This is a genomic window from Streptomyces sp. NPDC042102, assembly GCF_055582305.1.
Genome location: NZ_JBVJDL010000001.1, coordinates 1 through 57,201, shown reverse-complemented (window position 1 = coordinate 57,201; position 57,201 = coordinate 1). Strand labels below are relative to the sequence as shown.

At 73.4% G+C, this 57,201-nt stretch carries 44 protein-coding genes, 1 tRNA gene, 1 rRNA gene and 1 pseudogene (1 of these 47 only partly in view); 21 read left to right on the top strand and 26 right to left on the bottom strand.

The window, feature by feature from the left end; genetic code table 11:
* From ACZ6KO_RS00235 to ACZ6KO_RS00225, 3 genes are all read right to left on the bottom strand, one after another.
* On the bottom strand, nt 1-702 hold the 5' portion of the coding sequence (locus ACZ6KO_RS00235) for a class III extradiol dioxygenase subunit B-like domain-containing protein (protein ID WP_469298096.1). It extends 6 nt beyond the left edge of the window; only the first 702 of its 708 coding nucleotides appear in the window; its start codon is at nt 700-702; the stop codon falls past the left edge of the window.
* Nucleotides 703-849: 147 nt separating this feature from the next.
* A complete protein-coding gene (gene miaB, locus ACZ6KO_RS00230; protein WP_469298094.1) occupies nt 850-2,370 on the bottom strand; it encodes a tRNA (N6-isopentenyl adenosine(37)-C2)-methylthiotransferase MiaB in 1,521 nt (506 codons plus the stop codon).
* A complete protein-coding gene (locus ACZ6KO_RS00225) occupies nt 2,367-3,017 on the bottom strand; it encodes a maleylpyruvate isomerase family mycothiol-dependent enzyme (protein ID WP_469298092.1) in 651 nt (216 codons plus the stop codon). The genes miaB and ACZ6KO_RS00225 overlap by 4 nt, the downstream gene beginning before the upstream one ends.
* 71 nt (nt 3,018-3,088) lie before the next feature.
* Here ACZ6KO_RS00225 and ACZ6KO_RS00220 point away from each other — a divergent pair, with 71 nt between their 5' ends.
* On the top strand, nt 3,089-4,090 hold the full coding sequence (locus ACZ6KO_RS00220) for a LysR family transcriptional regulator (protein ID WP_469298090.1): 1,002 nt from the start codon (nt 3,089-3,091) through the stop codon (nt 4,088-4,090).
* A gap of 32 nt (nt 4,091-4,122) precedes the next feature.
* On the top strand, nt 4,123-5,121 hold the full coding sequence (locus ACZ6KO_RS00215; RefSeq protein WP_469298087.1) for a TAXI family TRAP transporter solute-binding subunit: 999 nt from the start codon (nt 4,123-4,125) through the stop codon (nt 5,119-5,121).
* Nucleotides 5,122-5,664: 543 nt separating this feature from the next.
* Here the strand turns inward: ACZ6KO_RS00215 and ACZ6KO_RS00210 are convergent.
* Nucleotides 5,665-6,612, bottom strand: coding sequence for an ROK family protein (locus ACZ6KO_RS00210; RefSeq protein WP_469301412.1), 948 nt, complete (start codon nt 6,610-6,612; stop codon nt 5,665-5,667).
* 108 nt (nt 6,613-6,720) lie between these two features.
* Nucleotides 6,721-7,752 carry a LacI family DNA-binding transcriptional regulator gene (locus ACZ6KO_RS00205; RefSeq protein ID WP_469298084.1) on the bottom strand — a complete coding sequence of 344 codons (1,032 nt, stop codon included), beginning with the start codon at nt 7,750-7,752 and terminating at the stop codon, nt 6,721-6,723.
* A 369-nt stretch (nt 7,753-8,121) separates the two neighbouring features.
* Between ACZ6KO_RS00205 and ACZ6KO_RS00200 the strand changes: the two genes are divergently transcribed.
* Nucleotides 8,122-9,405: a glycoside hydrolase 5 family protein gene (locus ACZ6KO_RS00200; protein ID WP_469298081.1), complete on the top strand. Its 1,284-nt coding sequence runs from the start codon at nt 8,122-8,124 to the stop codon at nt 9,403-9,405.
* Nucleotides 9,406-9,510: 105 nt separating this feature from the next.
* Nucleotides 9,511-11,712, top strand: a complete 2,202-nt coding sequence (locus ACZ6KO_RS00195) for an endo-beta-N-acetylglucosaminidase (RefSeq protein ID WP_469298079.1) — start codon at nt 9,511-9,513, stop codon at nt 11,710-11,712.
* A 70-nt stretch (nt 11,713-11,782) separates the two neighbouring features.
* Here ACZ6KO_RS00195 and ACZ6KO_RS00190 read toward each other — a convergent pair whose 3' ends face one another.
* Together ACZ6KO_RS00190 and ACZ6KO_RS00185 are read right to left on the bottom strand one after the other, a co-directional pair.
* The gene (locus ACZ6KO_RS00190; protein ID WP_469298076.1) at nt 11,783-13,207 is read right to left on the bottom strand and encodes a sensor histidine kinase; all 1,425 of its coding nucleotides are present in this window, start codon (nt 13,205-13,207) and stop codon (nt 11,783-11,785) included.
* Nucleotides 13,208-13,216: 9 nt separating this feature from the next.
* Nucleotides 13,217-13,942, bottom strand: a complete 726-nt coding sequence (locus tag ACZ6KO_RS00185; protein WP_469298071.1) for a response regulator transcription factor — start codon at nt 13,940-13,942, stop codon at nt 13,217-13,219.
* 352 nt (nt 13,943-14,294) lie between these two features.
* Here ACZ6KO_RS00185 and ACZ6KO_RS00180 point away from each other — a divergent pair, with 352 nt between their 5' ends.
* The 8 genes from ACZ6KO_RS00180 (at nt 14,295) to ACZ6KO_RS00145 (ending at nt 20,747) form a co-directional block, all read left to right on the top strand.
* Entirely contained in the window at nt 14,295-15,080 is a 786-nt protein-coding gene (locus ACZ6KO_RS00180) for an amino acid ABC transporter ATP-binding protein (protein ID WP_469298069.1), read from the top strand.
* Between the two features lie 111 nt (nt 15,081-15,191).
* Nucleotides 15,192-16,046, top strand: a complete 855-nt coding sequence (locus ACZ6KO_RS00175) for a glutamate ABC transporter substrate-binding protein (RefSeq protein ID WP_469298066.1) — start codon at nt 15,192-15,194, stop codon at nt 16,044-16,046.
* A gap of 83 nt (nt 16,047-16,129) precedes the next feature.
* Entirely contained in the window at nt 16,130-16,804 is a 675-nt protein-coding gene (locus tag ACZ6KO_RS00170; protein ID WP_469298062.1) for an amino acid ABC transporter permease, read from the top strand.
* Nucleotides 16,801-17,730: an amino acid ABC transporter permease gene (locus tag ACZ6KO_RS00165; RefSeq protein ID WP_469298060.1), complete on the top strand. Its 930-nt coding sequence runs from the start codon at nt 16,801-16,803 to the stop codon at nt 17,728-17,730. The genes ACZ6KO_RS00170 and ACZ6KO_RS00165 overlap by 4 nt, the downstream gene beginning before the upstream one ends.
* 164 nt (nt 17,731-17,894) lie before the next feature.
* Nucleotides 17,895-19,613 (top strand): FAD-dependent monooxygenase, encoded by a 1,719-nt coding sequence (locus ACZ6KO_RS00160; RefSeq protein WP_469298058.1) that lies wholly within the window; start codon nt 17,895-17,897, stop codon nt 19,611-19,613.
* Nucleotides 19,614-19,653: 40 nt separating this feature from the next.
* Nucleotides 19,654-19,740, top strand: coding sequence for a putative leader peptide (locus ACZ6KO_RS00155; protein WP_338116662.1), 87 nt, complete (start codon nt 19,654-19,656; stop codon nt 19,738-19,740).
* A gap of 63 nt (nt 19,741-19,803) precedes the next feature.
* On the top strand, nt 19,804-20,346 hold the full coding sequence (locus ACZ6KO_RS00150) for a cupin domain-containing protein (protein ID WP_469298053.1): 543 nt from the start codon (nt 19,804-19,806) through the stop codon (nt 20,344-20,346).
* On the top strand, nt 20,343-20,747 hold the full coding sequence (locus ACZ6KO_RS00145; RefSeq protein WP_469298049.1) for a rhodanese-like domain-containing protein: 405 nt from the start codon (nt 20,343-20,345) through the stop codon (nt 20,745-20,747). The genes ACZ6KO_RS00150 and ACZ6KO_RS00145 overlap by 4 nt, the downstream gene beginning before the upstream one ends.
* Nucleotides 20,748-20,802: 55 nt before the next feature.
* Here the strand turns inward: ACZ6KO_RS00145 and recX are convergent, their stop codons facing one another.
* The 3 genes from recX to ACZ6KO_RS00130 all read right to left on the bottom strand — a co-directional run bounded on the left by recX (nt 20,803) and on the right by ACZ6KO_RS00130 (nt 22,949).
* A complete protein-coding gene (gene recX, locus ACZ6KO_RS00140; RefSeq protein WP_469298046.1) occupies nt 20,803-21,366 on the bottom strand; it encodes a recombination regulator RecX in 564 nt (187 codons plus the stop codon).
* A 4-nt stretch (nt 21,367-21,370) separates the two neighbouring features.
* A complete protein-coding gene (gene recA / locus ACZ6KO_RS00135) occupies nt 21,371-22,483 on the bottom strand; it encodes a recombinase RecA (protein WP_469298042.1) in 1,113 nt (370 codons plus the stop codon).
* A 181-nt stretch (nt 22,484-22,664) separates the two neighbouring features.
* Nucleotides 22,665-22,949: a hypothetical protein gene (locus ACZ6KO_RS00130; RefSeq protein WP_469298040.1), complete on the bottom strand. Its 285-nt coding sequence runs from the start codon at nt 22,947-22,949 to the stop codon at nt 22,665-22,667.
* A 135-nt stretch (nt 22,950-23,084) separates the two neighbouring features.
* Here ACZ6KO_RS00130 and ACZ6KO_RS00125 point away from each other — a divergent pair, with 135 nt between their 5' ends.
* A complete protein-coding gene (locus tag ACZ6KO_RS00125; protein ID WP_469298037.1) occupies nt 23,085-23,849 on the top strand; it encodes a Clp protease N-terminal domain-containing protein in 765 nt (254 codons plus the stop codon).
* Here ACZ6KO_RS00125 and ACZ6KO_RS00120 read toward each other — a convergent pair.
* Both ACZ6KO_RS00120 and ACZ6KO_RS00115 read right to left on the bottom strand, forming a co-directional pair.
* Nucleotides 23,782-24,882 carry an AI-2E family transporter gene (locus ACZ6KO_RS00120; RefSeq protein ID WP_469301410.1) on the bottom strand — a complete coding sequence of 367 codons (1,101 nt, stop codon included), beginning with the start codon at nt 24,880-24,882 and terminating at the stop codon, nt 23,782-23,784. The two genes, ACZ6KO_RS00125 and ACZ6KO_RS00120, sit on opposite strands and share 68 nt — an antisense overlap.
* A 428-nt stretch (nt 24,883-25,310) precedes the next feature.
* Nucleotides 25,311-25,505, bottom strand: a complete 195-nt coding sequence (locus ACZ6KO_RS00115) for a DUF3046 domain-containing protein (RefSeq protein WP_469298034.1) — start codon at nt 25,503-25,505, stop codon at nt 25,311-25,313.
* 81 nt (nt 25,506-25,586) lie between these two features.
* Between ACZ6KO_RS00115 and ACZ6KO_RS00110 the strand changes: the two genes are divergently transcribed.
* Nucleotides 25,587-26,531 (top strand): hypothetical protein, encoded by a 945-nt coding sequence (locus tag ACZ6KO_RS00110; protein ID WP_469298030.1) that lies wholly within the window; start codon nt 25,587-25,589, stop codon nt 26,529-26,531.
* On the opposite strand, the gene ACZ6KO_RS00105 is transcribed toward ACZ6KO_RS00110, so the two are convergent.
* Together ACZ6KO_RS00105 and ACZ6KO_RS00100 are read right to left on the bottom strand one after the other, a co-directional pair.
* Nucleotides 26,500-26,808 carry an AzlD domain-containing protein gene (locus ACZ6KO_RS00105; RefSeq protein ID WP_469298027.1) on the bottom strand — a complete coding sequence of 103 codons (309 nt, stop codon included), beginning with the start codon at nt 26,806-26,808 and terminating at the stop codon, nt 26,500-26,502. The genes ACZ6KO_RS00110 and ACZ6KO_RS00105 overlap by 32 nt on opposite strands.
* Complete coding sequence (locus ACZ6KO_RS00100) at nt 26,805-27,497, bottom strand: AzlC family ABC transporter permease (protein ID WP_469301408.1); 693 nt, start codon at nt 27,495-27,497, stop codon at nt 26,805-26,807. The genes ACZ6KO_RS00105 and ACZ6KO_RS00100 overlap by 4 nt, the downstream gene beginning before the upstream one ends.
* A gap of 147 nt (nt 27,498-27,644) precedes the next feature.
* Between ACZ6KO_RS00100 and ACZ6KO_RS00095 the strand changes: the two genes are divergently transcribed.
* A complete protein-coding gene (locus tag ACZ6KO_RS00095) occupies nt 27,645-30,752 on the top strand; it encodes a hypothetical protein (protein ID WP_469298025.1) in 3,108 nt (1,035 codons plus the stop codon).
* Nucleotides 30,753-30,762: 10 nt separating this feature from the next.
* On the opposite strand, the gene ACZ6KO_RS00090 is transcribed toward ACZ6KO_RS00095, so the two are convergent.
* The gene (locus ACZ6KO_RS00090) at nt 30,763-31,638 is read right to left on the bottom strand and encodes an AraC family transcriptional regulator (protein ID WP_469298020.1); all 876 of its coding nucleotides are present in this window, start codon (nt 31,636-31,638) and stop codon (nt 30,763-30,765) included.
* A gap of 80 nt (nt 31,639-31,718) precedes the next feature.
* Here ACZ6KO_RS00090 and ACZ6KO_RS00085 point away from each other — a divergent pair, with 80 nt between their 5' ends.
* Complete coding sequence (locus ACZ6KO_RS00085; RefSeq protein ID WP_469298017.1) at nt 31,719-36,305, top strand: ATP-dependent helicase; 4,587 nt, start codon at nt 31,719-31,721, stop codon at nt 36,303-36,305.
* 38 nt (nt 36,306-36,343) lie between these two features.
* On the opposite strand, the gene ACZ6KO_RS00080 is transcribed toward ACZ6KO_RS00085, so the two are convergent.
* A complete protein-coding gene (locus ACZ6KO_RS00080; RefSeq protein WP_469298014.1) occupies nt 36,344-37,051 on the bottom strand; it encodes an NADPH-dependent F420 reductase in 708 nt (235 codons plus the stop codon).
* Nucleotides 37,052-37,210: 159 nt separating this feature from the next.
* Between ACZ6KO_RS00080 and ACZ6KO_RS00075 the strand changes: the two are divergent.
* The 3 genes and pseudogenes from ACZ6KO_RS00075 to ACZ6KO_RS00065 all read left to right on the top strand — a co-directional run.
* A pseudogene (locus ACZ6KO_RS00075) lies at nt 37,211-37,999 on the top strand (Fpg/Nei family DNA glycosylase); the annotation flags it as partial.
* Nucleotides 38,000-38,023: 24 nt separating this feature from the next.
* Nucleotides 38,024-38,338, top strand: a complete 315-nt coding sequence (locus ACZ6KO_RS00070; protein WP_469301406.1) for a nuclear transport factor 2 family protein — start codon at nt 38,024-38,026, stop codon at nt 38,336-38,338.
* An 83-nt stretch (nt 38,339-38,421) separates the two neighbouring features.
* The gene (locus tag ACZ6KO_RS00065; protein ID WP_469298010.1) at nt 38,422-39,192 is read left to right on the top strand and encodes an SDR family NAD(P)-dependent oxidoreductase; all 771 of its coding nucleotides are present in this window, start codon (nt 38,422-38,424) and stop codon (nt 39,190-39,192) included.
* Between the two features lie 393 nt (nt 39,193-39,585).
* Here ACZ6KO_RS00065 and ACZ6KO_RS00060 read toward each other — a convergent pair whose 3' ends face one another.
* From ACZ6KO_RS00060 to ACZ6KO_RS00025, 8 genes are all read right to left on the bottom strand, one after another.
* A complete protein-coding gene (locus ACZ6KO_RS00060; protein ID WP_401451230.1) occupies nt 39,586-39,966 on the bottom strand; it encodes a helix-turn-helix domain-containing protein in 381 nt (126 codons plus the stop codon).
* 109 nt (nt 39,967-40,075) lie between these two features.
* The gene (locus tag ACZ6KO_RS00055; RefSeq protein ID WP_469298005.1) at nt 40,076-40,564 is read right to left on the bottom strand and encodes a CinA family protein; all 489 of its coding nucleotides are present in this window, start codon (nt 40,562-40,564) and stop codon (nt 40,076-40,078) included.
* Between the two features lie 98 nt (nt 40,565-40,662).
* Entirely contained in the window at nt 40,663-41,319 is a 657-nt protein-coding gene (pgsA, locus tag ACZ6KO_RS00050) for a CDP-diacylglycerol--glycerol-3-phosphate 3-phosphatidyltransferase (protein WP_469298000.1), read from the bottom strand.
* The gene (gene rimO / locus ACZ6KO_RS00045; protein WP_469297996.1) at nt 41,316-42,812 is read right to left on the bottom strand and encodes a 30S ribosomal protein S12 methylthiotransferase RimO; all 1,497 of its coding nucleotides are present in this window, start codon (nt 42,810-42,812) and stop codon (nt 41,316-41,318) included. The genes pgsA and rimO overlap by 4 nt, the downstream gene beginning before the upstream one ends.
* Before the next feature lie 103 nt (nt 42,813-42,915).
* Nucleotides 42,916-43,812, bottom strand: a complete 897-nt coding sequence (locus ACZ6KO_RS00040; protein ID WP_469297992.1) for a helix-turn-helix domain-containing protein — start codon at nt 43,810-43,812, stop codon at nt 42,916-42,918.
* A gap of 206 nt (nt 43,813-44,018) precedes the next feature.
* Nucleotides 44,019-46,832 carry a DNA translocase FtsK gene (locus ACZ6KO_RS00035; RefSeq protein WP_469297990.1) on the bottom strand — a complete coding sequence of 938 codons (2,814 nt, stop codon included), beginning with the start codon at nt 46,830-46,832 and terminating at the stop codon, nt 44,019-44,021.
* A gap of 162 nt (nt 46,833-46,994) precedes the next feature.
* A complete protein-coding gene (locus ACZ6KO_RS00030; RefSeq protein ID WP_469297988.1) occupies nt 46,995-47,675 on the bottom strand; it encodes a response regulator in 681 nt (226 codons plus the stop codon).
* 224 nt (nt 47,676-47,899) lie between these two features.
* Entirely contained in the window at nt 47,900-53,488 is a 5,589-nt protein-coding gene (locus tag ACZ6KO_RS00025; protein ID WP_469297986.1) for a HAMP domain-containing protein, read from the bottom strand.
* Between the two features lie 233 nt (nt 53,489-53,721).
* Here ACZ6KO_RS00025 and ACZ6KO_RS00020 point away from each other — a divergent pair, with 233 nt between their 5' ends.
* Both ACZ6KO_RS00020 and ACZ6KO_RS00015 read left to right on the top strand, forming a co-directional pair.
* Nucleotides 53,722-56,295: a SpoIIE family protein phosphatase gene (locus ACZ6KO_RS00020; protein ID WP_469297984.1), complete on the top strand. Its 2,574-nt coding sequence runs from the start codon at nt 53,722-53,724 to the stop codon at nt 56,293-56,295.
* Nucleotides 56,296-56,306: 11 nt separating this feature from the next.
* Entirely contained in the window at nt 56,307-56,816 is a 510-nt protein-coding gene (locus tag ACZ6KO_RS00015) for a DinB family protein (protein WP_469297980.1), read from the top strand.
* A gap of 53 nt (nt 56,817-56,869) precedes the next feature.
* Here the strand turns inward: ACZ6KO_RS00015 and ACZ6KO_RS00010 are convergent.
* Nucleotides 56,870-56,945 (bottom strand) — tRNA-Thr (locus ACZ6KO_RS00010).
* 5 nt (nt 56,946-56,950) lie between these two features.
* A 5S ribosomal RNA gene (gene rrf, locus ACZ6KO_RS00005) occupies nt 56,951-57,067 on the bottom strand.
* Between the last annotated feature and the right edge of the window lie 134 nt (nt 57,068-57,201).

Here is a 57,201-nt window from a genome sequence, read left to right as displayed (position 1 = left end):
CCAGGTGGCGACGAAGTAGCCGACGCCGTACGGGGCGTCCTCGTAGAGCAGTCGGCCCTCCAGGGCCGCGGATTCGGCGGCGCCGGCGAGCACCTGCCAGGGGGCCCGGCCGGCGGCCTTGAGTTCGTGAGCGAGTTCGGCGTCCAGGGCGGCGAGCGCGGTGATGTCGGCCGCGGCCAGGGCACGGCCGACCTCGGCGTCGAAGCCCTCGGCCCGCTCGTCGAGGTAGCCGGGGGCCTTCAGCGTCCGGCAGGCGCTGCCGTCCCCCATGACCAGCAGGGCGACGCGCCGGTCGGTGGCCGCGATCTCCCGGCCGGCCGCCAGGCACCGCTCGGGCGCCAGGGTTTCGCCGACGCCGAGCCCTTCGAGGGGCGCGCCGCTCCAGCCGACCCGCTGGAGCAGCCAGGCGCCGACGGCGAGCGAGGTGGGCAGTTCGCGCCGGGCCCCGGGGCCGTCGCCGAGCGTCACGTCGACATCGACGCCGAAGCCGCGGAAGGTGCCGCGCGCGCCCTGCGGATGCGGTCCGAGTCCTTCCTCGTCGGCGGGTCCTACGACGACCAGCCGGTCGGGGCGGGCGGCGGCGAGCACCGCGAGCGCGTCGGAGCAGGCGGTGCGGGCATCGGCGAGCTCCCCGGCCGCCCCGGCCGCGACCTGCGGCACGAGCAGCGGGGGCGAGGGGCAGACGGCGGCGGCTACGAGCATGATCCGCAGCGTAGCCGCCCGGCGGCCGGAGGCGCGCCAAGGCCCGGGGGCGGCCGCGCCCCGGGACCTTGACCCCCCGGAGCCAGCACCACCCGGCGTTGGACGTACGCGCGGCCAGGAGTTGGCGACGTCAGGAGCCGGCCGGTGTCAGGAGCCGATGGAGCAGCCGCCGGTCGCGGCCGGCAGCGGCGCCGGGACGCCCAGCGTCGGGATGCCGAGCATGACCCCCGCCAGCTGGGCGGGCGCGGCGTTGCGCTTCTCCCAGGCGTCGCCCGCCCGGGTCCGGCGCACCGAGGTCGTCGGGCCCTCGGCGAGCAGGTGGTGCGGGGCGGCGTAGGTGATCTCGACCGTCACGACGTCGCCCGGACGGACCTCGGCCTCCGGCTTGGTGAAGTGGACGAGGCGGTTGTCGGGGGCGCGGCCCGACAGGCGGTGGGTGGCGCCGTCCTTGCGGCCCTCGCCCTCGGCGACCATGACCTCCAGGGTCCGGCCGACCTGCTTCTTGTTCTCCTCCCAGGAGATCTCCTCCTGGAGGGCGACCAGACGCATGTAGCGCTCCTGGACGACCTCCTTGGGGATCTGCCCCTCCATGTCGGCGGCCGGGGTGCCGGGGCGCTTGGAGTACTGGAAGGTGAAGGCGTTCGCGAAGCGGGCCTCGCGGACCGTGTGCATCGTCTGCTCGAAGTCCTCCTCGGTCTCGCCGGGGAAGCCCACGATGATGTCGGTGGAGATGGCGGCGTGCGGGATCGCGGCGCGCACCTTCTCGATGATCCCGAGGAACCGCTCCTGCCGGTACGAGCGGCGCATCGCCCGCAGGACGGTGTCGGAGCCGGACTGCAGCGGCATGTGCAGCTGCGGCATGACGTTCGGCGTCTCGGCCATCGCGGCGATCACGTCGTCGGTGAAGTCGCGCGGGTGCGGGGAGGTGAAGCGGACCCGCTCCAGGCCCTCGATCTCGCCGCAGGCACGCAGCAGCTTGCTGAACGCCTCGCGGTCGCCGAGGTCGGAGCCGTAGGCGTTGACGTTCTGGCCGAGCAGGGTGATCTCCGAGACGCCCTCGGCGACGAGCGCCTCGATCTCGGCGAGGATGTCGCCGGGGCGGCGGTCCTCCTCCTTGCCGCGCAGCGCCGGGACGATGCAGAAGGTGCAGGTGTTGTTGCAGCCGACCGAGATGGAGACCCAGGCGGCGTAGGCGGACTCGCGACGGGTCGGCAGCGTGGAGGGGAAGGCCTCCAGCGACTCGGCGATCTCGACCTGCGCCTCCTCCTGGACACGGGCGCGCTCCAGCAGCACCGGCAGCTTGCCGATGTTGTGCGTGCCGAAGACCACGTCGACCCAGGGGGCCTTCTTGACGATGGTCTCGCGGTCCTTCTGGGCCAGGCAGCCGCCGACGGCGATCTGCATGCCGGGGCGCCGGGTCTTCATGGGGGCGAGCCGGCCGAGGTTGCCGTACAGCTTGTTGTCGGCGTTCTCGCGCACCGCGCAGGTGTTGAAGACGACGACGTCGGCCTCGCCCTCGCCGGCCCCCTCGGGCGCGCGGACGTAGCCCGCCTCCTCCAGCAGACCGGAGAGCCGCTCGGAGTCGTGCACGTTCATCTGACACCCGTAGGTGCGGATCTCATAGCTCTTGTTCACGCCCACTGCCTGGCTCCGGTCGCTGCTGGTCATGCAACAAGGGTAGGCGGTACCCGGGAGCCCTCCGGTCCCCCGTGCAGACGGCCCGCGGGCAGCCGCCGGCCGTACAGGACGAGCAGCAGGTCCTGGGCGGTGCCGTAGACCGGGGTTCCGGTTCCGAAGGACCAGTCCAGGTCGTCGGCGTGCAGCTGTACGCCGGCCAGGTCGGCGCCGAAGAAGCGCGCCGTGCGCGGGGTGACGGCGGCCAGCAGGGGGAGCAGGCGCTCCGGTGGAACCCTCCGGTCCAGGCCGAGGGCGACCGTGATGTCCAGGCCGTGGAGAACGTCGTGACCCAGGCCCGAGGCGGGGCCGCCGACGGGCGGCTTCCACGGATGCCCGGCGTTCTCGCGCAGCAGCGCGGCCAGCTCGGCCGGGCTGAAGGCGGCGGCGTCGCGGCGGGCGCAGCGGTCGGTCATCCGGTGCAGGCTGCCGCCGGAGCGCAGCACCTCGACGGCGAAGCCGGGCAGGGAGGTGCGGAAGCCCAGCGACATGTGGGCGGCGGTCTCCCGGACGCGCCAGCCGGCGCAGAGGCTGGGGGCGTCCCACTGGTCGGGGCGGAGCGAGTCGAGTACGTCGGCCAGCTCGCGGCGCTCGGCGGCGGTCATGGCGCGCAGGTCCCTGCGGGTGGCGGGTTCGGTCATGCGTCCAGCCTGGGCGGTCCGGCGGGCATAAGTCCAAGAGCTGGTCTTTCTCCTTCCTAGAATCCTTCGTTATGGAACTGGCTCAGCTGCGCTATTTCGTCGCCGTCGTCGAGGAAGGGAGCTTCACCCGGGCCGCGGAGCGGTTGCACGTCTCCCAGCCGGGGGTGAGTGCTCAGGTCAAGCGGCTGGAGCGGGAGCTGGGACAGCGGCTGCTGGACCGGTCCGGGGGTGCGGCCGGGGCCCGGCGCGGGGTGACGCCGACGGAGGCGGGGGCGGCGGTGCTGACGTACGCGCGGGCCGCGCTCGCGGCGGTCGAGGGGATCCGGCGGACGGCGGACGAGTTCAGGGGGCTGCTGCGCGGGCGCGTGGCGATCGGCCTGCTGCCGGGGGCGGCCGGCACGGCCGTGGCCGGGTTCGACGTGGTGGCGCTGCTGGGCGACTTCCACGACGCGCATCCGCGGGTGGAGATGGCGCTGACGGAGGACACCTCGGAGCGGATGCTGGCCGCGCTGCGGCGCGGGGAACTGGACGTCGCGCTGATCGGGCTCACCGGCGCGGAGCCCGAGGGGGTCACCGTGCAGGTGGTGCTCGACGAGCCGCTGGTGGCGGTGGTCCGCGCGGACGATCCGCTGGTGACGTCGGCGACGGAGACGGCGGGCACGGTCGGGCTGGCGGGCCTGCGCGGGCGACCGGTGATCTGCCTGCCCCGGGGCACGGGGGTGCGCGCGGTACTGGAGCGGGCGTGCGCGGCGGAGGGCTTCACGCCCCGGGTGGACTTCGAGGCGGCCGCGCCGGCGGTGCTGGTGCGGCTGGCGGAGCGGGGGCTGGGCGTCGCGGTGGTGCCGGCGGGGGCGGGTGGGAAACCGGGGGCCGGTGGGGAGCTGGGGGCCGGTGGGGGCGTACGGGAGTTGCGGATCACCGGCCCGGGACTGAGCGGCCGGGTCGCGCTGGCCTGGCGTACCGACGGCCCGTCGGGGCCGGCGGCACGCGCGCTGCTGGCGGCACTGCGGGCCGGTCTGCCGGCGGTGGCGGGGGCGCGGGCGGGGGCCGCCGGGGCACCCGGCCGGCCGTGACAGGACGGCGAGCGGGTGGCAGGATCGCGCGCATGCCCCTCGTACTCCCCCCGCTGACCAGGCGCCGCGCGCTGCGGAGCCTGCTCGCCGCGCTGGCGGTGCTCGGGGTGCTGGCGTGGTGGCTGTGGCCGTTCGGCGAGTCGCAGCCGCGCGGTGAGCTGACGTTCAGTACGGGCGTACGGGCCGGCGTCTACCAGCGCTACGGCGAGCTGCTGAAGCAGGAGCTGGCCCGGGACATGCCGGAGGTGAACGTACGCCTGGAGACGAGCGAGGGCTCGCAGCAGAACCTGGAGCGGGTGGCCACGGGGCGGGCGGACGTGACGATCGCGACGGCCGACGCGGTCGCGAAGTACCGGCTCGACGGCAAACCGGGCGCGGAGCACCTGCGCGGGGTCGCGCGACTGTACGACGACTACGTGCAGCTGGTCGTCCCGGCGGGCTCGTCGGTCCACTCCACGGCGGACCTGCGGGGCAAGCGGGTCGCTGTGGGGCAGCCGGGGTCCGGGGTGCGGCTGATCTCGGAGCGGCTGCTGAGGGCGGCGAAGCTGGACCCGGCGACGGACGTGACGGCGGTGCCGATAGGGATCGACACGATGCCGGCGGAGCTGCAGGCCGGGCGGATCGACGCGTTCTTCTGGTCCGGGGGCCTGCCGACGACGGCGGTGCGCGAGCTGTCGGAACGGTTCGACATCCGGCTGGTGCAGCTGGGCGACCTGGTGGAGGCGCTCCAGGGCGGTGGCGGCAGCCCGGCGCACTACTACCGGGCGGCGGTGATGCCGCAGGACGCGTACGCGCTGGCGCGGAACACGTCGGCGGTGTCGACGCTGGCGGTGCCGAACCTGCTGGTGACGACGGACCGTACGGAGACGGAGCTGGCGGAACGGTTCACCCGGACGGTGATCCAGAGCCGGGACGGCATCGGCCACGAGGTGCACGCGGCGCAGCTGGTGGATCTACGGACGGCGATCTACACGGATCCGCTGGAGCTGCACCAGGGGGCCCGGACGTACTACCGTTCGGTGAAGCCCTGACCACGGGTACGCCGCGCCCGGACCGGCGGCCGTCCGGCTCCACGCCGCAACCCGGGCACGCCACCCCGCCCAACCCTCGGCACCCCCACTGACCTCCGGGCCCGGGGCACGCCGTACGCCCGCCCCTCGGCGGTACGCGGGCCGCCGTATCCGCCGGGTGGCGCGGGACGCGCCGCCGCGGTCGGCGCGGGGATCTCCGTCCGCCAGCCCCTGACGCGGGAACGCCCGCCGAACGCACCCGCGCCGCCGGCGGCCGCGACACCGTGTCGGGCCGGGTCGGGCCACGCCCGGCACCGTCCTTCGGGCCGACGGCCGTCCCCGGACCGCCGTACCGGTGGCGGCAACGCCCATGAGGGCTTCGGCGGACCCTCAGGCCGGCGGAGGAGCTGCGGCGGACCACCGCTCGGTGCAGCGGTGAACACCGCGTGCGCGGGCCCGCACCCAGGGGGTGCCGGCCACCCGGGGTGGGTGGTTCCCGGGCGCGCGGCCTGGACCCCGTCCCGACGGGTGCGCGGACGGGGACGGGCGTGCCGGGCGTGCGGGTCAGGGGGCGGGGTTCGTCAGGAGGGTTGTCGCTGCTGCCGCCGCGCCGATCAGGCCCGCGTCCGTGCCCAGGGCCGCCGGGACGACCGTCAGGTCGCGGACGAACGAGAGCGTGGCGTACGACGCCAGGTGGGTGCGGACCGGGGTGAAGAGGATGTTGCCCGCGGCCGCGACGCCGCCGCCGATGACGGCGATGTCGGTCTCCACCAGGGTCGCGGTGGCCGCGATCGCCGCCGCCAGGGCGCGGCCCGCGCGGTCGAAGGCGGCCAGGGCCACCGGGTCGCCGGCGCGGGCGGCGGCCGCGACGCCGGCCGCCGTCGGGTCCGGTCCCGTCCAGCCCTGCGCCGCGGCCCGGCGGGCGATCGCCGTGCCGGAGGCCAGGGCCTCGACGCAGCCGCGGCCCCCGCACACGCACGGCTCGCCCTCGAAGTCCACGCTGATGTGGCCGATGTGGCCGGCGTTGCCGGTGGGGCCCGGCTGGAGCCGGTTGTCGAGAACCAGCCCGCCCCCGACCCCGGTGGAGACCACCATGCACAGGGCGTTGGCGTGGCCGCGCGCCGCGCCCAGCCAGTGCTCCGCCGCCGTCATCGCGACCCCGTCGCCCACCAGCACCGTGGGCACGTCCGCGCCGCGCGAGGCCAGCTCCGCCGCGACCCGGGCCTGGACGGGGAAGTCCCGCCAGGCTCCGATGTTCACCGGGCTCACCGTGCCGCGCGAGGCGTCCACCGGCCCCGCGCTCCCGATCCCGCACCGGACCGCCTCGGCCCACAGCGGGGAGGCGGCCAGGTCGGCGATCACGGCGACGACCGCCGCCAGCACCCCCTCCGCCGGCGCGTCCTTCGGCGTCGGCCGCCGCGCCGTCACGGGCATCGTGCCGTCCGGCCGCACCAGCGCCCCGGCGATCTTCGTACCGCCGATGTCGATGGCCACCGTCAGGCCCGCGGACACCGCGGACACCGCGGCGGCCTCGGCGGGCGCGGGGAGCGCGCCGGCGCGCGGTACGGGGACGGCGGAGGTGGGAGTGGTCACGGTGGCGCTCCTGCGAAGGGGTCGGTTTCAGTATGCGGGCGGCGGCGGAGCAGTGCTCTCGCGGGGTTCCAGGCGCGGCTGCTCGCCCTCCCGGGCCCGCGGCGGACCCCCCGCCAGCACGTCGAGGAGTTCCTGCGCGGCGAGCCGCCCGAACCCCGCCGTGTCCCGCACCAGCGCGGTCAGCCGGGGGTGCGTGACCCGGCACAGCGGCGAGTCGTCCCAGGCCACCACCGACACCCGGGCCGGTACGGCGAGGCCCAGTTCGGCGGCGACCCCGGTGCCCGCGACCGCCATCACGTCGTTGTCGTAGATCAGCGCCGTCGGTGGCGCGGGCCCCCGCAGCACCCGCCGGGTCGCCTCCGCGCCCTCCGCGTCCGAGTAGTCGGTCGGCACCGAGCGGACCTCCGCCTCCGTCAGCCCGCGCCGGGCGGCCTGCGTACGCAGCGAGTCGATCCGGCGCACGGTGTGGGCGAGGTCCGGCATGCCGGCGATGTGCGCGATCCGCCGGTGGCCCAGCCCGTACAGGTGGTCCAGCACGTCGGCCATCGCCCGCGCGTCGTCCGCCCACACCGAGGACAGCGCGGACGACGGCCTCGGCTCACCGACGGCGACGGCGGGCAGGCCCAGCCCCACGAGGAGCTCCGGGCGCGGGTCGTCGGTGCGCGGGTCGACGACCAGGACGCCGTCCACGCGCCGTTCCGCCCACCAGCGCCGGTACACCGCGCATTCGGCGTCGATGTCCTCGACGACCTGGAAGAGCAGGGCGGTGCGGGCCGCCGAGAGCACCTCCTGGACGCCGGAGACGAGCTGGAGGAAGAACGACTCCACGCCGAGGGTGCGGGCGGGCCGGGCCAGCACCAGCCCGACCGCACCGGCGCGTTCGCCCGACAGCGCCCGCGCCGCGCTGTTGGGCTGCCAGCCCAGTTCCTCGGCGACCCGGCGGATCCTGGCGCGGGTCTCCCGGGACACCCCCGGCCGCCCGTTGAGCGCGAAGGAGACGGCGCTCTGGGACACCCCGGCCCGGCGGGCGATGTCCTTGATCGTGGGTCTGCGCGCCATGACCTGCCTCATCCCCCTCCGGCTGCGTGCGTGGACGGCACTGGCCGGACCGTACGCGATCCGGCCCCCGCAGACCGCCGGGATGACCGTCTTGGTCCCGTCCCCGCTGCCCGCGCCCCGGCCGCCGGGACCGGCACGCCGCCGCCGTCATTCCCTCCCGCGCCTCCTTTCCGAGGCGGATTCCATCGACCGGCTAAACCGCATTAGTGCGGTGGGCAGCGCATACGCCGCACCCCGCCGAGGAAGGGATCGAAGGCCCTGTTGACTTTCTCCGGGGCGGGGCGGCACGTTGTGGGGGCGCCGGCGAATTCCCCGTGTTCCCTTTCAGGCCCTCGACCCCGTTCCAGGCCCTCGACCCCGGGACTCCGCATGCACGAGAACGACGTCGCCCACCCGCCGCCCCGAATCCGGCCACTGCGATTCGGCGTCAATTACACGCCGACGCGGGGCTGGTTCCACCACTGGCTCGATTTCGATCCGGGAGAGGTGGAGGCCGATCTCGATTCGCTCGCCGCGCTCGGGCTGGACCACGTACGGGTGTTCCCGCTGTGGCCGCTCTTCCAGCCCAACCGGACCCTGATCCGGCCGCGCGCCGTCGAGCAGCTGGTGGCGGTGGCGGACGCGGCCTCCGCACGCGGGCTGGACGTCTGCGTGGACGGGCTGCAGGGCCACCTGTCGAGCTTCGACTTTCTGCCCGCGTGGACGCGCACCTGGCACCGGCGCCACCTTTTCCGCGACCCGGAGCTGGTGGCCGGGCAGGAGGAGTACCTGCGCACGCTGGCGGCGGCGCTGGCGGACCGGCCCAACTTCCTGGGGATGACCGTGGGCAACGAGATCAACCAGTTCGCGGACGATCCGCACCCGGAGCCGGACCGGATCACGCGGCCCGAGGCGGAGGCCTGGCTGGCGCGGATGCTGGCGGCGTGCGAGAAGGGGGCACCGGGCCGCTTGCACGTGCACGCGGCGTACGACGCGGCCTGGTACCGCGACGGCCACCCCTTCACGGTGGCGCAGGCGGCCCGCCTGGGCGCGGCGACGGCCGTCCACTCGTGGGTGTTCAACGGCACGGCGCAGCGGCACGGGTGGGCGGGGACGGCGACCGAGCAGCATGCGGCGTACATGATCGAGCTCTCCAAGGCGTACGCGCACGATCCCGCCCGCCCGGTGTGGCTCCAGGAGGTGGGCGCCCCGGCGCCGCTGATCCCCGCCGAGCACGCGGCGGCGTTCACCGAGGCGACGGTCACGAACGCGCTGGACTGCACGGACGTGTGGGGTGTGACGTGGTGGTGCTCGCACGACGTGGCGCGGGAGCTGGCGGACTTCCCGGAGCTGGAGTACGGGCTCGGCCTGCTGACCAACGACCGGCGGGTGAAGCCGGCGGGGCGGGCGGTGGCGCGTCTCGCGCGGGCCCTGGCCGGGCGTCCGGGGCGGGCGCGGGTGCGGTCGACGGCGCTGGTGGCCGACGTCGGGGGCACGGAGGCGGCCCCCCGCCGCTCGGTGTGCGCGCCGGGCCGCCCCGTCTTCGAGGCCTGGGCCCGCCTGGCCGCGGAGGGCGTCCGCCCGGCGGTGGTCCTGGCGGACCGCACGGCCGACGTCCGGCACCTGGCGGCCCGGGGCATCACGGAACTGGTCCGCGTGGACGAGGTCCTCTGACCCTCCCGGGCCCCGGCCGGCCGGCCCCCTGCCCGAGGCTCGCGATCCATGTCCCGAGCCACCCCCACCCGTACGGCCGTTGGACGACCATCCGAAGGAGACGTCATGTCCCAGAGCGAACCGGGTCCGCACGCCGACGCCCCGCCCCACCCGCACGCCCACCCCGGCTCCGTCCCCCGCCCCGGTCCCCCGGTCCGTCCCACCCGGCGCCGCCTGCTGCTGGGCACCGGAGCCGCGGTGGCCGGCGCCGTGTGGGGCAACGGCACCGCGCGGGCGGCCGACGGCACCGGCACCGCAACCGCACACGCGACCGGGGCCGGGAACAGCACCGGGGCCGTGCCCGCGGCCCCGACCGGGATCGGGGCGTACGCGTCGTACTGGTTCCCCGACAGCCTGCCGGCCGGCACCCCCGGCCCCGGCATCGTCTGGCGTTCGCTCAAGGACTGGAGCCCCGCGGCCGATCCGGATCTCGCCCACAACACCGCCACCGTGCCCCTCGCCCCGCGCTTCACGCCGGTGCCCGCCAACACCACGGCCCGCGCCGGGCAGGCCCGGATCGCCGCGCTCGTCTCCTTCGGGGGCACCTCCGGGCATCCCGCCCAGGGCTCCCCCACCGCCGACACCTACGCCCTCAGCCACTGGGCCTACATCGACGAGCTCGTCTTCTGGGGCGGTTCCGCGGGCGAGGGCATCGTGCTCGCCCCCACCGCGCCCGTCACCGACGCCGCCCACCGCAACGGCGTCCGCGTGCTCGGCAACGTCTTCCTGCCACCGGTCGTCTACGGCGGCGACCTCCGCTGGACCCGCGACCTGGTCCAGCGGGACGCCACCGGCCGGTTCCCGCTCGCCGAGCAGCTGGTCCGCGTGGCCACCGCGTACGGCTTCGACGGCTGGTTCGTCAACGCCGAGACCGACGGCGGCGACAGCGAACTCGCCGCCACGATGCGGGCCTTCCTCAAGGCCCTGCGCGCCGCCGGCCGGGCCGGCGGGCTCCGGATCACCTGGTACGACGCCATGGACACCACCGGCCGGGTCCGCTGGCAGGGCGCGCTCAACCACCTCAACCAGGAGTTCTACGAGGACCGCGACGGACCCGTGGCCGACGGCTTCTTCGTCGACTTCCGCTGGACCCCCGACACGCTGCGCGGCTCCGGGCTGCTCGCCGACCGGCTCGGGCGCAGCCGGTACGAGCTGTGGGCGGGCGTGGACGTCGAGTCCCGGGGCTGGGACACCGACGCCCGTTGGGACGCCATCGTGCCGCCCGGCCGCGACCACGTGGTCAGCTACGCCTTCTACCGGCCCGAGTGGACCCGCAACCACCTGGCCGACCGCTCCCCCGGAGCCTTCCACGCCGCCGACGACCGCTTCTGGACCGGCGACTCCCTCGGCCCCGCGAGCCGCGCCGACACCGCGTGGCGGCCCCCGGCCGCCGTCGTCGCCGACCGTTCCACCGTCGCCGCCCTGCCCTTCGGCTGCGCCTTCACCACCGGCCACGGGCTGCGGTGGTACGAGCACGGCCGCGTCACCTCCGCCGCTCCCTGGAGTCACCTGGGCCTCCAGGACCTGCTCCCCGGCCGCCGCTGGGCCCTCACCACCAGCGGCGCCCGCCCCGCCGTCACCCTCGATTTCGCCGACGCCTGGCGCGGCGGCTCCAGCCTGCTGGTCCAGGGGGCCCTGACCGCGCCCGTCACGGTCGGGCTGCACGCGACCCGGCTGCCCCTGTCCGCGGCCACCGTGCTCGAACTGGTCCACCGCACCGGCTCCGGACCCGTCCGCGTCGAGGCCGGGATCGCCACCCGGGAGCCGGCCGCCCCGGGTGCGCCCGTCCCGTACACCTGGCTGCCCGCCGGAACCGCCGGACGGGCCTCCGCCCCCGGCTGGCAGGTCTCCCGGGTCCCGCTCGCCCCGCTGGCCGGCCGCACCGCGTACGCGCTGGCGGTCCGGCTCACCGCCCGCGACCGCGGGCCCGTGCTCTGGCGGCTGGGCGCCCTGACCGTCCACGACCGCGACGGCCGCGGCCGCCCCCGGCCGCCCGCCGCGCCGACCGTCGACGCCGCCGAGCGCGACGGCGCCGCGCTCGCCCTGCGGCTGTCCTGGCGTCGCGCCGACGGCCCGGTACGCCACTACGAGCTGCACCATGCCCTGCCCGACGGCAGCCGCCGCTTCCTCGGCGGCACCTGCGGCACGGCCCTGCACGTGCCCCGGATCGAGCGCGCGGGCCGGGAGCGGACGGCCGTCGTCGAGGTGCGCGCGGTGGGCGAGCTGTACGACGTGTCCGCGCCGGCCCGTATCACCCACCCCTGGTAAGCCGGACCGGGACCAAACCAGGAGACCAGGACCGACACCAGGAGACCAGGACCGGGCCCCGGCCCCGTCCTCAGCCCGCCCCGCCGCGGTCGTGCGGTGCGGTGCGCGGCACCGACACCGTCACGCGCAGCCCGTGCGGCGGGTTCGTCTCGTACGCGAGGGACCCGCCGCCCGCGGCGAGCAGCGCCCGGGAGATGGACAGCCCCAGCCCCGAACCCTTGACGTTCTGGTGCCGTCCGCTGCGCCAGAACCGGTCGCCGATGCGGGCGAGCTCCTCCTCGCTGAGCCCCGGCCCCCGGTCGGCGACGACGACCAGCGCCGAGCGGCCCTCGGCGGACACCGCGACCTCGACCTCCTCCCCGGCCGGCGTGAACTTCAGGGCGTTGTCGATCACCGCGTCCAGGGCGCTGGACAGCGCGATGGGGTCGGCCCAGCCGGTGACGGCGGACCGGCCGCTCTCCACCAGCCGGACGCCCTTCTCCTGCGCGAGCGGGCGCCAGGCGGCGACCCGCTCGGCGGCCAGCGCCGCGATGTCGGTGACGCTGAGCTCGGCGGAGGCGTGCTCGGCCAGCGCCAGGTCCAGCAGGTCGTCCAGGACCTGGGCCAGGCGCTTGCCCTCGGTGCGCACCGAGGCGATCTCCTCGTTCCCCTCGGGCAGCTCCAGGGCCAGCAGTTCGATGCGCAGGAGCAGCGCGGCGAGCGGGTTGCGCAGCTGGTGGGAGGCGTCCGCGACGAACGCCCGCTGCTGCTCCAGTACCTCTTCGACGTTGTCGGCCATCTCGTTGAACGAGCGGGCCAGCCGTCTCAGTTCCGGCGGACCGCCCGCGGTCGCGACCCGGGAGTTCATCCGCCCGGTGGCGATGCCGTGCGCGGCCGCGTCCAGCGTCCGTACGGGCTTGAGCACCCAGCTGGTCAGCCGCAGGGCGGCGCCGAAGGCCACCAGCATGGCGGCGGCCAGCCCGGCGGCGATCAGCAGCCAGCCGCGCAGCGTGCGGGCGCGCATCTGGTCGGTGGGGGACTCGGTGACGACGACCGCGACGACGTCCCCGTCGAGGACGACCGGGGAGGCCACCAGCAGCTTGCCGTGCGTCTGCCAGGGCCACACCTGGGCGGGGTCATGGCTGCGCCGCCCGGCCAGCGCCTCCTCGAAGGCGCGCCGGCCCTCGCCCTCGCCGGGCAGCCGCCACCAGCCGGGGGCGCGCGCCATGGCGTTGTCGTCGCGGTAGAAGATGCCGGCCCGGATGCCGTACAGCTCCTGGTAGCGGGCGAGTTCCAGCTGGAGGGTCTCGCGGCGCTCGTCGGCTCCCGAGGCCCCGGCGCCCTCGGCGTCGATGACGAACTGCGCCAGGGCCGCGAACCGCGCGCTGTCGTCGATGCGGTCGACGACCACCCGCTGCTGCTGCCCGGCGGCCAGGCTCACGGCGAGCGGGAAGCCGAGCGCGAGCAGGGTGCCCGCCATGAGGACGACGAGCAGCGGGAGCAGCCGGGCGCGCAACCGCGCCGCCTACGGGGCGGGCGGGGTGACGAGCCGGTAGCCCACCCCGCGGACGGTCTCGATCAGCGCGGGCATGCGCAGCTTGGAGCGCAGGCTGGCGACGTGCACCTCCAGGGTGCGGCCGGTGCCCTCCCAGCTGGTGCGCCAGACCTCGCTGATGATCTGCTCGCGCCGGAAGACGACGCCGGGGCGCTGCGCGAGGAGCGCGAGCAGGTCGAACTCCTTGCGGGTGAGCGGTACGTCGGCGCCTCCGACGCTGACGCGCCGGGTGGACAGCTCGATGCTGACGGGGCCCAGCCGGACCACGGCCGGCGACCCGCCGTTGCCGGGCGCGGCCGCGGAGGCCTCGTCGGGGGCTCCGGTGCGGCGGGCGACGGCGTGGATCCGGGCGAGCAGTTCGCCGGTGTCGTACGGCTTGACCACGTAGTCGTCGGCACCGAGGTTGAGGCCGTGGATCCGCGAGCGTACGTCGGCCCGCGCGGTGACCATGATGACCGGCGTCGAGGTGCGCTTGCGGATCTTGCCGCAGACCTCGTAGCCGTCCTGGTCGGGCAGGCCGAGGTCGAGCAGGATCACGCCGAAGGGGGCGACGGCGGCCTGGGCGCCGGCCGGCAGCAGCGCCTGCAGGGCCTCCTCGCCGTTGCGGGCGTGGGTGACCTGGAAGCCGTGGCGGGCCAGGATCGCGGACAGGGCCGCGGCGACGTGGTCGTCGTCCTCGACGAGCAGCAGTCTCATACGTCCCCCTTCCGGACCGGTGTGCCGCGCGGTGGGCCGCGCCGTCGGTATGGCGGCTGGTCGCGCCGCCGGCCGCGCGGAGTACCGCGCGGTCGATGTGTCGTGCATATGTCTCGCATGCGTCACGTTCGTGGCCACCATGCATCCACGCCGATGAAGAGTCCCACGTCAAGGGGGTTCCGGTCAGGCGCGTCTTCCGTTATCCACCCGGTACGCGTACACCCGCGCGCGCGTACGGAGCGTGTCCGGGCGAGGCCGGATCGTTATCCTCAATTCTCGCTCAGATGTGATGACGGTGTGCGCGGGCTCTCACTACTGTCCTCCCAACCGAGGAGGACGGAGCAAGAAGCCGATGAGCGGAGTATCAGTGACCAAGGGTGGACAGGACGCGGCCGTGGCCGCGGACGGCCTGGTCGTACTGAGCAACGTCAACAAGCACTTCGGCGCGCTGCACGTGCTTCAGGACATCGATCTGAGCATTGCCCGCGGTGAGGTCGTCGTGGTGATCGGTCCTTCGGGATCGGGCAAGTCGACGCTGTGCCGGACGATCAACCGGCTGGAGACGATCGATTCGGGGACCATCACCCTCGACGGCAGGAAGCTGCCGTCGGAGGGCAAGGAGCTGGCGAAGCTCCGCGCCGACGTCGGCATGGTCTTCCAGTCGTTCAACCTCTTCGCGCACAAGACGGTGCTGGAGAACGTGGTGCTGGGCCAGGTCAAGGTCCGCAAGACCGACAAGGCGGCGGCCGAGACCAAGGCGCGCGCCCTGCTGGACCGGGTGGGCGTCGGCACCCAGGCCGACAAGTACCCGGCGCAGCTCTCCGGCGGCCAGCAGCAGCGTGTGGCGATCGCCCGCGCGCTGGCCATGGAGCCGAAGGTGATGCTGTTCGACGAGCCGACCTCGGCTCTCGACCCGGAGATGATCAACGAGGTGCTGGAGGTCATGCAGCAGCTCGCCGGGGAGGGCATGACGATGGTCGTCGTCACGCACGAGATGGGCTTCGCCCGGTCCGCGGCCAACCGGGTCGTGTTCATGGCGGACGGCCGGATCGTCGAAGAGGCCACGCCCGAACAGTTCTTCAGCAACCCGCGCAGTGACCGCGCCAAGGACTTCCTTTCGAAGATCCTGCACCACTGACGTTTCCCGTCTGGTAGTGATCCGCTCGACGGAGCAATCGGGGGACGCCCTTGCGGCCCGCCGCGCTCGTCGCTCGTCGTACAACAACGTCTCATCCGAGGGAAGTTCACCATGAAGCTCTTCAAGGCCGGTGCGGCCGCGGCCGCGGCCGTCACCCTGGCGCTGACCGCGACCGCGTGCGCGGGCGGCAGCGGCAAGACCAGCGACAGCGGCAACGGTGGCGGTGACGCCAAGAAGGACAAGATCGTCGTCGGCATCAAGTTCGACCAGCCGGGACTGGGCCTGAAGACCCCGGACGGCAAGTTCACCGGGTTCGACGTGGACGTGGCGACGTACGTGGCCAAGGAGCTCGGCTACGGCGCCGACCAGATCGAGTTCAAGCAGGCCGTCAGCGCCGAGCGCGAGAACCTGATCTCCAACGGTGACGTCAAGTTCGTGGTCGCCAGCTACTCGATCAACGACAAGCGCAAGGAGAAGGTCGACTTCGCCGGCCCGTACTTCCTCGCGCACCAGGACCTGCTGGTCCGCGCCGACGAGACCTCGATCACCAAGGCCGAGGACCTCAACAAGAAGAAGCTCTGCTCGGTCACCGGCTCCACCTCCGCGCAGAACGTCAAGACCAAGCTGGCCCCCGAGGCGGACCTGCTGGAGCAGGGCGGCTACTCCGAGTGCCTGACCGGCCTGGAGAGCAAGTCCGTCGACGCCCTGACCACGGACAACTCGATCCTCGCCGGCTACGCCGCGCAGGAGAAGAACGTCGGCAAGTTCAAGCTGGTCGGCCTGAGCCTGAGCAACGAGAACTACGGCATCGGTCTGAAGAAGGGTGACAAGGACCTTCAGACCAAGATCAACACCGCGCTCAGGAAGATGGTCTCGGACGGCTCCTGGGAGCAGTTCGTGAAGAAGAACTTCGGCCCGGCCAACTACAAGAACGAGCCTGCCCCGCAGATCACCGAAGGCAGCTGAGTCCACGGTGGTGCGCGTCGCCGCCCGCCTGCCACGGGCGGCGGCGCGCGCCACCGACCATCCTGGGGAGAGCGCAGGGCATCGTGTTTGATTTTCTCGACTCCGGGCAGTACGACCTGCTCGGTGCCTTCTGGGTGACGGTTCAGCTCACCCTCTACTCGGCCGTCGGCTCCCTCATATGGGGAACCGTGCTCGCCGGTATGCGGGTCAGCCCCGTCCCGCTGATGCGGGGCTTCGGCGCGGCGTACGTCAACGTCGTCCGCAACATCCCGCTGACCGTGCTGATCATCGCCTGCTCGCTGGGCCTGAACCAGACCCTGCGCATCTCGCTCGGCGGTGAGAACTTCAAGGAGATCGGCTTCCGGCTCGCGGTGCTGGGCCTGGTCGCTTACACCGGCACCTTCGTCTGCGAGGCCCTGCGCTCGGGCATCAACACCGTTCCCGTCGGCCAGGCCGAGGCGGCCCGGGCCCTGGGCCTGAGCTTCTTCCAGGTGCTCACGCTGATCGTGCTCCCCCAGGCCTTCCGCGCGGTGATCGCGCCGCTGGCCAACGTACTGATCGCCCTCACCAAGAACACCACGGTGGCGGCGGCCATCGGAGTGGCCGAGGCCTCACTGCTGATGAAGGAAATGATCGAGAACGAAGCGGACGCGCTCTTCGCCGTCTTCGGGGTCATCGCCCTCGGCTTCGTCCTGCTGACCCTGCCGACCGGTCTGCTGCTGGGCTGGGTGGCCAAGCGAGTGGCGGTGAAGCGATGAGCTCCGTGCTGTACGACACCCCGGGCCCCAAGGCCAAGGTGCGCAACCTCGTCTACACCGCCGGCTTCCTGGTGCTGATGGCCCTGGCCTGCTGGTGGGTGCTGTCCGCGCTGGCCGACCAGAACCAGCTGGAAGCCGACAAGTGGACCCCGTTCGTCAACGACGGACAGATCTGGTCCACGTACCTGATCCCCGGTCTGCTCCAGACCCTCCAGGCCGCCGTCCTCGCCATGGTGATCGGCCTGCCGCTCGGCGCCCTGCTGGGCCTGGGCCGGCTCTCCGACCACGCCTACGTGCGGGTTCCCGTCGGAGTGATCGTCGAGTTCTTCCGGGCCATTCCGGTGCTGATCCTGATGGTCTTCGCCTCCGCGCTGTACGTGCAGTCCGGCGTCGACTCCGAGATCCGCCCGCTGTACGCGTGCGTCACCGGTCTCGTGCTCTACAACGCCGCGGTGATCGCCGAGATCGTCCGGGCGGGCGTCCTGTCGCTGCCGCGCGGCCAGGCCGAGGCGGCCCGGGCGCTGGGTCTGCGCAAGGGCCAGACCATGGCCACCATCCTGCTGCCGCAGGCGATCACGGCCATGCTGCCGGCCCTGGTCAGCCAGCTCGTGGTCATCCTCAAGGACACCGCGCTGGCCGGCGCCCTGCTCGGCTTCGCCGAGCTGATGACGTCGATCCGGCAGATCTCGGCCAACTACAGCAACGTCATCCCGACCCTGTTCGTGGTGGCCCTGATCTACGTGGTGCTCAACTTCGCGCTCACCTCCCTCGCTTCCTGGCTGGAGCGGCGGCTGCGGCGCTCGAAGAAGGGCCGGACGGTCCTGCCCGAGCAGCGGACCGGGGAGCTCTCGGGCGCGCCGGTCACGGCGGGCATCGACGGAGGTGCCGGCGACGGCGGGGGCGGCGACGGCGGCGGCACCAGCTGATCCTGAGTCAGTCTTCTTACGGAGCCCGTGTGCTGCGGCGGTAGTATTCCGCCGCGGCACACGGGCTCCGACATGTCCGTCGTACGTCACTGTCACTTGACGCGTGCAGTTACAGTGGGTTGCATACGTTCTGTGATCACATACCGGACATCGGGAGCCGCCGCATGGACCCGGTGATCGTCGTGGGTGCGGGGCCCGTCGGGCTGTCCCTGGCGCTCGCCCTGGCCGGCCAGGCAGTGCCCTGCGTCGTCCTCGACGAGGGCCCGGGCAAGGACGAGCCGCGTCCCGCCCGTACGGTCGTCCTGCACGCGGACACCGCCGCCATGGTCCACCGGCTGGGCTGCCGGACCCTGCGCGACGAGGGCGCGTACTACGCCGCCTGGCGCACGATGCGCCGCCGCCAGGAGACCCGGCGGATCACCTTCGAGGACCTGCCGGCACCCCTGCACGTGCCGCAGCACGCCCTCGCCCGGGCGCTGCGCGACACCGCGGCCGCGCACCCCATGGTCCAGCTGGTCACCGACAGCAGGCTCGACTCCGTGGAACAGGAGGGCCGCGGCGTCACCGCCCGCACCGCAGGTGCGAAAGCCACCTGGTGGCGCGGGAGCCACCTGGTCGGCTGCGACGGCGCCCGCTCCACCGTCCGCAAGCTGCTGGGGATCCGCTTCCCCGGCCGGACCGCCGTCGAGCGGCACGCAGTCGCCGCGCTGCGCACCGAACTGCCCTGGCCCGGCGAGGCCCTGCTGCACCGCAGCCCGCCGGCGCACAAGACGGCCGGCCCGCAGGAGGTGACCGCGCGGCCGCTGGCCGACGGGGTCTGGCGGCTGGACTGGCTGCTGGAACCGCGCGGCGAACTGGTGACCCCGGACGCACTGGTGACGCTCGTACGCGACACCCTGGGCGGCTGGTGCGACGGCAACACGCCCCGCTACGACCTGATCGACACCGGGGTGTACACCCTGCACCACCGGCTCGCCCGGCGCTGGCGCGACCGGCGGGTCTTCCTCGCCGGGGACGCGGCCCACCTGCTGGGCGCGCTGGGCACCCAGGGCGTCGAGGAGGGGCTGCGGGACGCCGAGAACCTGGCGTGGAAGCTGGCCCAGGCCTGGCACCACGGGGCCTCCGAGGAACTGCTGGACAGTTACGAGGCCGAGCGGCGCACCGCCGTCGCCGCCCGGCTGCGGGCCGCCGACCAGGCGATGGCCGTGCTGCGCGGCGGGGGCGGGCTGCGCACCCTGCTGGGTTCGGCCCGCTCGACCGAACTGCTGCTGACCGACGGCCACGTGGGGCGCGGCCCGCTGGGCGCGCCCCCGGTGTACGCCCCTCCGATGGCCGTACGGGAGGTGCCGACCGCCACGGAACCGGGCGGTCCGGTGGAGAACGTACCGGTGACCGCGCCGGACGGCGCGACCGTGCCGCTGCGCGACCTGCTGGGCCGGGGCCGGCTGCTGGTGGTGCTGGTGGCCCCGGGCACCGGGGTGTGGGACCGGCGGCACTGGGTCAAGGCCGGGCTGATGCCGCGGCTGGCGGCCGCGGTGAGCGCGCTGCCGATGCGCGCGGAACTGCTGGTGGCCGACGCCTACCCGGGGGCTCCGGCGCACACCGTGCTGCTGGTGCGGCCCGACGGGCACCTGGCGGCGACCTTCGCCGGGGTGCGGCCGGCCGAGCTGTACGAGGCGGCGGACGCGGTCCGGGCGGGCGCGCCGGAGGAGACGGAACAGGGCCGGCGCCCGGCCGCCGGTCGCACGGCGGGTGCGGCGGGCACGGCCATTGCCCTGTCGGCGGCTCCGGCATCGGCCGCGGCACCGGCATCGAGCGCGGCTCCGGCGGCGGCCGTGGTTCCCGCGCCGGTGGCCGAGGCGTCCGCCACGCCCCAGCAGTGATCGATTGACCGTCAAGGGCACTCATGGTTCACTCGCGGACATGACCGGCACCGACGTTCGCCTGTGGCGGAGGGTCCACATGGACCTCCTCCGCTACGCGGGCTGCGTCTGTCGCCCTTCCTGCTGATTCGCCCTTCCCCGCGCGCCCGTCGGCGCGCTCGTTCGCGAACCCACAGGACGGTCACACCCCATGTCCGCATTCCCGCAGGCCGCCGCCCCGGCACGCCCGCACACCACCGGCGGCCCCGCCGCCGCCGAGCTCCTCGCCTTCGCCCTGCGCACCGCCGCCGACACCGAGCTGATCGACTCGCTCCCGCTCGACCCCGAGGGCCGGACCTGGATCCGGCTCGACGGTCCCGGCGGCAGCGAGGCCTGGCTGATCGGCTGGCCGCCGGGCACCGGCACCGGCTGGCACGACCACGCCGAGTCGCGCGGGGCGTTCGCCACCGCCCGGGGCAGGCTGACCGAGCACTCGCTCGCGGTCCGGCTGCCCTCCGAGGGCTGGCAGAGCCTGAGCCTGGCCCCCGGCCACGACCGGTCCCGGGGCCTGGGCCCGGGCACCGGGCGGGCGTTCGGCGAGCACCACGTCCACGAGGTGCTCAACGAGTCCCCGGACGAGCACGCCGTCTCGGTCCACGCCTACTACCCGCCGCTGCCGTTGATCCGCCGCTACAGCCGCAGCGGCCCGGTCCTCACCCTGGAGCACGTCGAGCGTCCGGAGGACTGGCAGTGAGCGCGGCGGACCGGGTGGCCCCGGTGGGCATCGACGAACTGCTGGAGCGGGTCCGGCGGAGCTACGACCGGATCGAGGCCGACGCCGCCTACGAGGCGGCGCGCGCCGGGGCCCTGCTGGTGGACATCCGCTACCAGGCGCTGCGGACGCGCGACGGGCTGATCCCGGGCGCGCTGGTGGTCGAGCGCAACGAACTGGAGTGGCGCCTGGACCCGGTGGGCAGCCACCGGGCCGCGCAGGCGACCTCGCACGACCTGCGGGTGGTGCTCGTCTGCAACGAGGGGTACGCCTCCAGCCTGGCGGCGGTCTCCCTGCACCAGCTGGGTCTGCACCGGGCCACGGACCTGGTCGGTGGCTTCCAGGCGTGGAAGGCCGCCGGGCTCCCGGTCGTCCCCGCGTAACGGGCCGCGCGCGGCGGCGGCCGCCCCGGCCGTCGCCGCCTGCGTGGCCCTCGCCTCAGAAGGCCTCGTAGCCCAGGTCCTCGGTGTCCTCGCCCTCTTCCTCCAGCGCGCGCCGGACCACCCGCAGGGCCATGCCCTCCGGGTAGCCCTTGCGGGCCAGCATCCCGGCGAGCCGCCGGATCCGCTTGTCGCGTTCCAGCCCCCGGGTCGCGCGGAGCTTGCGCGCCACGAGCTCGCGGGCGGTCTCCTCCTCCTGCTCGGAATCGAGCCGCTCCAGCGCCTCGTCGACCAGCGACGCGTGCACCCCCTTGGTGCGCAGCTCGCGGGCGAGCGCCCGGCGGGCGAGGCCCCGGCCGTGGTGCCGGGACTCGACCCAGGCGCCGGCGAACGCGGCGTCGTCGATCAGGCCCACCTCCTCGAACCGGGAGAGGACCTCCTGCGCCACCTCCTCGGGGATGCCCCGCTTGTGCAGGGCGTCCGCGAGCTGCCGCCGGGTGCGCGGTGTCCCGGTGAGCAGGCGCAGGCAGATCGCCCGCGCCTGCTCCTCGGGACTCTGGGGAGGCGGCTCCTGTCCGGCCCTCGACGGACCGGAGCCCTCTCCCCGGGCATGCTCCCCCACCGGTTCAGCTCTTGGCGGTGGCGGTCTTGGCGGTCTTGGCCTTCGAGGCCGGGGCGGGCACGGTCGCGTCCGCGGCGGGTGCGGCCGCGGCGTCCGTGCCGGGCTCGGCGTCGGGGGCCTTGCGGACACCCACGCCCAGCTTCTCCTTGATCTTCCTCTCGATCTCGTTGGCGAGGTCGGGGTTGTCCTTCAGGAAGTTGCGGGCGTTCTCCTTGCCCTGGCCGAGCTGGTCGCCCTCGTACGTGTACCAGGCGCCGGCCTTGCGCACGAAGCCGTGCTCCACGCCCATGTCGATCAGGCCGCCCTCGCGGCTGATGCCCTGGCCGTAGAGGATGTCGAACTCGGCCTGCTTGAAGGGGGGCGCGACCTTGTTCTTGACGACCTTGACGCGAGTGCGGTTGCCGACCGCGTCGGTGCCGTCCTTCAGGGTCTCGATACGGCGGATGTCCAGGCGCACGGAGGCGTAGAACTTCAGCGCGCGGCCACCGGTCGTGGTCTCCGGCGAGCCGAACATCACACCGATCTTCTCGCGGAGCTGGTTGATGAAGATCGCGGTGGTCTTGGACTGGTTCAGCGCGCTGGTGATCTTCCGCAGGGCCTGGCTCATCAGGCGGGCCTGCAGACCCACGTGCGAGTCGCCCATCTCGCCCTCGATCTCCGCGCGCGGGACGAGCGCCGCGACGGAGTCGATGACGATCAGGTCGAGGGCGCCGGAGCGGACGAGCATGTCCACGATCTCCAGGGCCTGCTCACCGGTGTCCGGCTGGGACAGGATGAGGTTGTCGGTGTCCACGCCGAGGGCCTTGGCGTACTCGGGGTCGAGCGCGTGCTCGGCGTCCACGAACGCGACGGTGCCGCCGGCCTTCTGCGCGTTGGCCACGGCGTGCAGCGTCAGGGTCGTCTTGCCGGAGGACTCCGGCCCGTAGACCTCGACCACGCGGCCGCGCGGCAGACCGCCGACGCCGAGGGCGATGTCCAGAGCGGTCGAACCGGTGGGAATGACCTCGATGGGTTCGTTCGGCCGGTCGCCGAGGCGCATCACGGCGCCCTTGCCGAATTGTCGTTCAATCTGTGCGAGCGCGGCGTCGAGCGCCTTCTCGCGGTCGGTGCCTGCCATGGGTTCCACCCGGTTTGCTTGAGTCGATCGCTTCACGCCAAAGACGCTAACGCCTGCCACTGACAATGCGCCTCCGCGCCCGTTTCGGCTGTGGACAAGCCATGAGAATGGATGTTCGAATTCCGTGTCAAGCGCGCCGCCCGGCACCGGCTCGGGCACCGTCTCCGGCACCCGCTCGGGCTCAGACGTCCGGGCCGTACTCGCGGTCGTCCACCGGCGCGTGCGGGAGCTGGGCGTCCAGGGACTCGCGATACCGGACGCAGCCGCGCAGGAAGCGGGGCCAGGGCGGCACGGCCACGTCCGGCTCGATCCGCTCGGGGAGCAGGCCCCACAGCCCCGGGTGGTGCCAGCACAGGTCGTGCCCGGAGGCGTCGCGATGGGCACGGATGCCCGCGCGCAGCCGCCGGACCTCCGCGGCCAGCTCCTCCCGGCCGAGCCCGGCGAGGTCGGCGTCCCAGTCGTCCATGGCCGCAGGCTAGCCAGCGGGGCCACGCCGGCCGCCCAGGCGCGCCAGGGCCCACCGGCCCCGCCCCCGGACCGGACCGGACCGGACTGACAACCCAAGGTTGACACCCTCTGGGTGTCAACCTACGGTTGCACCATGACGAACCCTTCCGTGGAACCCGTTCGCATGGCCAATCCGGTACGCCTCGACGACCTCATCGAGGCCATCAAGAACGTCCACACCGACACCCTGGAGCAGCTCAGCGGCGCCGTCGTCGTCGCCGAGTCCCTCGGGGACATCGCCGACCACCTCATCGGCCACTTCGTCGACCAGGCCCGCCGCTCGGGCGCCTCCTGGACCGACATCGGCCGCAGCATGGGCGTCACCCGCCAGGCCGCCCAGAAGCGCTTCGTCCCCAAGGCCGACGCCGACCTCGACCCCGCCCAGGGCTTCTCCCGCTTCACCCCCCGCGCCCGCAACGTCGTCGTCACCGCCCAGAACGAGGCCCGCGCGGCCGGCAACACCGAGATCCGCCCGGAGCACCTCGCCCTCGGCCTGCCGGCCGACCCGAAGTGCCTCGCCGCGCTCGCGCTGGGCGCGCAGGGCGTCGGGCCGGAGGCCCTGCGCGCGGCCGTCACCGCCGTCCTGCCGCCGGCGGCCGACGGGGTCCCGGACCTCATCCCGTTCGACGCCGGCGGCAAGAAGGCCCTGGAACTCACCTTCCGCGAGGCCCTGCGCCTGGGCCACAACTACGTCGGCACCGAGCACATCCTGCTCGCCCTCCTCGAACTGGAGGACGGCGAGGGCGTGCTGAGCGGCCTCGGCGTCGACAAGGCCGGTGTCGAGGCGACCGTCAGCGAAGTCCTGGCCGCCGTGGCAGCCTCGGCCGACGGGCACGAGACGTCCGGCGGCCCGGCGTAAGCTCGTCCGCCACCGCGTACCGCTTGACGTACGCGCCGAGGAAGGCCTGGAGCGTGGCCACGGCGGGAATCGCGATGAGCGCCCCGACCGCGCCCAGCAGGGCGGTGCCCGCGATGACCGATCCGAAGGCCACCGCCGGGTGGATGTCCACGGTCTTCGCGGTCAGCTTCGGCTGGAGCACGTAGTTCTCGAACTGCTGGTAGACCACCACGAACCCGAGGACGTACAGCGCGTACCAGGGGTGCACGGTGAACGCGATCAGCATGGGCAGCGCGCCCGCCAGGTAGGTGCCGATCGTGGGGATGAACTGGGAGACCAGGCCCACCCACACGGCGAGCGCGGGCGCGTAGGACACGTCCAGGAACGCGAACAGGATGTAGTGCGAGATGCCGGAGATCAGCGCCATCAGCCCGCGCGAGTAGAGGTAGCCGCCGGTCTTGGCGACCGCGATCTCCCAGGCCCGCAGCACCTCGGCCTGCTTGGCGGGCGGCAGGACGGAACACAGCGCGCGGCGCAGCCGCGGCCCGTCGGCGGCGAAGTAGAACGCGAACAGCCCGATCGTCAGCAACTTGAAGAGCCCGCCGAGAACGGTGGTGGAGATGTCCAGGACGCCCGAGGCGCTGTTCTGTACGTACTTCTGCAGCCAGTCGGAGTGCAGCAGGCTGTCCTGGATCGCGAGGCGGGACAGTTCGGTGTGGAAGGTGGAGTTGATCGAGCCGATGACGTCGTCGAGGTAGCCCGGGAAGTCCGCGATCATGTCGATGATCTGGGCGGCGAGCATCGAGCCGAGCAGCACGACGAAGCCGACGGCCGCGACGAACACCCCGAAGAAGACCAGGAAGGTGGCGAGTCCGCGGCGCATGCCGCGCGCCGCCATCCGGGCCACGGCCGGCTCGATCGCCAGCGCCAGGAAGAAGGCGATGAGGATGTTGACGAGCAGGCCGATCAGCTGGTGGAAGGCCCAGCTGCCGAGCTGGAAGCAGGCGTAGAGGGCCAGGACCAGCAGCACGGCCCGCGGCAGCCAGCGCGGCATCCGCGCGCCGGGGTCCACCGGGCCGGCCGTGGCGCGGCCGCCGGAACCGCCCGCGGCGGGCTCCGGTCCGCTCCCGGCATCCGCGTCGGTGCCGGCGTCCGTACCGGCGTCCGTACCGGTGTGCGTGTCGGTGTACGTGTCGCTGCCGGTGTGCACGTCGGTATCCGTCGGCGGCCCGGTGCGTACGCCGCCCGGTTCCTGCACCGGGCGGCGGGCGCCGGGTACGGGTCCGCGTGGCTCCGGAGCGGGCCGGCGGCCGGGCGCGGACGCGCCGGGCGCCCCGGGCATGCCGGGCGCGCCGCCGGCGTCCGGGGTGCCGGGGGCCCGGTGGGACGGGTCGGGCTGATCGGTCTCATCGGTGGCTGCCACGCGCACCAGTTTCGCCTACGCCGCCGACGGCGCGTCCGTACGGCTGCCCCGCCCCGTCCTCAGCGCAGCGTGTCGGGCACGTTCATCGCCGAACACACCGCGCGCCACACGTCCTTGGTCTCCCAGCCCGCGTCGAGCGCCTGGAGCACCGTGCGCCCGCCGAGCTCGGCCATGACGTGGTCCCGCGCGAAGGAGTCGGCGTAGCCGGCCCCGAAGTGCTCCGCCATCCGCTCCCAGAAAATCGTCAACCGCATGCGCCCAGTATCCCGCCCCGTCGGAGTGGACCGGACCCGTTCACCCCCTCCCCGGCCCGCCGGAGGTCCTACGGTTTCGCCATGGCCGGAGACGAGACATCCATGCTGGCCCGCGCTGAGCAGTTCATCTGGCTCACGGCCCGGGTGCTGGAGCAGCGGCGGTTCGCGTTCCACTTCCTCGGCGGCGATCCCGACCCGGTCGACGCGGCGCTGGGCCCGTACCTGAACGACGACGGCGGCTACGGCCACGCCCTGGACCCGGATCTGCGCGGTCCGCTCAGCCAGCCGCTGCACACCGCCCACGCGCTGCGGGTGCTGGACAGCCTGGGCCGCTGCGCGGGCCAGCGGATCGAGCGGCTGTGCCGCCACCTGACCCGGGTCTCCACCGTGGACGGCGCGCTCCCGGTGTGCTTCCCGGCGCCGCGCGCCCACCCCTCGGCGCCGTACCACCCGGCCCCGGACGACCCGCCGGGCGCACTGCTCACCACCGGCCCGGTGGTCGGACTGCTGCACCGCAACCAGGTGTGGCACGCGTGGCTGTTCCGGGCCACCGACTTCTGCTGGGAGCGGGTGGAGACGCTGCGCCACACCCATCCGTACGAGGTCCAGAGCGCCGTCGCCTTCCTGGACGGCGCCCCGGACCGGTCCCGGGCGGCGGCCGCCGCGGACCGGCTGGGCCGCCTGGTGCGGGAGCGGGGCCTGGTGCTGCTCGACCCGGACCTGCGGGCGCAGCACCCGGTGGCCCCCGGCTACGCACCGGGCGAGCACCTCTTCGCGTACGACTACGCGCGCCGGCCCGAGTCGCTTGCGCGCGGCTGGTTCACGGACGAGGAGATCACCCGCTCGCTGGACTTCCTCGTCGCCGACCAGCAGGAGGACGGCGGCTGGCCGGTGCGTCGGCGGGCCTGGGCGCCGGGCAGCTGTCTGGAGCGACGCCCGATCGCCACCCTGGAGGCGCTGCTGACGCTGCGCGCGTACGGCCACCGGCCCGGCGTCAGCCGCCCAGGGCCCGCACGCCCGCGGTGACCACGACGGCGGCGGCGACCACGACCAGGAACGGGGCGCGCAGCAGCAGGGCGAGCCCGGCGGCCGCGAGCCCGGCGGCCCGGGCGTCGAGGACCAGCTCGGAGCCGGTGGCGAAGGTCTGCTGGGCGGTGAGCGCGGCCAGCAGCGCCACCGGTAGCAGGGCGGCCAGCTGCCGCACCGCGGGGCGCTCCAGGGCGCCCGCCGGGACGAGCAGACCGGCGAGCTTGACGGCGTAGCAGCCGAGGACGGTGACGCCGATGGCGATCCAGACGTTCATGAGCGGCGGCGTCCCTTCAGGAACAGAACGGCGGGGGCGGCGAGGGCGGCGACCAGCACCGGCACCCCGGCGGGCAGCAGCGGCAGGAATCCGAGACCGAGCACCAGCGCGAGGACGGCGACGGCCCGCTCGGTGGCGGTGCGCAGCATGGGCGCGAGGAGGGCGAGGAAGACCGCGGGACCGGCGGCGTCCAGGCCCCAGGCGGCCGTGTCGCCGATGGCCTCGGCGCCGAGCGCGCCGAGCAGGGTGGTGAGGTTCCACAGCACGTACAGGCTCAGTCCGGTGACGGCGAAGCCGAGGCGGGCGGACCCGCGGTCCTTCTGGGCCAGGGACACGGCGGCGGTCTCGTCGATCACCCAGTGCGCGGCGAAGGGACGTACGGCGCGGGGCAGGGCGAGCAGCTGGGACAGCCGCAGCCCGTAGAAGGCGTTGCGGGTGCCGAGGAAGAAGGCTCCGGCGGCGGCCGTGAAGGGGTTGCCGCCGGCGGCGAGCGCGCCGACGAGGGCGAACTGCGAGGCACCGGTGAAGACGAGCAGGCTGAGCACGCAGGCCTGCACCACGCTGATCCCGGACCCGGCGGCGGTCACCCCGAAGGCGAACCCGGACAGGCCGACGGCCACGCCGACCCCGAGCGCGTCGCGCACGACCGCGCGCCGGTCCCCGGCGGCCGCCGCTGCGGCCGGCGCCACGGCGCCTGCCCGTGCCTCCGCCCGTACCCCGGGCGGTTTCGGGGTCTGCGTCTGCGTCCGGCTCTCCGGCTCCGGCTGCGTCTCCGGCTGTGTCTTCGTCACGACCGCGACGCTAGGCGGGTCCCCCGCGCACGGTCTTGTACGTTCTTGCGCGACGACCGCGACGACCGCGACGACCGCGACGACGGCCATGACGGCGGGCGGTGCGCGGTGTGCGCGGCGCGCATCGCGTACGGACAGCACGGGCCCCACTACCGTGAGTGCATGCCCCGTGCGCGCAAGCAGGCGTCCATGATCCGCCCCTGTCCCCGCTGGGCCCCCTGGCTGTGCTGGCTCGGGCTGGCCGTGGGCGCCGTCCTCGTCGGGGTGTACGCCGCGGTCCGGCCCCGGGACCTGGACGGCGAGGTGGCGCTGGAGCTGGCCGGCGGCTGGGAACGGGCCTGCGAGGCCGTCCTCGGGCAGAACCTGTGGTGCCGCACGGGCGCGGACCGCCTGGAGCTGTTCCGTGACGCGCTGCGCGCCGACCTGTGGCTGTGCGTCCCCGGGTACGCGCTGATCGGGGCCGCGCTGTTCGGCTTCGGGTGCTGCTTCCTGTACCGCACGGTCTCGCGCCGGTTCGCCGTACGGGGGCTGTGGGCCACGGCGGCGATGGCCGCGGCCGACGTCCTGGAGGACCTGTTCCTCCTCCGCGGCCTGGACCGGCTCGGGCCGGCAGGTGACGGCGATCTGGCGCGGGCCTCCTGGTGCGCGCTGCTGAAGTGGTCCCTGGCCGGCCCGGTGGCGGCCGCCGCGCTGTGGATCACCGTGACCCTGCTGGCCCGGCTGGTCCTGGGCCGGGCCGCGGTGCACGGCACGAAGGACGCCGGGCGGCCCAGGGTCCAGCACGCGCCCCTGCTCGCCGACGGCTCGCAGCCGTGGGACGACCCGGACGTCATCGCCCCGGCCGCCGCCCCGCACACCACCACCCCGCTGCCCGACTGGGCGGGCGAGGCAGCGCAGCAGCCGCCGCCGGACAGCGCCGCGGCCCGCTGGCGGACCCGGGCGCTGGAGCTGCCGGGCCGGGAGGCCGCCGGGACCGGGATCTGCGTCTCGGGCGGCGGGATCCGCTCCGCCTCCGTCACGCTGGGCGCGCTCCAGGCGCTGCGCACCGCGGGGGTGCTGACGCGCGCCCGCTACCTGGTGTCCGTATCGGGCGGCGGCTACACGGCCGGCGCGTTCCAGCTCGCGCTCACCGGGCGGCAGCCCGAGTGGGACGGCGAGCCGCCCGTACGGGCCGATCTGGCCACCGTGCACGACGCGTTCGCGCCCGGCAGCCCGGAGGAGGACCACATCCGCCGGCACGCCAAGTACCTGGCGGACGGCCCGCGCGAGATGCTGCAGGCCGTCCTGGTCGTCCTGCGCGGCGTCCTGATCTCGCTGGGGCTGCTCGCGCTGGTCTTCACGGTGGCGGGCGTGTACCTCGGCCAGTTCTACCGGACCGTGCCCATGGCCGCGCTGGACGGTCTGCGACCCGGGCCGAGCGGGGCCTTCCCCTCTCTGTGGCTGCACCCGCAGCTGGCGTGGCCGCTGGCGCTCCTGGTGGGGCTGGCGGGTCTGGTGGCGGTGGCGGCCTCCGTCGTGCGGGCGTTCACCGGGCGCTCGCGGCCCGCCTGGGTCCGCGCCACGGTGCGGGCGATCCTCGTGGGAGCGGGCGCGCTCGTGCTGTTCGGGGTGGTGCTGCCCGCCGTGATCTGGTTCTTCGCCTGGCTGGCGGACCATCAGGACATCTTCCCGCAGGGCCCCCGGGGGATCTCGGGCCTGGCCGCGCTGACCGCCGCCGCCACCGCCCTCGCCGGTCTGTTCAGCGCGACGAAGAGCCGGGTCAAGGCCGTGCAGCCGGACGGCGAGCGTCCGAGCTGGTTCTCGCGGGGCACCACCCTGCTCACCGCGCAGACCGGCAAGGACTGGGTCCAGTGGATCGTCGTCTGGCTGGTGCTGCTCCTGCTGGTGTTCTTCGGGCTGGCGCTGATGTCCTGGGCCGCGGTGGAATCCCGCGACTGGAGCGGCCCGGTACGCGTCACGCTCGTGGCCGTGCTGCTGGTGGCGGCGCTGCTGCTGGACCAGACGACGTTCAGCCTGCACCCCTTCTACCGGCAGCGGCTGGCGGGCACGTTCGCCGTGCGGCGCGCCGTCATGCGGGACGGATCGGCCGGCGCCCTGCCGTACGACTACTACACGGAGGCGACCACGCTCTCCACGCACGGCGCCCGGGTGGCGGGCTTCCCGCAGGTTCTCTTCGCCGCGTCGGCGGCGATGACCGGACGCAACCGGACGGCGCCGGGCCGCGCGGCCGTGCCGTTCACGTTCTCCCACGACTACGTCGGCGGCCCCGACACCGGGTGGGTGCGCACGACGGCCCTGGAGGCGACGGCCCATCCGCTGGTCCGGCGCGACCTCACGGTGCAGTCGGCCATGGCGGTGTCCGGCGCCGCGTTCGCCTCCGCGATGGGAGCCCAGGAGAAGGCGGTGCAGCGGCTGTTCGCCCTGTCCAACCTGCGGCTGGGCACCTGGGTGCCCAATCCGCTGTACCTGGCGAAGGTGGCCGAGCGCGGGCCGGACTGGGTCCTGCCGCGGGTGCCGCGGTTCCGCCGGCTGCGCTACCAGTTCCAGGAACTGGCCGGCCGCTACTCCGACACCAGCCCGCTGCTGCTGTGCACCGACGGCGGCCACTTCGACAACCTGGGCCTGGTCGAGCTGCTGCGGCTGCGCTGCGAGACGGTGTACGTCGTCGACTCCTCGGGGGACTCGCCGCCGCTGGCTTCCACGCTCGCCCAGGCCGTGACCCTGGCGTACGAGGATCTCGGCGTACGCATCGGCTTCGACCGGGAGGAGGTGCTGAAGCTGGTGCCGGGCAGCGCGCCGGAGGTCGAGCCGACCGCGCCGCTGGCCGCGCTGAACACCCGGTTCTCCGCGAACTGCGTGGTGCGCGGGGTGATCGAGTACCCGGAGCCCGTGGTGTTCGCCGAGGGACGGGAGCCGACCCGGTGGGGGACCATCGTCGTCGCGAAGGCGGCCTTGACCCCGGACATGCCGTACGAACTGCTGAGCTACGCGCTCAAGGAGAAGCTGTTCCCGCGGCAGACCACGTTCGACCAGTGGTTCGACCACACGCAGTTCGACGCGTACCGGGCGCTGGGCCACCACCTCGGCAGGGCGGCGGCCGCCGCGCTCGGGCCGGAGGAGCGGGGCGCGGACCGGACCGGACGGAGCCGGTGACCCGTCACTGCTATCGGGTGTCCCCGACGACGCGTGCGCGGCGGTAGGCCCCCGGGGGGACGCCGACGATCCGGGTGAAGTGCCGGTTCAGGTGCGGCTGGTCGGTGAAACCCACCTCCACGGCCGCCCGCGCGGGCGGGGTGCCCCGCTCCAGCAGCCGGCGGGCACGGCGGACCCGGGCGTCGGTCAGCCAGGTGTGCGGCGGCATGCCGTAGCGCTCGCGGAAGGCCCGCAGCAGGGCGAACGGGCTGGTGCCGAGCGAGGCGGCCAGCTGTTCCAGGGTCGGCGGGTCGGCCAGCCGGTCCTCCAGGACCGCCCGGGCCCGTTCGGCCGCGGCCGCGCCGGCCCCGGGGACCGTACGGGCGGGCAGCGGGGCGCCGTGGCGGCGCAGCATGCGGGCCACGGCGATGCGCAGCAGGCTGTCGGCCGCCAGGGCGTTGCCCGCCTCGGCGGCCCGGTGGACCTCGGCGATCAGGCGGGCGCCCTCGCGGTCGGCGACGGTGGTCAGCGCGAAGCCGGGGGTGCCGCGGACGGTGGCGATGTCGGCGGCGACCTCGGCGACCAGGTCGCGGTCGGGGTAGAGGGTGGCGTACGCCCAGCCCTCGGGGGCGCCGGCCCGGGCGGTGTGCGGGACCTCCGGGTTGATCAGGACCACGCTGCCGGGGCCGGCCAGGTCGGTGCCGCCGGGCAGGCCCACCTCCTCGATGCCGCCGGTGACGGCGGCCAGGACGTAGCCGTCGTGGGCGTGGCGGGGGAAGGTGTGCCGTACGTAGTGGGCGCGCAGCAGGTCCAGGCCGGGCAGCCCGTCGCAGCGCCAGTGGCGGGCCCACTCCCCGTCGGGCTCTTCGGCCTGGATGAGCTGCTCGGGCTGCTCGGGCTTCCCCATCCCCCCATTCTGCGCCCTCCGGCGGGAGCGCGTTTACGCAGGTCCGGCCCGTTGTCAGTGGGGAGGTGCACGATGGGGTCATGGCCACTGGCGCACTCGAATCGTTCTCACCCGCGACCCGGTCCTGGTTCACGGGGGCCTTCGCCTTGCCGACCGCCGCCCAGGAGGGCGCCTGGCGGGCGATCGGCGCGGGCTCGGACGTGCTCGTGGTGGCGCCCACCGGCTCCGGCAAGACGCTCGCGGCGTTCCTGGCCGCCCTGGACCGGCTGGCGTCCACGCCGCCGCCGGCCGAGGCCCACAAGCGCTGCCGGGTGCTGTACGTGTCGCCGCTGAAGGCGCTCGCGGTGGACGTGGAGCGCAATCTGCGCAGCCCGCTGACCGGCATCCGGCAGGAGGCCGTACGGATGGGGCTGCCCGAGCCGGAGATCCGGGTCGGGATCCGCTCCGGCGACACCCCGCCGGCGGAGCGGCGGGCGCTGGCCACCCGGCCGCCGGACATCCTCATCACGACGCCCGAGTCGCTGTTCCTGATGCTGACCTCGGCCACGCGGGAGGCGCTGGCGGGGGTCGAGACGGTGATCCTGGACGAGGTGCACGCGGTGGCCGGCACCAAGCGGGGCGCGCACCTGGCGCTGTCGCTGGAGCGGCTGGACGAGCTGCTGCCGCGCCCGGCACGCCGGATCGGGCTGTCGGCGACGGTGCGGCCGGTGGAGGAGGTGGCCCGCTATCTCGCGCCGCGCGGCCGGGTGGAGATCGTCCAGCCGCCGTCGGACAAGCAGTTCGACCTGTCCGTGGTCGTCCCCGTGCAGGACATGGGGGAGTTGGCGGGCTCGCCGGCCACCGAGGAGCGCGAGGGCGGCGACAAGCCGTCGATCTGGCCGCATGTGGAGGAGCGGATCGCGGACCTGGTGCAGGCGCACCGCTCGACGATCGTGTTCGCCAACTCGCGGCGGCTCGCGGAGCGTCTGTGCAACCGGCTCAACGAGATCGCCTACGAGCGGGCGGTGGGCGAGGCGCTGCCGCAGGGGGCGCCGCCCGCCGAGATCATGGCGCAGTCGGGGGCGGCGCGGGGCGCGCCGCCGCTGCTGGCGCGGGCCCACCACGGCTCGGTGTCCAAGGAGCAGCGGGCGCTGGTCGAGGAGGACCTGAAGGCGGGCCGGCTGCCGGCGGTGGTGGCCACCTCCAGCCTGGAGCTGGGCATCGACATGGGCGCGGTGGACCTCGTGGTGCAGGTGGAGTCGCCGCCGTCGGTGGCCTCGGGCCTGCAGCGGGTGGGCCGGGCCGGACACCAGGTCGGCGCGGTCTCCACCGGGGTGGTGTTCCCCAAGTACCGGGGCGACCTGGTGCAGGCGGCGGTGGTCACCGAGCGGATGCGCAGCGGCTCGATCGAGAGCCTGCGGATCCCGTCGAACCCGCTGGACGTGCTGGCGCAGCAGCTGGTCGCGATGACCGCCATGGACACCTGGCAGCTGGACGACCTGCTCGCCCTGGTGCGGCGGGCCGCGCCGTTCGCCGCGCTGCCGGAGTCGGCGTTCACGGCGGTGCTGGACATGCTGGCGGGGCGCTATCCCTCCGACGCGTTCGCCGAGCTGCGCCCGCGCGTGGTGTGGGACCGGGTCGCGGGCACGGTGACGGGGCGGCCGGGTGCCCAGCGGCTGGCGGTCACCTCGGGCGGCACGATTCCCGACCGCGGCCTGTTCGGGGTGTTCCTCGCGGGCGCCGATCCGAAGAAGGGCGGCGGCCGGGTCGGAGAGCTCGACGAGGAGATGGTCTACGAGTCCCGGGTGGGCGACGTGTTCACCCTGGGGACCACGTCCTGGCGGATCGAGGACATCACGCGCGACCGGGTGCTGGTCTCGCCGGCGCCGGGGGTGCCGGGCCGGCTGCCGTTCTGGAAGGGCGACCAGCTGGGCCGTCCGCTGGAACTGGGGCGCGCGGTGGGCGCGTTCCTGCGCGAGGTCGGCCGGATGGGCCAGGAGGACGCGCGGCTGCGGCTGCTGGCGGCCGGGCTCGACGCGTGGGCCGCCGACAACGTGCTGGCGTACCTGGCGGAGCAGCGCGAGGCCTGCGGCCATGTGCCGGACGACCGGACCATCGTGGTGGAGCGGTTCCGGGACGAGCTGGGCGACTGGCGGGTGGTGGTGCACTCGCCCTTCGGCGCCCAGGTGCACGCCCCGTGGGCGCTGGCCCTCGGGGCCCGCCTCGCCGAGCGGTACGGGATGGACGCCCAGGTGATGCACGCCGACGACGGGATCGTGCTGCGGCTGCCGGACGCGGATCTGATGGGCCTGGACCTGCTGGACCACGACCCCGCCGCGCCCGCCTTCGAGTTCGACAGCGAGCAGGCCCCGCTGGGCGCGGCCGACGTCGCCTTCGACAAGGGCGAGGTCGACCGGATCGTCACCGACCAGGTGGGCGGCTCCGCCCTGTTCGCCTCCCGGTTCCGTGAGTGCGCGGCGCGCGCCCTGCTGCTGCCGCGCCGCAATCCGGGCCGGCGCACCCCGCTGTGGCAGCAGCGCCAGCGCGCGGCCCAGCTGCTCCAGGTGGCCTCGGAGTTCGGGTCGTTCCCGATCGTGCTGGAGGCGGTGCGCGAGTGCCTCCAGGACGTCTTCGACGTGCCGGGGCTGACCGAGCTGATGGGCGACATCGAGGCGCGCCGGGTCCGGCTGGTGGAGGTCACCACCCCCGAGCCGTCCCCGTTCGCCCGCTCCCTGCTGTTCGGGTACGTGGCGCAGTTCCTGTACGAGGGGGACTCGCCGCTGGCGGAGCGGCGGGCGGCGGCGCTGTCGCTGGACTCGCGGCTGCTGGCCGAGCTGCTGGGCCAGGCCGAGCTGCGCGAGCTGCTGGACCCGGAGGTCCTGGCCGACCTGGAGCGGGAGCTGCAGTGGCTGACGGAGGACCGGCGCGCCAAGGACGCCGAGAGCGTGGCCGATCTGCTGCGGCTGCTGGGCCCGCTGACGCAGGACCAGCTGGCCGAGCGGGGCGCCGAGGAGTCCTGGGCGGGGGAGCTGGCCGCCGCCCGGCGCGCCATCCGGGTCCGGATCGCCGGCGAGGACCACTGGGCGGCCGTCGAGGACGCGGGCCGGCTGCGGGACGCGCTGGGCACGGCGCTGCCGGTGGGCGTCCCGGAGGCCTTCACCGAGCCGGTCAAGGACCCCCTGGGTGACCTGCTGGCCCGGTACGCGCGCACGCACGGCCCGTTCACCTCCGCCGCCGTCGCCGCCCGCTTCGGACTGGGCACGGCGGTGACCGAGGGGGCGCTGCAGCGGCTGGCGGCGGCCGGTCGGCTGGTCCAGGGCGAGTTCCACCCGGCCGGCATCGGTCAGGAGTGGTGCGACACGGCCGTCCTGCGCCGGCTGCGCCGCCGCTCGCTGGCGGCGCTGCGCCAGGAGCTGGAGCCCGTACCGCCCGCCGCGCTGGCCACGTTCCTGCCGCAGTGGCAGCACCTGGGCGGGGCGCTGCGCGGGATCGACGGACTGGCCCGGGCGGTGGAGCAGTTGCAGGGCGCGCCGGTGCCGGCTTCCGCGCTGGAGCGGCTGGTCCTGCCGTCCCGGGTGGCGGGCTACTCCCCCGCCCTGCTGGACGAGCTGACGACCACGGGCGAGGTCGTGTGGGCGGGCGCGGGCGCGCTGCCCGGCAAGGACGGCTGGGTCTCCCTCTATCTGGCGGACGCGGCGCCCCTGTTGCTGCCGCCGGCGCACCCGCTGGAGCCGAGCCCCCTGCACCAGGCGGTCCTGGACTGCCTGTCGGGGGGCTACGGCCTGTTCTTCCGCCAGATCGCGCAGAGCGTGCGGACGGCCTGGCCGGAGGCCACCGACGTACAGCTGTCCGAGGCGATCTGGGACCTGGCCTGGTCGGGCCGGCTGACCAACGACACCCTCGCCCCCTTGCGTTCGCTGCTGGGCTCGGGGCGTACGGCGGGGTCCACGGCCCACCGGGCGCGGCGTACGGTGCCGCGCGGGCGGTACGGCACGCTCAGCGCGTCGGTGTCGCGGCCCGGCCCGCCGACGGTGTCGGGCCGCTGGTCGCTGCTGCCCGCCGCGGCGCCCGATCCCACGCACCGGGCGCACGCGCTGGCGCGGACCCTGCTGGACCGGCACGGGGTGGTCACCCGGGGTGCGGTGCAGGCCGAGGGGGTGGAGGGCGGCTTCAGCGCCGTCTACCGGATCCTGTCGGCCTTCGAGGACAGCGGCCAGGCCCGCCGGGGCTATGTGGTCGAGGGGCTGGGCGCCGCCCAGTTCGCGATGGACGGCGCGGTGGACCGGCTGCGGGCCGCCGAGCGGACCCCGCCGCCGCTGGCCGCGGTGGTGCTGGCGGCCGCCGATCCGGCGAACGCGTACGGCGCGGCCCTGCCGTGGCCGGAGCCGCCGGCCGGGGCCACCCACAAGCCGGGGCGCAAGGCCGGCTCGCTGGTGGTGCTGGTCGACGGCGAGCTGGTGCTCTACCTGGAGCGCGGCGGCAAGACGCTGCTGGCCTGGCCGCCGGTCGACGATCCGCGGCTGACGGCGGCCACCGGCGCGCTGGCCGAAGCCTCCCGGGCGGGCGCCCTGCCCGCGCTCACGGTGGAGCGGATCAACGCCACCGCGGCGCTGACCTCTCCGCTGGGCCTCGCCCTGGAGACGGCCGGGTTCCACGCCACCCCGCGGGGGCTGCGGCTGCGGAACTGACGAAGGGCACCGGCGCACCGTCGGCACAGCGGCTGCGCTCAGCGCACCACCTTGACGCCGAAGCGGCCGCCGCCCAGCGCGAACTGGATCGCGCTGTGCAGGTGGGCGTACATCTCCAGGGCCCGGGCCGAGACGATCGGGCCGAGGTCGAGGACGTCCTCCCAGCCATAGGTCCGCAGCAGTGCGGTGACCTGCTCCTTGGCGTCCGCGTGGTCCCCGGCGATGAACAGCGTGTGGTGTCCGCCGCCGACGGCCCGGGGGTCGACGACGGTCTCCTGTTCCTGGGTGACGCCGGCCTTGACCACCTTGGCGCGCGGCAGGGCGCGCTGGATCCGTTCGCCGAGGCTGTCGGAGTCCACCGGGTCCAGGGCCGGCATGACCCCCCAGGGCGTGGGCCAGGGGTGGGCCCGCTCGGGGTTGTAGATGTACGGGACGGCGTAATCCATGATCGTTTTGCCGTCCAGGTGGCGGGCGATGCCGGTGAGCACCCGTACCGCGTTCGCGCCGTCGATGCCGTTGACGACCAGTTCGGCGCCCGCCGCGGCGTCGGCGAAGTTCATGAGCTCGATGCCGGGGTAGCCGGCGAGCCACTGGCCGAAGGGCTCGATGCCCATGAAGTCCGGCTCGGTCCGCCCGAGGGTGACCTGCGAGTCCCGGGTGCCCACGCACACGTCGTGCCCCAGTTCCAGCAGTTTGGAGGCGTGCGCGCGGCCTCCGCCGCCGGTGCCCAGTACCGCGACCTTCATCCGTCTCTCCTTCTCCTCGCGTGTTCACCGCTCGTGCGGAGCCTGACCCCCGCGCCCCGGAAACGAGCGGCGCACACGCCGACACCGCCCCCAACCGTGACGGCGGCGTCGCCGAGGTGGCCGACGGCGGGGCCCGGGCGGGCCGGGGACAATGGAGCCATGCCCGAGGGAGACAGCGTCTGGCGCGCCGCGCACCGCCTGCACGCGGCGCTCGCCGGTCAGGTCCTGACCCGGGGCGAGCTGCGGGTGCCCCGGTTCGCCACCGCCGACCTCGCCGGCCGTACCGTGCTGGACGTCACCCCGCGCGGCAAGCACCTCCTGGCCCGGATCGAGGGTGGCCTGACCCTCCACAGCCACCTGCGCATGGACGGCGCCTGGCACGTCTACGCCGCCGGCGAGCGCTGGCGCGGCGGCCCCGAGCACCAGGTCCGGGCCGTGCTCGGGACCGCCGACCGCACCGCCGTCGGCTACCGCCTGCCGGTCCTGGAGCTGATCCGCACCGCCGAGGAGGCCGCGGTCGTCGGCCACCTCGGCCCCGACCTCCTCGGCCCCGACTGGGACCCCGCGCTCGCCGCCCGCCACCTGCTGGCCGACCCCGGCCGCCCGCTCGGCGAGGCCCTGCTGGACCAGCGGAACCTGGCCGGCATCGGCAACGTGTACAAGTCCGAGCTGTGCTTCATGGCGGGCGTCACCCCCTGGACACCCGTCGGCGACCTCCCCGGCGGCACGCTGAGCCGGATCCCGGGCGCCGCCCACCGCCTCCTGAAGGCCAACACCGCCACCGCGGAGGAACGCCCGCGCAACACCACCGGTCTGCGCCGCCCCGGCCAGGACCTCTTCGTCTACGGCCGCGCCGGCCGCCCCTGCCTGCGCTGCCACACGCCCGTCCGCGAGGCCCCGCAGGACGACCGCCCCACGTACTGGTGCCCGCGCTGCCAGAGCGGTCCGGAGGGCGAGGACCCCAGGGCCGTCGTGCTCCGCTTCAACGACCGGATCACCGCCCACGACCTGGCGGGCCTGGCCGCCCTGATGTCGCAGGACCACACCTTCGTCGACACCGCCGGGACCGTCGTCGCCGGCAAGGAGGCCTGTGTGGAGGCCTGGCGCGGCTTCTTCGCCGCCTTCCCCGACTACCGCAACGTCCTCACCACCGTCACCGCCCACCACGACGTCGTCATCGCCGTCGGCCGCAGCGAGTGCTCCGATCCCCGCCTGGCCGGCCCCGCCCGCTGGAGTGCCACCGTCCGCGCCGGGCGGGTCACGCGCTGGCACGTCCACGAGGACTAGGGGCTGTCCGGCGGATCATGGCCGGACAGCCCCTAGCTCCCCACCGGTTGACGGTCCGTCAGATTCGGTCGTACCGTCCCGGCATGCCCACACCCATAGCCTCGTACGACCTCACCGGCCGCACCGCGCTGATCACGGGCGCCGCCGGCGGCATCGGCCGGGCCACCGCCGTCCTGCTCGCCGGGGCCGGCGCGGCCGTGCACTGCGCGGACCGCGACGAGCAAGGCCTCGCCGAGACCGCCGCCCTGATCAATGACAAGGGCGGACGGGCCGTCGCCCACCCCCTCGACGTCACCGACCGCGGCGCGCTGCGCGCGGCCGTCCGGGCGGCCGGCCACCTGGACATCGCCGCCGCGATCGCCGGGGTCATGCACACCAGTACCGTCCTGGACACCCTCGACGAGGATCTCGACCGGGTCCTGGACATCAACTTCAAGGGCGTCCTGTACACCTGCCAGGAGTCCGCCCGCGCCATGATCGGGGACGGCCGTCCCGGCTCGATCATCACCATGGCCTCCGGCGCCGTGGACGCCGCCCAGCCGGGCCTGCTCTGCTACAGCGCGGCCAAAGCCGCCGTCGTCCAGCTGACCAGGACCCTCGCCACCGAGGCCGGCCCGCACGGCATCCGGGTCAACGCCGTCGCCCCGGGCTGGATCCGCACCCCGATGACCGGCCGGCACAGCCCCGAGGTCCAGGAGCAGACCGAGGCGGCCATGGTCCGGATGTCCCCGCTGCGCCGGGTCGGCGAGCCCGAGGACATCGCCCAGGCCGTGCTCTACCTCGCCTCGGACGCCTCGTCGTTCATGACGGGCCAGATCCTTCGCCCGAACGGTGGAGTCGCGATGCCCTGGTAGGGCGCGATGCCCTGGTAGGGCGCGGCGCCCCGGTGCCGCGCGACGCCCGGGCCGGGCGTCCGGCGAAGCGTGCGCAGTGCACCGGCAGCAGGCTCAGGCTCCAGCCGCCGAGCGTCATCGCCCCCTCGACCGGCCCGGCCTCCTGCGGCGCGAGGACCAGGCGGAGCGCCGCCCACCACCACAGCACGCCGACGGCCAGGCCTACGGGCATCCATATCCGTCCGGGTATCCATATCCGTCGCAAGCCTGCCTCCCAGGGGCCGCGGACCGGGGCTCCCATGGTCCCGCAGACCCCCACCGGTCGCACCCAGAACGCCCGGCCCGGACAGCACGGAGCCCCGGCCGGTGCTTCACGCACCGACCGGGGCTCCGGCCACACTCATGCACACATGCTCAAGCGGCTACGACATCCACCGCTTCGGCCGGCGCCTTGATGGTCACCCGCTCCGGTCCCGAGGCGACCGAGGTCACCGAGACGGAGTTGAGCATCGGGCGTACCGGTGCCGGTACCGGATCGCTTGCCGCGGCCGACTGTGCGAGTTCGGCGAGCGAGAGCTCGTCGCTGACCTCGCGCATCAGCTCGGACATCCGTACGTCCAGCGCGTCGCAAATGGCGGAGAGCAGCTCGGAGGACGCCTCCTTCTGCCCCCGCTCCACCTCGGAGAGATAGCCGAGCGAAACTCGGGCGGACGAGGAGACTTCGCGCAGAGTACGGCCCTGGCGCTGGCGCTGCCGACGCAGCACGTCACCCAGCAGGCGACGGAGCAGAATCATCGGTGGCTCCCTCCTCTGACCGTGTAGCCGCATCCTTCACGCCCCACCGTACCGCCTCGCGCCGCGGCCGTGCGGGGAGCGATGTCGTGTTCACTCAGGGCTGCAAACATCAAATCCCCCCGTTCTGTTCCGTATCCTGCCTCCGCGCATTTTCGCGGAGTTCGCTCGAAAGCAGTTCGAGCACGTTCCGTACACTCTCCCTACGGATTTCCGCCCGGGAGCCGTTCAACCTCAGGCGGGCCGTTTTCCTGCCCCCCGGGCCCACCACGGCGACGAAAACGGTGCCCACGGGCTGCCCGTCCTGCGGGTCGGGGCCGGCCACTCCGGTGGTCGCGATCCCCCACGAGGCCCCCAGTGCCCGCCGTACCCCCGCCGCCATCTCCTCGGCGACCTGCGCGTTCACCGCGCCGTGCGCGGCCAGCAGGGCACCGTCCACACCGAGGACGGCTTCCTTGAGCTCGGTGGCGTACGCGGTGACCGAGCCGCGGAAGGAGCGGGAGGCCCCGGGGACGGCGGTCAGCTCCGCGGCGACCAGGCCGCCCGTCAGGGATTCGGCGACGGCGAGGCTCTGATCACTCTGCGCGAGCAGCCGCAGCACCTCGGCCGCGACACCAGGGGCGGGCGTGACATGGGCGGCGTCACCTGCGCCACCCCCGGTCGCACACACGTTCCCCCGGCCGTCCCCCGCCCGATGTGTCACGTCGCGGCCCGCTCCGCGGCCAGCCCCTTGCGTCGCAGCACGATCGCCTGCCGGACGTAGTCCAGAGCGGTGACGACCGTCAGCACGACGGCGACCGCCATCACCCAGAAGCGCAGGGTCGCCAGCGGCCCGGTCAGCGCGAGCACGTACATGCCCACCGCCGTGCCCTGCGCCAGGGTCTTCATCTTGCCGCCGCGACTGGCCGGAATCACCCCGTACCGGATCACCCAGAAGCGCATCAGCGTGATCCCGAGCTCCCGCCCGAGGATCAGCCCGGTCACCCACCAGGGCAGGTCGCCCAGCCAGGACAGACAGATCAGGGCCGACCCCATGATCGCCTTGTCGGCGATGGGGTCGGCGATCTTGCCGAAGTCCGTGACCAGGTTGTACGTCCGGGCCAGGTGCCCGTCGAAGATGTCCGTGATCATGGCGACGGCGAAGGCCGCCCAGGCCCAGGCCCGCCACACGGGGTCGTACCCGCCGTCGGCGAGCAGCAGCACGACGAACCCCGGCACGAGGACGAGGCGGACCATCGTCAGGATGTTCGCGATGTTCCACAGGCTGGCCTGATTGACGGCCGCGGCCCCCAGCTTCCCGCCGGGCGACGGCCGGCGGCCGGTCCCGCCCGCCGCCGAAGCCGGGACTCCGCTCATCCGGCCGCCTCCTCAAGACCCAGGGGTTCGGCGACCAGGTCCACGCCGAGCGTCCCGACCACCTTCGCCGTCACCATACGTCCCGCGACCAGGCCCGTGCTGTCCGTGAAGACGACCTGGCCGTCGGTCTCGGGCGCCTGGTGCGCGGCGCGCCCGTAGGCACCGTCACCGTCCTCGTCGACCGTTTCCACGGACTCGACGAGTACCTCCAGGGTCTCCCCGATCCGCTCCTCCGCGCGCTGCGAGGTGAGCTCTTCGGCGAGCCGCTGCATGTGGGCCAGCCGCTCGGCGATCACGTCGTCGTCGAGCTTGTTCTCGTACGTGACGGCCTCGGTGCCCTCCTCGTCGGAGTACCCGAAGACGCCGATCGCGTCGAGGCGGGCGTGGGTGAGGAAACGCTCCAGCTCGGCGAAGTCCGCCTCGCTCTCACCGGGGAAGCCCACGATGAAGTTGGAGCGCACACCGGCCTGCGGGGCCTTGGAGCGGATGGTGTCGAGCAGCTCCAGGAAGCGGTCGGTGTCGCCGAAGCGGCGCATCGCGCGCAGCACGTCGGGGGCCGAGTGCTGGAAGGACAGGTCGAAGTACGGCACGACCTTCGGGGTCGAGGTCAGGACGTCGATCAGGCCGGGGCGCATCTCGGCGGGCTGGAGGTAGCTGACGCGGACGCGCTCGATGCCGTCGACGTCGGCCAGCTCCGGCAGCAGGGTCTCCAGCAGCCGGATGTCGCCGAGGTCCTTGCCGTAGGAGGTGTTGTTCTCGGAGACCAGCATGATCTCCTTGACGCCCTGCTCGGCCAGCCAGCGCGTCTCGCCCAGCACGTCGCTGGGGCGGCGCGAGATGAAGGAGCCGCGGAAGGACGGGATGGCGCAGAAGGAGCAGCGCCGGTCGCAGCCGGAGGCGAGCTTCACCGAGGCGACCGGGCTCGTGTCCAGGCGGCGGCGCAGCGGGGCGCGCGGCCCGGAGGCGGGTGCGAGGCCCTCGGGCAGGTCGGCGGGGGCCTCGGCCGGCTCCTCGGCGGGCGCGGCCTGGGCGTGGCCGGGCAGGGCCACGGCGGTGTCCTGGCGGGCCGCCGGGCTGATCGGCAGCAGCTTGCGCCGGTCGCGCGGGGTGTGGGAGGCGTGCACGCCGCCGGCGAGGATGGTCTGCAGGCGGTCGGAGATGTCGGCGTAGTCGTCGAAGCCCAGCACGCCGTCGGCCTCGGGGAGGGCTTCGGCGAGCTCCTTGCCGTAGCGCTCGGCCATGCAGCCGACGGCGACGACGGCCTGGGTCTTGCCGTGATCCTTGAGATCGTTGGCTTCCAGCAGGGCGTCTACGGAGTCCTTCTTGGCGGCTTCGACGAAGCCGCAGGTGTTGACGACGGCGACGTCCGCGTCGGCGGCGTCCTCGACGAGCTCCCAGCCATCCGCCGCCAAGCGGCCTGCGAGCTCCTCCGAGTCCACCTCGTTACGGGCGCAGCCAAGAGTGACAAGGGCGACGGTACGGCGTTCGGGCATGGACTCAAGACTACTTTGTCCAAACGCCGACCCCCGCCCCAAGTCCCGGTAAACCAAGATCCCCGGGGTGCCGGACGGCATCCCGGGGACCTCGTGGGGCAGGTCAGCCCGCCTGGGGCTGGCCCTGGCGCGGGTCGTCCTTGGTGTAGGTGAGGCGTTCCACCTGGCCCGACTCGAAGTCGTCCTTGATCTCCTTGCCGTTCACGAAGAGCTGGACGGCCCCGGCGTCGCCGAGCACGAGGTCGATGGATTCCTTGTCGGTGAAGGTCTTGGAGTCGCCGAGCTGGAGGGTGCCGTCGAAGAGCGTGCGGCCGCTGTGGTCCTTGGCCGAGATCCAGCTCTCGCCGTCGGCCGCGGTCAGCACGACCGTGACCATGTCCTTCGGGGCGGCGGCGATGGCACTGTCGGTGGGTTCGGGCTTGACGGGCTTGGGCACCGTCGGGGTGGCCGGCGACGGCTGGGCCGCGGGCTGCCCGCCGGACTGCTTGGGCGCCGGCTTGGGTGAGACGGAACCTTCCGCCACGGGCTTCTTGCCGGTGTCCTCACCACCGCTGAAGGCGGTGAAACCGGCGAAGCCGATCACGGCGACGATCGCCGCGACCATGGCGGCGGTCCAGTTGGGCCGCTGGCGCTCGGGGCGGATCCGCTCCGCCTCGAACATGGGTGCGGCGGAGGTCGGCGCCGGACGACCGCCGTGAGCCGCGTCGTAGGCCTCGACCAGGGGATCCGGATCGAGGTGCACGGCACGGGCGAGGGTGCGGATGTGGCCGCGGGCGTACACGTCGCCGCCGCACCGCGTGAAGTCGTCCTGCTCGATCGCGTGCACGATCGGGATGCGCACGCGCGTCGTGGAACTGACTTCCTCGACGGTGAGGCCGGCGACGATCCGCGCCTTCTTGAGGACCGTCCCGATGGAGGGTCCGTCGGCGGGCCGGTCGGCGGAGCCGTCGTCGGGGGAAGGCCGGTCTTCTTCGGGGGAGTTGGCGTTGCCGATGGACACGAGGGCGCCTTTCGAGCGTGTAGCCACCTGCTGGATTTCCAGTCTAGGGGGGTGACGAAAGGGTGGAGCAACCGGAGGGCGGACTCCCTACGCCATCTGTATGGCGCGCAGGAGTCCGGGCGGAGCTACGGCGCGGCGCCGGGTCCGGCACCGCCCCTTTGCTCAACTGGACGCGTGGACGGGGGAAACGGTTGTGCCCGCATCCCTTACGGGTGAGACTCGCCCCGGATGACCGCCAGGACACCGTCCAGCTCGTCCGGTTTGATCAGGACGTCCCGCGCCTTGGAACCCTCGCTGGGCCCCACGACACCCCTCGACTCCATGAGGTCCATGAGGCGTCCGGCCTTGGCGAAACCGACGCGCAGCTTGCGCTGGAGCATGGAAGTGGAACCGAACTGGGTGGTCACCACGAGCTCGGCGGCCTGGCACAGCAGATCCAGATCGTCGCCGATCTCCTCGTCGATCTCCTTCTTCTGCTTCTGCCCCACCGTGACGTCGTCCCGGAAGACCGGCGCCATCTGGTCCTTGCAGTGCTGGACGATCCTGGCGATCTCGTCCTCGGTGACGAAGGCGCCCTGGAGCCGGATGGGCTTGTTCGCCCCCATCGGCAGGAACAGTCCGTCGCCCTTGCCGATCAGCTTCTCCGCACCCGGCTGGTCCAGGATGACCCGGCTGTCGGCGAGCGAGGAGGTGGCGAACGCCAGCCGCGAGGGCACGTTCGCCTTGATCAGCCCGGTGACCACGTCGACGCTGGGCCGCTGGGTGGCCAGCACCAGGTGGATGCCGGCGGCGCGGGCCAGCTGCGTGATGCGCACGATCGCGTCCTCGACGTCGCGCGGGGCGACCATCATCAGGTCCGCGAGCTCGTCGACGATCACCAGCAGGTACGGGTACGGCGTCAGCTCCCGCTCGCTGCCCGGCGGCAGCTTGACCTTGCCGGCCCGGATCGCCTCGTTGAAGTCGTCGATGTGCCGGTACCCGAAGGCGGCCAGGTCGTCGTAGCGCAGGTCCATCTCGCGCACGACCCACTGCAGGGCCTCGGCGGCCCGCTTGGGGTTGGTGATGATCGGCGTGATCAGGTGCGGGATGCCCTCGTACGCGGTGAGCTCGACCCGCTTGGGGTCGACCAGCACCATCCGGACGTCCTCCGGGGTGGCCCGCACCATCACCGAGGTGATCAGACAGTTGATGCAGGAGGACTTTCCCGAACCGGTGGCGCCGGCCACCAGCACGTGCGGCATCTTCGCCAGGTTGGCCATCTCGTAGCCGCCCTCGACGTTCTTGCCGAGCGCCACCAGCATCGGATGGTCGTCCTCGGCCGCGGCCGCCAGCCGCAGGACGTCACCCAGGTTGACCATCTCGCGGTCGGTGTTGGGGATCTCGATGCCGACCGCCGACTTGCCCGGGATCGGGGAGATGATCCGTACGTCCGGGGAGGCCACGGCGTACGCGATGTTCTTGGTCAGCGCGGTGATCCGCTCCACCTTGACCGCCGCGCCGAGGGTGACCTCGTAGCGGGTGACCGTCGGGCCGCGGGTGAATCCGGTGACGTCCGCGTCGACCTTGAACTCGGCGAAGACGTTGGTGAGCGCCGCGACGATCGCGTCGTTGGCGGCGCTGCGGGTCTTGCCGGGGCCGCCGCGCTCCAGCAGGTCCAGCGAGGGCAGGGCGTAGGTGATGTCCCCGCGCAGCTGGAGCTGCTCGGCGCGCGGGGGCAACGGCCGGTTCTCCGGCGGGGCCTTGGTCAGGTCCGGCACCACCGCCGGCGCGGACGCGGCCGCGCGCTCCTCGCGGGCGGCGGGCACCGGGGCGGCCGGAACCGGAGCGGAGGGCACCGGCGTGGTGGCATCGCCGCCGCCGCGCTCGGGGGTGATGCCGTGGGTGAGGTCGGCGACCAGCGGCGAGGGCGGCAGCCCGCCCAGTACGGCGCCGTCCAGGGCGGCGGCCGCCGCGGCGGCCACGTCGACGGCGTCCATCTCGCGGTCCAGGGGCGGCTGCACCGGGGCCCGCCGGGGCCGGCGGCGCCGGGCGAGTGCCGCCTCCTCGGCGGCGCCGGCCTCGCCCGCGTCGTCCGTGTCGTTTGCGTACTCGTCGTCTGCGGCACGGCCGCGGCCGGTACGGGCCCGCCACCGCTCCGGGTCGTGCCGGTCGGCACGCCGGGCCGCCCGCGCCCCGCGCCCGGCGTTCACGTCGTCCCCGTCGTCCGCGTCGTCGTCCGTGTCGTCCGCGGCGGCCTGGACGATGCCCAGCTTGACGCCGAGCGCGCGCAGCCGCTGCGGGATCGCGTTGACCGGGGTGGCGGTGACCACCAACAGGCCGAAGACCGTGAGCAGCAGGAGCATGGGGACGGCCAGCGGCGCGCCCATGGTGAAGATGAGCGGCTTGGACGCGGCCCAGCCGATGAGCCCGCCGGCGTCCTGCATGGCCTCGGCGCCCTCGCCCCGGCCCGGCGCCCCGCAGGCGATGTGCACCTGCCCGAGGACCCCGATCACCAGGGCGGTCAGGCCGACGCCGATGCGCCCGTTGGCGTCCGTCTGCTCGGGGTGGCGGAGGAAACGTACGGCCATGACGCCGAGCAGGATCGGCACCAGCAGGTCCAGGCGCCCGAACGCGCCGGTGACCAGCATCGTGACCAGATCGCCGACCGGGCCGCTGAGGTTGGACCAGGTGCCAGCGGCGACGATCAGCGTGAGGGCGAGCAGGAGCAGCGCGACGCCGTCCTTGCGGTGCGCCGGGTCGAGGTTCTTCGCCCCCTGCCCGAAGCCGCGGAAGACCGCGCCGATCGCGTGGGCGATGCCCAGCCACAGCGCGCGCACCAGCCGCAGCACGCCCCCGGTCGGGGACGGCGCGGGCTTGGGCGCCGCCTTCTTCGCCGGGGCGCGCTTGGCGGCCGCCGCCTTCTTGGCCGCGGGTCTGCCCGCGGGCGCCGCCTTCTTCGCCGCCGGCGTCGTACGGCCGGTGCGGGCCTTCGCGGTGCCCGCGGTGCTCTGGGAACCCTTGCCGGACGTACTTGAGGCCATGAGGGCGAGGTTACCGGTGCGCGCGCCGGTGGACACGCGTGCCCACCCCTTCACCCTTTCGTGTCGGGCTGCCCGTACACGGTTTGACGCACGGACAGCCTGACCCGGCCTCGGCATCCCTGCCGGACCGGGCCGCGCCGTCACGGGCGGCGGCCCGTACGGTCAGCTCTGCGCGGGCAGGACGGCCGGGGTGCCGCCGGTTCCCGGCTCCAGCGCGTCCAGGGCCCGCCGCAGCCCGGTCAGCTTGCGCTCCAGATGGGCGGCGGTCGCCACCACCGCCGGATCCGCCGCCTCCTCGCCGAGCTGCTTGGTCAGCGCCTCGGCCTGCTCCTCGACCGCCGCGAGCCGCGCGGAGAGCTCGGCCAGCAGCCCGGCCGCCTCCTTGCCCTCCACACCGCCCGGGCCGCCGCCCTCCAACTGGAGGCGCAGCAGCGACGCCTGCTCGCGCAGCTGGCAGTTCTTCATGTACAGCTCGACGAAGACCGAGACCTTCGCCCGCAGCACCCACGGGTCGAAGGGCTTGGAGATGTAGTCCACGGCCCCGGCGGCGTAGCCCCGGAACGTGTGGTGCGGACCGTGATTGATCGCGGTGAGGAAGATGATCGGGATGTCCCGGGTCCGCTCCCGCCGCTTGATGTGCGCGGCGGTCTCGAAACCGTCCATCCCGGGCATCTGCACATCCAGCAGGATGACCGCGAAATCGTCCGTCAGCAGCGCCTTGAGCGCTTCCTCCCCCGACGACGCCCGGACCAGTGTCTGATCGAGCGCGGAGAGGATGGCCTCCAGCGCCAGCAGATTCTCCGGCCGGTCGTCGACCAGGAGGATCTTGGCCTTCTGCACCATGCCCTGTCCTCCTCGCCCCGGCATGGGGCCTCCCCGGCTCCTGGCAGCGGCCGGCTCAGCGCCGGGTCCCGCCCCAGAGAACGGCTTCCTTGCGCCGCCCGTCCTTGTGCCGGTCATCGTAGCCCCAGTCCCGAGATCGCCACACCCTGTCACCAAGATGTCACTGTGCACATAGCAGAAACGTGATGGAAGGGCAGAAGGTTCCCCCTGCGCCCGCCGGCCGGTCACCTCCGGCGCATGTGCTGCTCCATCACCGAAAGGAGGTAGTCGGGATCGACCGGCTTGGTCACGTAGTCGGTGGCCCCGGAGTCGATGGCCTTCTCCCGGTCCCCCTTCATGGCCTTCGCCGTCAGGGCCACGATCGGCAGCCCCTCGAACTGCGGCATCCGCCGGATCGCCGCCGTCGTCGCGTACCCGTCCATCTCCGGCATCATGATGTCCATCAGCACGACCGTCACGTCGTCGTGCTGCTCGAGCACCTCGATGCCCTCGCGCCCGTTCTCCGCGTACAGCACCGTCAGCCCGTGCTGCTCCAGCACACTCGTCAGTGCGAACACGTTGCGCACGTCGTCGTCGACGATCAGCACCTTCTCGTGGTGGAAGTCGTACGTCCGCGGCGGCGCCGGCAGCTCCTCGCCCAGCGCCCACTCCGGGTCCGCGGTCGGCTGACCGGGGACCGACAGCCGCGGCAGCGGTTCGCCCAGCGCCTTGCGCCGGCGCCGGAAGAGCGCGGCCGAACCGTGCCCGCCCTGGCCCGGTGCACCCTGGCCCAGCCCGACCTGGCCCAGCCCGGCCTGACCCGGTCCGCCCTGGCCCAGCCCGAGCTGGCCCGGTCCGGTCCCCGGGCCGAACTCCGCCGCCGGCCCGTCGCCCGGCAGCGTGCCGGCGCCCTGCGGCGCGGGCGCCTGCCGTACGGACGTCCCCTCGTCGGCCGGCCGCCGGTACAGCTCGCCGCGGGCCCCGGGGCCCGCGGAGGCGTACCCCTGGGGCGGGAGCTCACTGGGGTGCAGCGGCAGGTACAGCGTGAAGGTGGAGCCGCGGCCCGGTTCGCTCGCCGCGTGGATCTCACCGCCCAGCAGCCGCGCGATCTCCCGGCTGATGGACAGCCCCAGGCCCGTGCCGCCGTACTTGCGGCTGGTGGTGCCGTCGGCCTGCTTGAACGCCTCGAAGATCACCAGCATCTTGCTCGCCGCGATCCCGATCCCGGTGTCGGTGACCGAGAACGCGATCAGGTCCGCGTCCGCCTCGCGCAGCGAACCGGCCTCCAGCAGCTGCTCGCGGATGGCCTGCGGCACGTCCGGACCGGCGGGCCGGATCACCAGCTCCACCGCCCCGGTGTCGGTGAACTTCACCGCGTTCGACAGCAGGTTGCGCAGCACCTGCAACAGCCGCTGCTCGTCGGTGTGCAGGGTGGCCGGCAGCTCCGGGGAGACCCGCACCGAGAAGTCCAGGCCCTTCTCCGCGGTCAGCGGCCGGAAGGTCGCCTCCACGTAGTCCACCAGCTGCACCAGCGCGATCCGGGTCGGCGAGACGTCCATCTTGCCCGCCTCGACCTTCGACAGGTCCAGGATGTCGTTGATCAACTGGAGCAGGTCCGACCCCGCGCCGTGGATGGTCTCGGCGAACTCCACCTGCTTCGGCGAGAGGTTCTCGTCCGCGTTGTCCGCCAGCAGCTTGGCCAGGATCAGCAGCGAGTTGAGCGGCGTGCGCAGCTCGTGCGACATGTTGGCCAGGAACTCCGACTTGTAGCGCATCGAGACCGCGAGCTGCTCGGCGCGCTCCTCCAGCACCTGCCGGGCCTCCTCGATCTCGGTGTTCTTCACCTCGATGTCCCGGTTCTGCTGGGCCAGCAGCTCGGCCTTCTCCTCCAGCTCGGCGTTGGCCGCCTGGAGCGCCTTCTGCCGGTTCTCCAGCTCGTCCGAGCGCTCGCGCAGCTGCTCGGTCATCTCCTGCGACTGCTTGAGCAGCATCTCCGTCTTGGAGTTGACGCTGATGGTGTTGACGCTGGTCCCGATCATCTCGCCGATCTGGGACAGGAAGTCCTTCTGGATCTGCGTGAACGGCTGGAACGACGCCAGCTCGATGACCCCGAGCACCTTGCCCTCGAACAGCACCGGCAGCACGATCACATGCGCCGGCGGCGCCTCCCCCAGCCCCGAGGAGATCTTCAGGTAGCCCGGCGGGGTGTTCTCGACGAGGATCGTCCGCTTCTCCTCGGCGACCGTCCCGATCAGCCCCTCGCCCGGGCGGAACGACGTGGGCATCTGGCCGCCCGCGTACGCGTAACTGCCGCGCATCCGCAGCTCGTACGCGCCGTCCCGGCCGCCCTCGGCGCCGATCTCGCCCGGCCCGCCGGCCGGCTGCACCAGGAAGAACGCGCCGTGCTGCGCCGAGACCACCGGCGTCAGCTCGCTCATGATGAGCGAGGCCACGTCGTCGAGGTCGCGCCGGCCCTGCATCAGGGCCGAGATCCGGGCCAGGTTGCCCTTGAGCCAGTCCTGCTCCTTGTTGGCCAGGGTGGTGTCGCGCAGATTGGCGATCATCGTGTTGATGTTGTCCTGGAGGACCTGGATCTCGCCCGCCGCGTCCACGTCGATCTTCAGGTTCAGATCCCCGCGGGTCACCGCGGTGGCCACGGCCGCGATCGCCCGTACCTGACGGGTGAGGTTGCCGGCCATCTCGTTCACCGACTCGGTCAGGTCCCGCCAGGTGCCGTCCACGTCCCGCACCCGCGCCTGGCCGCCCAGGATGCCCTCGGTGCCCACCTCGCGCGCCACCCGGGTCACCTGGTCGGCGAACGACGACAGCTGGTCGACCATCGTGTTGATGGTCGTCTTCAGCTCCAGGATCTCCCCGCGCGCGTCGATGTCGATCTTCTTGGTCATGTCGCCCTTGGCGATGGCGGTCGTGACCATGGCGATCTGCCGCACCTGACCGGTGAGGTTGGAGGCCATGAAGTTCACCGAGTCGGTGAGGTCCTTCCACGTGCCCGAGACACCGGGTACGTGCGCCTGCCCGCCCAGGCGGCCCTCCGTACCCACCTCCCGCGCCACGCGCGTGACCTCGTCCGCGAACGAGGACAGCGTCTTCACCATCGTGTTGACCGTGTCCGCGAGCTGCGCGACCTCACCGCGCGCCTCGACGGTGACCTTCTTCGTCAGGTCGCCGTTGGCCACCGCCGCCGAGACCTGCGAGATGTTGCGCACCTGCGACGTCAGGTTGTTCGCCATCAGGTTGACGTTGTCGGTCAGGTCCTTCCAGATGCCCGTCACCCCGCGCACCCGCGCCTGCCCGCCCAGGATGCCCTCGGAGCCCACCTCGCGGGCCACCCGCGTCACCTGCTCCGCGAACGAACTCAGCTGGTCCACCATCGTGTTGACGGTGGTGACCAGTTCGAGGATCTCGCCCTTGGCGTCGACCGTGATCTTCTTGGAGAGGTCGCCCATGGCGACCGCCGTCGTCACCTCGGCGATGTTGCGCACCTGCGAGGTCAGGTTGTTGGCCATGAAGTTGACGGACTGCGTGAGGTCCTTCCAGGTGCCCGAGACCCCCTTCACCTCCGCCTGGCCGCCCAGGATGCCCTCGGTGCCCACCTCGCGGGCCACCCGCGTCACCTGCTCCGCGAAGTTCGAGAGCTGGTCCACCATCGTGTTGAGGGTGTTCTTCAGCTCCAGGATCTCGCCCCGCGCGTCCACGTCGATCTTCTGCGACAGGTCACCGCGCGCCACGGCGGTCGCGACCTGCGCGATGTTGCGCACCTGCGACGTCAGGTTCCCGGCCATGCCGTTCACCGAGTCCGTCAGGTCCCGCCACACGCCGGCCACGCCCGGCACCTGCGCCTGACCGCCCAGGCGCCCCTCGGTGCCCACGTCCCGGGCCACCCGGGTCACCTGCTCGGCGAAGGCCGAGAGCTGGTCCACCATCGTGTTGATGGTGTTCTTCAGCTCCAGGATCTCGCCCCGCGCGTCCACGTCGATCTTCTGCGACAGGTCACCACGCGCCACCGCCGTGGTGACCTGGGCGATCTGCCGCACCTGCGAGGTCAGGTTCCCGGCCATGAAGTTGACGGAGTCCGTCAGCTCCTTCCAGGTGCCCGAGACCCCCTCGACCCTGGCCTGACCGCCCAGGCGCCCCTCGGTCCCGACGTCCCGCGCCATCCGCGTGACCTGGTCGGCGAACGACGACAGCTGGTCGACCATGGTGTTCACGGTGACCTTCAGCTGGAGCATCTCGCCCGACACGTCGACCGTGACCTTCTGCGACAGGTCGCCGTTGGCCACCGCCGTCGTCACCTGGGCGATGTTGCGCACCTGGCCGGTGAGGTTGCGGAAGGCGGTGTTCACCGAGTCGGTGAGGTCCTTCCACGTACCCGCCGCACCCGGCACCTGCGCCTGACCGCCCAGTTCGCCCTCGGCGCCGACCTCCCGCGCCACGCGGGTCACCTCGGCACCGAAGGCCTGCAGCTGGTCCACCATCGTGTTGACGGTGTTCTTCAGCTCCAGCATCTCGCCGGCCACGTCCACGGTGACCTTCTGCGACAGGTCGCCGTTGGCCACCGCCGTCGTCACCTGGGCGATGTCCCGCACCTGCGTGGTCAGGTTGCGGAAGACCGTGTTCACCGAGTCGGTGAGGTCCTTCCACGTACCCGCCGCACCCGGCACCTGCGCCTGACCGCCCAGCAGACCCTCCGCGCCCACCTCGCTGGCCACGCGGGTGACCTCGTCCGCGAAAGTGCGCAGGGTATCGGTCATCTGGTTGATCGTTTCGGCGAGCTGGGCCACCTCGCCGCGCGCGCTCACCGTCACCTTCTGGGTGAGGTCACCGTTGGCCACGGCCGTCGTGACCTGCGCGATCCCGCGCACCTGCGCGGTCAGGTTGCCCGCCATCGTGTTGACGGAGTCGGTCAGGTCCTTCCACACGCCCGCGACCCCGGGCACCGTGGCCTGACCGCCCAGCTCGCCCTCCGTGCCGACCTCCCGCGCCACGCGCGTGACCTCGGAGGAGAACGACGACAGCTGGTCCACCATCGTGTTCACGGTGTTCTTCAGCTGGAGCATCTCGCCGGCCACGTGCACCGTGACCTTGCGGGACAGATCGCCCTTGGCGACCGCGGTCGTCACCAGCGCGATATCACGCACCTGGGCGGTGAGCCGGTACGCCATCGTGTTGACGGAATCGGTCAGGTCCTTCCAGGAACCAGACATTCCACGCACCTGGGCCTGACCGCCGAGCTTGCCCTCGGTCCCCACCTCCAGCGCGACCCGCGTCACCTCGTCGGTGAACGCCGACAGCTGGTCGACCAGGTTGTTGACCGTACGCCCGACCTTCAGGAACTCCCCGCGCAGCGGGTGCCCCACCCCGTCCGGCCCCTGCGTGCGCAGGTCCATCCGCTGGGCCAGATCACCCTCGGCGACCGCCGACAGCACCCGGCCGACCTCGGACACCGGCCGGGCCAGGTCCTCCACCAACTGGTTCGACGCATCGATCGCGGCGGCCCAGGAGCCCTCGCAGGCCCCCGCCTCCAGCCGCTCGCTCAGCTTGCCCTCGCGGCCGACCATCCGCCGTACCCGGGACAGCTCGCCGGTCAGATGCAGGTTCCGGTCGGCGACCTCGTTGTAGACGGCGGCGATCTCCGCCATCACGCCGTCGCCGGACACCGTCAGCCGCCTGCGGAAGTTCCCGTCCCGCATCGACACCAGGGCTGCGAGCAGCCGGTTCAGTGCGGCGGTGTCGACTTCCGTCGTCCCTCCGCGCCGGGGTCGTCCGCCCTTCGCGCGCGTCCCCGTCCTCCGCGCCGCTACGCCAGACTCCACCGTGTCCCTCCCGAAGGGGTTCGACCGCTGCCCGACCGGCCCCCGGCGAAACACCGGGGCCGGCCTCCTGAAAGCCTGCCCAGTGTTTCACCCTGGCGGAACCCGGCCATAACACTTCGGCACCTTCGCACAGAGCCCACACCCTGCGGGTGGACTTCCCCACGAGGCACCCGTACCGACCGCGAAGGTAAGTAACCTGGCACCCGACTGTCCAACCGCGGCGAAGGAGACTCGTGATCACGGCACGGGCGGCTGCCAGCTTCGATCCCGTAGGACGCTCGGTCGCCGGGGCCCGCGCATTCGTGCGCGACACCCTGCAGGGCTGGGGCTTCCTGGACATCATGGACGACGCGGTGGTCCTCACCAGCGAGCTGGTCACCAACGCCGTGGTGCACGCCGGCACCCGGGCCGAGGTACTGTGCCTGCGGGCCGAGGACGGCGTACGCGTCGAGGTCGCCGACCGCTACCCCGAGCGCGGGCTGCCGCTCCAGCACCCCGGCGAGCGCCCGTACGCCGACCCCGACCGCGAGAACGGCCGCGGCCTGATGCTCTGCGCCGCCCTCGCCACCCGCTGGGGCGTCGAGTACACGGCCACCCACAAACAGGTGTGGTTCCGGCTCGATCTGCCGGACCGGCCGGTCGGTACCCGCTCCGCCGGCCCTGTCGTGTCCGACCGGCTGCTGCCGCTGGCCGACACCCGCGTCCGCGTCGCGGTCGTCCAGGTCGACGGCGACGGACGGATCAGCGCCTGGAACGACGACGCCGAGCAGATCTTCGGCCACGCCGCCGGGAAGGCCGTGGGCCGCCCGCTCGCCGAGCTCGCCGCCTGGCCGCAGACCCCCGGCACCGGCACCGGCCTCGCCGAGGCCCTGCGCCTGTCCCGCTGGGAGGGCAGCTACGGCCTGCGCGGCGCGGACGGCCGGATCATCCCCGTCTACGCCTCCCACCTGCGCGTCCGCGACGCCCACGGGGAACCCTCCATCGTCTGCCTGCTCGTCCACGACGACGAGCGCGCCCTGCTGCAGACCCCGGCCCGCGGCCCGGCCCCCACCGACGAGAACCGCCTCGGCGAGCCGCGCCCCGCCGACCCCTTCGAGATCTTCATCGGCTCCCCCGCCCCCGACGATCTCGACGGCCTGCTCCAGCGCACCGTCGAACGGGCCCGCGACATGCTCGACGCCGACTCCGCCTTCCTGCTGCTGGCCACCGACGACGAGACCGAGCTGGAGGTCCGCGCCACCACGGGCCTGCCCTCCACCCGCCAGCGCTTCGCCCGGGTCCCCGTCGAGGCCGGCGCCCACCGGTTCGGATCGGCCCGGATGCCCGCCGTCCACGAGGACGTCGTCTCCGTCCCCGGAGCCGTCCCGCTCCTGGAATCCACCGGCATGCGCTCCGTGATCACCGTCCCGCTGAAGGTCGAGGGCCGGCTCACGGGCTCCCTGGGGGTCGCCGCCGAGATGCCCGGCCGCTACTCCAACGAGGACGCCCTGCGCCTGCAGTTCGCCGCCGACCGCATCGCCCTCGCCGTCGAGTCGGCCCGCCTGGGCGAGCTGGAACGACTGCGCCGCGGCTCCCTCTCCTTCCTCGTCGAAGCCTCCGACCTGCTGGCCGGCACCCTCGACCGGGACCAGACCCTGGCCCTGATGGCCCAGATGACCGTCCGGACCCTGGCCACCTGGTGCGCGGTCTACACCATCGCCGACCCGGCCTCCGAGCCGTACCTGTCGTACGTGCTCCACGAGGACGAGGAGCGCATCGACGGTCTGAAGGACCTGCTCAACCGGGTCAGCCCGCCGGAACCGGTCACCGACCCGCCCGGCGCCCGGCCCTGGCACGCGGCCACCGCCGCCGTCGGCGGCGAGACCGTCGTCCTTCCCCTCCTGGCGCGCAACCGCGTGATCGGCATGCTCACCCTGGGCAATCCCTCGGAGGAGCACTTCCGGCAGGAGATCCTCGAACTCGCCGAGGACCTGTCACGGCGGGCCGCCCTCGCCCTGGACAACGCACGCCTGTACTCCGAGCGCACCGCCATCAGCCGCTCCCTCCAGCGCAGCCTGCTCCCGCCCGGCTCCCCCGCCATCCCGGGCATGGAGGTCGAGGTCATCTACCGCGCGGCCGGAGAGGGCAACGAGGTCGGCGGCGACTTCTACGACGTCTTCCCGATCCGCGACGGCGCGTACGGCTTCGCGATCGGCGACGTCTGCGGCACCGGACCGGAGGCCGCGGCCGTCACCGGCCTCGCCCGGCACGCCCTGCGCCTGCTGGCCCGCGAGGGGCTCGGCGGCCCGGCGGTCCTGGAGCGCCTGAACGCGGCCATCCTCGACGAGGGTGCCCGCAGCCGCTTCCTGACCCTCCTGTACGGCGAGCTCCACCCGCAGCCCGACGGCGGCGCCCTGATGAAGGTCGTCTGCGCCGGTCACCCGCTGCCGCTGCGCCTGCGTCCGGACGGCGAGGTCGTCCCCGCGGCCGAACCGCAGCCGCTGCTGGGCGTCATGGACGATCTCGAACTCTACGAGCAGACCCTCACCCTCGACCCGGGTGACGTCCTGCTGTGCGTCACGGACGGGGTGACGGAACGCCGCGAGGGCACGCGCATGCTCGGCGACGACGGTCTCACCGACGTGCTGACCACATGCACGGGCCTCACCGCCGGCGCGGTGGCCGCCCGTATCCTGCGGGCCGTGGAACGCTTCGCGGCCGAGCCCGCCTCGGACGACATGGCCATCCTCGCCTTCCGGGTACCGGAACAGCGGACAGGCGATGAAACCCCGGCAAAACCGCTGCCCTTTGGCCAAAACCTGCGCTAACGTCAGCGGCCATGCCGATTCCCCGTACCCGCCCGGACTACACCGCCGACGAACGGACGCAGCTCGTCGGATGGCTCGACATGCAGCGCTCCATCATCCAGTGGAAGTGCCGGGGCGTCTCCGACGAGGACGCTCATCGCCCCGTGCTTCCGTCCTCCCCGTTGATGACCGTGGCCGGCGTGATCTCCCACTTGCGGTGGGTCGAGCAGTGCTGGTTCGAGGTCATGCTCCTGAACCGCCCGGCCACCGGACCGCAGTTCGTGGGTCCGGAGGACGCGGACATGATGGTCGAGGGCATCCCCCTCGCCCAGCTGCTGGAGGAGTACGACGACCAGTGCGCGGTGTCGAACGAGATCACCGCCGCCCATGCCCTGGACACCACGGGGCTCAATACCGACTACAAGGCCGGCTCCGCCTCGCTCCGCTGGATCCTGCTCCACATGATCGAGGAGACGGCCCGGCACGCGGGGCACCTGGACGCGATACGTGAGCTCCTCGACGGCGAAACGGGCTACTACTGAAAGAGTCCGGGAACGCAAAAAGGCCCCCGCCTGATGGCGGGGGCCTTTTCTGTTGGAGCCCTTTAACGGAATCGAACCGTTGACCTTCTCCTTACCATGGAGACGCTCTACCGACTGAGCTAAAAGGGCGGGTTGTTCGGCGGCGTCCTACTCTCCCACAGGGTCCCCCCTGCAGTACCATCGGCGCTGAAAGGCTTAGCTTCCGGGTTCGGAATGTAACCGGGCGTTTCCCTAACGCTATGACCACCGAAACACTATGAAGTTAGACCGGAAGGCAAACACGGTCGTTACTTCAGAACTAACACAGTGGACGCGAGCAACTGAGGACAAGCCCTCGGCCTATTAGTACCAGTCAGCTCCACCCGTTACCGGGCTTCCACATCTG

What these genes read in the sequence shown, in the direction of transcription:
- ACZ6KO_RS00130 (WP_469298040.1), bottom strand. Translation starts at nt 22,949, where the DNA reads ATGGACGACTGGGACGCCGACCTCGCCGGGCTCGGCCGGGAGGAGCTG.
- ACZ6KO_RS00175 (WP_469298066.1), top strand. Translation starts at nt 15,192, where the DNA reads ATGAAGCTCTTCAAGGCCGGTGCGGCCGCGGCCGCGGCCGTCACCCTG.
- ACZ6KO_RS00195 (WP_469298079.1), top strand. Translation starts at nt 9,511, where the DNA reads ATGTCCCAGAGCGAACCGGGTCCGCACGCCGACGCCCCGCCCCACCCG.
- ACZ6KO_RS00185 (WP_469298071.1), bottom strand. Translation starts at nt 13,942, where the DNA reads ATGAGACTGCTGCTCGTCGAGGACGACGACCACGTCGCCGCGGCCCTG.
- ACZ6KO_RS00160 (WP_469298058.1), top strand. Translation starts at nt 17,895, where the DNA reads ATGGACCCGGTGATCGTCGTGGGTGCGGGGCCCGTCGGGCTGTCCCTG.
- ACZ6KO_RS00090 (WP_469298020.1), bottom strand. Translation starts at nt 31,638, where the DNA reads ATGGGGAAGCCCGAGCAGCCCGAGCAGCTCATCCAGGCCGAAGAGCCC.
- ACZ6KO_RS00165 (WP_469298060.1), top strand. Translation starts at nt 16,801, where the DNA reads ATGAGCTCCGTGCTGTACGACACCCCGGGCCCCAAGGCCAAGGTGCGC.
- ACZ6KO_RS00120 (WP_469301410.1), bottom strand. Translation starts at nt 24,882, where the DNA reads ATGCCGCGCTGGCTGCCGCGGGCCGTGCTGCTGGTCCTGGCCCTCTAC.
- ACZ6KO_RS00035 (WP_469297990.1), bottom strand. Translation starts at nt 46,832, where the DNA reads ATGGCCTCAAGTACGTCCGGCAAGGGTTCCCAGAGCACCGCGGGCACC.
- ACZ6KO_RS00105 (WP_469298027.1), bottom strand. Translation starts at nt 26,808, where the DNA reads ATGAACGTCTGGATCGCCATCGGCGTCACCGTCCTCGGCTGCTACGCC.
- miaB (WP_469298094.1), bottom strand. Translation starts at nt 2,370, where the DNA reads ATGACCAGCAGCGACCGGAGCCAGGCAGTGGGCGTGAACAAGAGCTAT.
- recA (WP_469298042.1), bottom strand. Translation starts at nt 22,483, where the DNA reads ATGGCAGGCACCGACCGCGAGAAGGCGCTCGACGCCGCGCTCGCACAG.
- ACZ6KO_RS00150 (WP_469298053.1), top strand. Translation starts at nt 19,804, where the DNA reads ATGTCCGCATTCCCGCAGGCCGCCGCCCCGGCACGCCCGCACACCACC.
- ACZ6KO_RS00080 (WP_469298014.1), bottom strand. Translation starts at nt 37,051, where the DNA reads ATGAAGGTCGCGGTACTGGGCACCGGCGGCGGAGGCCGCGCGCACGCC.
- ACZ6KO_RS00065 (WP_469298010.1), top strand. Translation starts at nt 38,422, where the DNA reads ATGCCCACACCCATAGCCTCGTACGACCTCACCGGCCGCACCGCGCTG.
- ACZ6KO_RS00215 (WP_469298087.1), top strand. Translation starts at nt 4,123, where the DNA reads ATGCCCCTCGTACTCCCCCCGCTGACCAGGCGCCGCGCGCTGCGGAGC.
- ACZ6KO_RS00125 (WP_469298037.1), top strand. Translation starts at nt 23,085, where the DNA reads ATGACGAACCCTTCCGTGGAACCCGTTCGCATGGCCAATCCGGTACGC.
- ACZ6KO_RS00110 (WP_469298030.1), top strand. Translation starts at nt 25,587, where the DNA reads ATGGCCGGAGACGAGACATCCATGCTGGCCCGCGCTGAGCAGTTCATC.
- pgsA (WP_469298000.1), bottom strand. Translation starts at nt 41,319, where the DNA reads ATGAGCGGAGTCCCGGCTTCGGCGGCGGGCGGGACCGGCCGCCGGCCG.
- ACZ6KO_RS00225 (WP_469298092.1), bottom strand. Translation starts at nt 3,017, where the DNA reads ATGACCGAACCCGCCACCCGCAGGGACCTGCGCGCCATGACCGCCGCC.
- ACZ6KO_RS00115 (WP_469298034.1), bottom strand. Translation starts at nt 25,505, where the DNA reads ATGCGGTTGACGATTTTCTGGGAGCGGATGGCGGAGCACTTCGGGGCC.
- ACZ6KO_RS00060 (WP_401451230.1), bottom strand. Translation starts at nt 39,966, where the DNA reads ATGATTCTGCTCCGTCGCCTGCTGGGTGACGTGCTGCGTCGGCAGCGC.
- ACZ6KO_RS00220 (WP_469298090.1), top strand. Translation starts at nt 3,089, where the DNA reads ATGGAACTGGCTCAGCTGCGCTATTTCGTCGCCGTCGTCGAGGAAGGG.
- ACZ6KO_RS00200 (WP_469298081.1), top strand. Translation starts at nt 8,122, where the DNA reads ATGCACGAGAACGACGTCGCCCACCCGCCGCCCCGAATCCGGCCACTG.
- ACZ6KO_RS00180 (WP_469298069.1), top strand. Translation starts at nt 14,295, where the DNA reads ATGAGCGGAGTATCAGTGACCAAGGGTGGACAGGACGCGGCCGTGGCC.
- ACZ6KO_RS00030 (WP_469297988.1), bottom strand. Translation starts at nt 47,675, where the DNA reads ATGGTGCAGAAGGCCAAGATCCTCCTGGTCGACGACCGGCCGGAGAAT.
- ACZ6KO_RS00205 (WP_469298084.1), bottom strand. Translation starts at nt 7,752, where the DNA reads ATGGCGCGCAGACCCACGATCAAGGACATCGCCCGCCGGGCCGGGGTG.
- ACZ6KO_RS00015 (WP_469297980.1), top strand. Translation starts at nt 56,307, where the DNA reads ATGCCGATTCCCCGTACCCGCCCGGACTACACCGCCGACGAACGGACG.
- rimO (WP_469297996.1), bottom strand. Translation starts at nt 42,812, where the DNA reads ATGCCCGAACGCCGTACCGTCGCCCTTGTCACTCTTGGCTGCGCCCGT.
- ACZ6KO_RS00085 (WP_469298017.1), top strand. Translation starts at nt 31,719, where the DNA reads ATGGCCACTGGCGCACTCGAATCGTTCTCACCCGCGACCCGGTCCTGG.
- ACZ6KO_RS00155 (WP_338116662.1), top strand. Translation starts at nt 19,654, where the DNA reads ATGACCGGCACCGACGTTCGCCTGTGGCGGAGGGTCCACATGGACCTC.